General features: G+C 66.2%; 41 protein-coding genes, 1 tRNA gene and 4 pseudogenes. 26 read left to right on the forward strand and 20 right to left on the reverse strand.

What is annotated here, in order from left to right:
• Positions 1-411, reverse strand: a 411-nt coding sequence (locus Q8N10_RS09585; protein WP_305663910.1) for a transposase, incomplete at its 3' end; no start/stop codon positions are given.
• A gap of 197 nt (positions 412-608) precedes the next feature.
• Between Q8N10_RS09585 and Q8N10_RS09590 the strand changes: the two genes are divergently transcribed.
• Positions 609-3,152, forward strand: coding sequence for a TonB-dependent receptor (locus tag Q8N10_RS09590; protein ID WP_304776239.1), 2,544 nt, complete (start codon positions 609-611; stop codon positions 3,150-3,152).
• 190 nt (positions 3,153-3,342) lie between these two features.
• On the opposite strand, the pseudogene Q8N10_RS09595 reads toward Q8N10_RS09590, so the two are convergent.
• Positions 3,343-4,546: pseudogene (locus Q8N10_RS09595) on the reverse strand (IS3 family transposase).
• A 565-nt stretch (positions 4,547-5,111) separates the two neighbouring features.
• Positions 5,112-5,324 (reverse strand): annotated as a pseudogene (locus tag Q8N10_RS21030) (integrase core domain-containing protein); the annotation flags it as partial.
• 290 nt (positions 5,325-5,614) lie between these two features.
• On the opposite strand from Q8N10_RS21030, the gene Q8N10_RS09605 reads away from it, so the two are divergent.
• Together Q8N10_RS09605 and Q8N10_RS09610 are read left to right on the forward strand one after the other, a co-directional pair.
• A complete protein-coding gene (locus Q8N10_RS09605) occupies positions 5,615-6,097 on the forward strand; it encodes an ATP-binding protein (RefSeq protein ID WP_304776241.1) in 483 nt (160 codons plus the stop codon).
• 280 nt (positions 6,098-6,377) lie between these two features.
• Positions 6,378-7,997, forward strand: a complete 1,620-nt coding sequence (locus Q8N10_RS09610) for an AarF/ABC1/UbiB kinase family protein (protein ID WP_304776244.1) — start codon at positions 6,378-6,380, stop codon at positions 7,995-7,997.
• Here Q8N10_RS09610 and Q8N10_RS09615 read toward each other — a convergent pair.
• On the reverse strand, positions 7,947-8,450 hold the full coding sequence (locus tag Q8N10_RS09615) for an Hsp20/alpha crystallin family protein (protein ID WP_304776246.1): 504 nt from the start codon (positions 8,448-8,450) through the stop codon (positions 7,947-7,949). The two genes, Q8N10_RS09610 and Q8N10_RS09615, sit on opposite strands and share 51 nt — an antisense overlap.
• Positions 8,451-8,725: 275 nt before the next feature.
• A pseudogene (locus Q8N10_RS09620) lies at positions 8,726-9,737 on the reverse strand (IS3 family transposase).
• A gap of 72 nt (positions 9,738-9,809) precedes the next feature.
• Here Q8N10_RS09620 and Q8N10_RS09625 point away from each other — a divergent pair.
• A pseudogene (locus tag Q8N10_RS09625) lies at positions 9,810-10,436 on the forward strand (IS5 family transposase); the annotation flags it as partial.
• A 55-nt stretch (positions 10,437-10,491) separates the two neighbouring features.
• Here the strand turns inward: Q8N10_RS09625 and Q8N10_RS09630 are convergent.
• The 4 genes from Q8N10_RS09630 to Q8N10_RS09645 all read right to left on the reverse strand — a co-directional run bounded on the left by Q8N10_RS09630 (position 10,492) and on the right by Q8N10_RS09645 (position 14,766).
• Positions 10,492-10,881 carry a helix-turn-helix domain-containing protein gene (locus Q8N10_RS09630; RefSeq protein ID WP_304776249.1) on the reverse strand — a complete coding sequence of 130 codons (390 nt, stop codon included), beginning with the start codon at positions 10,879-10,881 and terminating at the stop codon, positions 10,492-10,494.
• A gap of 723 nt (positions 10,882-11,604) precedes the next feature.
• Positions 11,605-11,979: a response regulator transcription factor gene (locus Q8N10_RS09635; RefSeq protein ID WP_370690185.1), complete on the reverse strand. Its 375-nt coding sequence runs from the start codon at positions 11,977-11,979 to the stop codon at positions 11,605-11,607.
• Between the two features lie 51 nt (positions 11,980-12,030).
• Complete coding sequence (locus tag Q8N10_RS09640) at positions 12,031-14,604, reverse strand: PAS domain S-box protein (protein ID WP_304776252.1); 2,574 nt, start codon at positions 14,602-14,604, stop codon at positions 12,031-12,033.
• Between the two features lie 3 nt (positions 14,605-14,607).
• Positions 14,608-14,766 carry a PAS domain-containing protein gene (locus Q8N10_RS09645; RefSeq protein WP_304776255.1) on the reverse strand — a complete coding sequence of 53 codons (159 nt, stop codon included), beginning with the start codon at positions 14,764-14,766 and terminating at the stop codon, positions 14,608-14,610.
• Between the two features lie 712 nt (positions 14,767-15,478).
• Between Q8N10_RS09645 and Q8N10_RS09650 the strand changes: the two genes are divergently transcribed.
• The gene (locus tag Q8N10_RS09650) at positions 15,479-16,177 is read left to right on the forward strand and encodes an IS6 family transposase (protein ID WP_304776256.1); all 699 of its coding nucleotides are present in this window, start codon (positions 15,479-15,481) and stop codon (positions 16,175-16,177) included.
• A gap of 134 nt (positions 16,178-16,311) precedes the next feature.
• Here Q8N10_RS09650 and Q8N10_RS09655 read toward each other — a convergent pair whose 3' ends face one another.
• On the reverse strand, positions 16,312-19,380 hold the full coding sequence (locus Q8N10_RS09655) for a PAS domain S-box protein (protein WP_304776258.1): 3,069 nt from the start codon (positions 19,378-19,380) through the stop codon (positions 16,312-16,314).
• 633 nt (positions 19,381-20,013) lie between these two features.
• On the opposite strand from Q8N10_RS09655, the gene Q8N10_RS09660 reads away from it, so the two are divergent.
• The 18 genes from Q8N10_RS09660 to Q8N10_RS09745 all read left to right on the forward strand — a co-directional run bounded on the left by Q8N10_RS09660 (position 20,014) and on the right by Q8N10_RS09745 (position 35,147).
• Complete coding sequence (locus Q8N10_RS09660; RefSeq protein WP_304776260.1) at positions 20,014-20,589, forward strand: sigma-70 family RNA polymerase sigma factor; 576 nt, start codon at positions 20,014-20,016, stop codon at positions 20,587-20,589.
• Entirely contained in the window at positions 20,590-21,225 is a 636-nt protein-coding gene (locus tag Q8N10_RS09665) for a ChrR family anti-sigma-E factor (protein WP_304776263.1), read from the forward strand.
• A gap of 187 nt (positions 21,226-21,412) precedes the next feature.
• Positions 21,413-21,997 (forward strand): hypothetical protein, encoded by a 585-nt coding sequence (locus Q8N10_RS09670; protein WP_304776265.1) that lies wholly within the window; start codon positions 21,413-21,415, stop codon positions 21,995-21,997.
• Between the two features lie 177 nt (positions 21,998-22,174).
• A complete protein-coding gene (locus Q8N10_RS09675; RefSeq protein ID WP_304776267.1) occupies positions 22,175-23,749 on the forward strand; it encodes a DUF4331 domain-containing protein in 1,575 nt (524 codons plus the stop codon).
• A 10-nt stretch (positions 23,750-23,759) separates the two neighbouring features.
• Positions 23,760-24,014, forward strand: coding sequence for a hypothetical protein (locus Q8N10_RS09680; RefSeq protein WP_304776270.1), 255 nt, complete (start codon positions 23,760-23,762; stop codon positions 24,012-24,014).
• 265 nt (positions 24,015-24,279) lie between these two features.
• Complete coding sequence (locus Q8N10_RS09685) at positions 24,280-24,675, forward strand: lytic transglycosylase domain-containing protein (RefSeq protein ID WP_304776272.1); 396 nt, start codon at positions 24,280-24,282, stop codon at positions 24,673-24,675.
• Between the two features lie 10 nt (positions 24,676-24,685).
• Positions 24,686-25,000, forward strand: coding sequence for a TrbC/VirB2 family protein (locus tag Q8N10_RS09690; RefSeq protein ID WP_304776324.1), 315 nt, complete (start codon positions 24,686-24,688; stop codon positions 24,998-25,000).
• A gap of 3 nt (positions 25,001-25,003) precedes the next feature.
• On the forward strand, positions 25,004-25,291 hold the full coding sequence (locus Q8N10_RS09695; protein WP_370690182.1) for a type IV secretion system protein VirB3: 288 nt from the start codon (positions 25,004-25,006) through the stop codon (positions 25,289-25,291).
• Positions 25,288-27,684 carry a VirB4 family type IV secretion/conjugal transfer ATPase gene (locus Q8N10_RS09700; RefSeq protein WP_370690186.1) on the forward strand — a complete coding sequence of 799 codons (2,397 nt, stop codon included), beginning with the start codon at positions 25,288-25,290 and terminating at the stop codon, positions 27,682-27,684. Before Q8N10_RS09695 ends, Q8N10_RS09700 begins: the two co-directional genes overlap by 4 nt.
• Positions 27,684-28,886 carry a type IV secretion system protein gene (locus Q8N10_RS09705; RefSeq protein ID WP_304776277.1) on the forward strand — a complete coding sequence of 401 codons (1,203 nt, stop codon included), beginning with the start codon at positions 27,684-27,686 and terminating at the stop codon, positions 28,884-28,886. Before Q8N10_RS09700 ends, Q8N10_RS09705 begins: the two co-directional genes overlap by 1 nt.
• Positions 28,883-29,593 carry a virB8 family protein gene (locus Q8N10_RS09710; RefSeq protein ID WP_304776279.1) on the forward strand — a complete coding sequence of 237 codons (711 nt, stop codon included), beginning with the start codon at positions 28,883-28,885 and terminating at the stop codon, positions 29,591-29,593. The genes Q8N10_RS09705 and Q8N10_RS09710 overlap by 4 nt, the downstream gene beginning before the upstream one ends.
• Entirely contained in the window at positions 29,593-30,333 is a 741-nt protein-coding gene (locus Q8N10_RS09715; RefSeq protein ID WP_304776281.1) for a TrbG/VirB9 family P-type conjugative transfer protein, read from the forward strand. Before Q8N10_RS09710 ends, Q8N10_RS09715 begins: the two co-directional genes overlap by 1 nt.
• Positions 30,330-31,538 carry a TrbI/VirB10 family protein gene (locus Q8N10_RS09720; protein WP_304776284.1) on the forward strand — a complete coding sequence of 403 codons (1,209 nt, stop codon included), beginning with the start codon at positions 30,330-30,332 and terminating at the stop codon, positions 31,536-31,538. Before Q8N10_RS09715 ends, Q8N10_RS09720 begins: the two co-directional genes overlap by 4 nt.
• Positions 31,535-32,539, forward strand: coding sequence for a P-type DNA transfer ATPase VirB11 (gene virB11, locus Q8N10_RS09725; RefSeq protein WP_304776286.1), 1,005 nt, complete (start codon positions 31,535-31,537; stop codon positions 32,537-32,539). Before Q8N10_RS09720 ends, virB11 begins: the two co-directional genes overlap by 4 nt.
• Positions 32,536-33,144: a HupE/UreJ family protein gene (locus tag Q8N10_RS09730; RefSeq protein ID WP_304776289.1), complete on the forward strand. Its 609-nt coding sequence runs from the start codon at positions 32,536-32,538 to the stop codon at positions 33,142-33,144. The genes virB11 and Q8N10_RS09730 overlap by 4 nt, the downstream gene beginning before the upstream one ends.
• Positions 33,145-33,254: 110 nt before the next feature.
• Positions 33,255-33,626: a hypothetical protein gene (locus Q8N10_RS09735; RefSeq protein ID WP_304776290.1), complete on the forward strand. Its 372-nt coding sequence runs from the start codon at positions 33,255-33,257 to the stop codon at positions 33,624-33,626.
• 2 nt (positions 33,627-33,628) lie between these two features.
• Positions 33,629-34,483 carry a DUF4198 domain-containing protein gene (locus tag Q8N10_RS09740; protein ID WP_304776291.1) on the forward strand — a complete coding sequence of 285 codons (855 nt, stop codon included), beginning with the start codon at positions 33,629-33,631 and terminating at the stop codon, positions 34,481-34,483.
• 13 nt (positions 34,484-34,496) lie between these two features.
• On the forward strand, positions 34,497-35,147 hold the full coding sequence (locus Q8N10_RS09745) for a neutral zinc metallopeptidase (protein ID WP_304776330.1): 651 nt from the start codon (positions 34,497-34,499) through the stop codon (positions 35,145-35,147).
• Positions 35,148-35,251: 104 nt separating this feature from the next.
• Here the strand turns inward: Q8N10_RS09745 and Q8N10_RS09750 are convergent, their stop codons facing one another.
• Positions 35,252-35,968, reverse strand: coding sequence for an IS6 family transposase (locus tag Q8N10_RS09750; RefSeq protein ID WP_304776292.1), 717 nt, complete (start codon positions 35,966-35,968; stop codon positions 35,252-35,254).
• A 383-nt stretch (positions 35,969-36,351) separates the two neighbouring features.
• A tRNA-Arg gene (locus tag Q8N10_RS09755) sits at positions 36,352-36,428 on the reverse strand.
• A 53-nt stretch (positions 36,429-36,481) separates the two neighbouring features.
• Here Q8N10_RS09755 and dctA point away from each other — a divergent pair.
• Positions 36,482-37,783, forward strand: a complete 1,302-nt coding sequence (gene dctA / locus Q8N10_RS09760; RefSeq protein WP_304776295.1) for a C4-dicarboxylate transporter DctA — start codon at positions 36,482-36,484, stop codon at positions 37,781-37,783.
• 19 nt (positions 37,784-37,802) lie between these two features.
• Here the strand turns inward: dctA and Q8N10_RS09765 are convergent, their stop codons facing one another.
• Positions 37,803-38,198, reverse strand: a complete 396-nt coding sequence (locus Q8N10_RS09765) for a PAS domain-containing protein (RefSeq protein ID WP_304776298.1) — start codon at positions 38,196-38,198, stop codon at positions 37,803-37,805.
• 242 nt (positions 38,199-38,440) lie between these two features.
• On the opposite strand from Q8N10_RS09765, the gene Q8N10_RS09770 reads away from it, so the two are divergent.
• Positions 38,441-39,940 (forward strand): PAS domain-containing methyl-accepting chemotaxis protein, encoded by a 1,500-nt coding sequence (locus Q8N10_RS09770; RefSeq protein ID WP_304776301.1) that lies wholly within the window; start codon positions 38,441-38,443, stop codon positions 39,938-39,940.
• Between the two features lie 137 nt (positions 39,941-40,077).
• Here Q8N10_RS09770 and Q8N10_RS09775 read toward each other — a convergent pair whose 3' ends face one another.
• From Q8N10_RS09775 to Q8N10_RS09795, 5 genes are all read right to left on the reverse strand, one after another.
• Complete coding sequence (locus Q8N10_RS09775) at positions 40,078-40,692, reverse strand: glutathione S-transferase family protein (protein ID WP_304776303.1); 615 nt, start codon at positions 40,690-40,692, stop codon at positions 40,078-40,080.
• A 70-nt stretch (positions 40,693-40,762) separates the two neighbouring features.
• Positions 40,763-41,587 carry an alpha/beta hydrolase gene (locus tag Q8N10_RS09780; protein WP_304776305.1) on the reverse strand — a complete coding sequence of 275 codons (825 nt, stop codon included), beginning with the start codon at positions 41,585-41,587 and terminating at the stop codon, positions 40,763-40,765.
• 175 nt (positions 41,588-41,762) lie between these two features.
• Entirely contained in the window at positions 41,763-42,272 is a 510-nt protein-coding gene (locus Q8N10_RS09785) for a CarD family transcriptional regulator (protein WP_304776308.1), read from the reverse strand.
• Between the two features lie 281 nt (positions 42,273-42,553).
• The gene (gene fdxA, locus Q8N10_RS09790; protein ID WP_304776309.1) at positions 42,554-42,895 is read right to left on the reverse strand and encodes a ferredoxin FdxA; all 342 of its coding nucleotides are present in this window, start codon (positions 42,893-42,895) and stop codon (positions 42,554-42,556) included.
• Between the two features lie 96 nt (positions 42,896-42,991).
• Positions 42,992-45,343 (reverse strand): penicillin acylase family protein, encoded by a 2,352-nt coding sequence (locus Q8N10_RS09795; RefSeq protein WP_304776312.1) that lies wholly within the window; start codon positions 45,341-45,343, stop codon positions 42,992-42,994.
• A 117-nt stretch (positions 45,344-45,460) separates the two neighbouring features.
• Between Q8N10_RS09795 and Q8N10_RS09800 the strand changes: the two genes are divergently transcribed.
• A complete protein-coding gene (locus Q8N10_RS09800) occupies positions 45,461-46,183 on the forward strand; it encodes a hypothetical protein (protein ID WP_304776314.1) in 723 nt (240 codons plus the stop codon).
• Here Q8N10_RS09800 and Q8N10_RS09805 read toward each other — a convergent pair.
• Both Q8N10_RS09805 and Q8N10_RS09810 read right to left on the reverse strand, forming a co-directional pair.
• Entirely contained in the window at positions 46,165-46,440 is a 276-nt protein-coding gene (locus Q8N10_RS09805) for an RNA-binding S4 domain-containing protein (protein ID WP_304776316.1), read from the reverse strand. The two genes, Q8N10_RS09800 and Q8N10_RS09805, sit on opposite strands and share 19 nt — an antisense overlap.
• On the reverse strand, positions 46,437-48,962 hold the full coding sequence (locus Q8N10_RS09810) for a helicase-related protein (protein ID WP_304776318.1): 2,526 nt from the start codon (positions 48,960-48,962) through the stop codon (positions 46,437-46,439). Before Q8N10_RS09810 ends, Q8N10_RS09805 begins: the two co-directional genes overlap by 4 nt.
• Positions 48,963-49,415: the final 453 nt, after the last annotated feature.

Raw genomic sequence — 49,415 nt, forward strand, 5'->3', positions numbered from 1 at the left:
AAGTCGCTTCACCTTCGGCTGGGACACGACCGCTGCCAGGAACTTCGCCGCAATCTCACCCTCCAGCAGCCGGTCCCGGTTCTTCGAGAAGCTCGAATGATCCCACGCCGGATCGTCAACCCCCAGCCTTACGAACCATCGGAACAGAAGGTCGAACTCCATCCGCTCCATCAGTTGCCGTTCCGACCGGATGCCATAGAACGCCTGCAGCAGCATCGCCCGCAGCAGCGCTTCCGGCGGGATCGAGGGCCGACCCATCCCTGAATAGAGCCGCGCGAAGTCCTGGGTCAGGCTCTCCAGCGCCCCATCGGTGAACGACCGGATTCGCCTCAGCGGATGATCGCGCCGAACACTCGACTCCAGATCCACATACGAAAACAACGACCCCGAGCGCTTGGCCGAACCCCGCATCGCCTTCCCCTCAACGCCTCTGGGAAAGAGTGGATCATGTCAAGTCCGGCGCCGCTACGGACTTTTTCAACAGCCTGCTAGAGGCTCGCCGCGTGATCCGAGGGGAGGGGGCATTGCGTCATGCGTCAATGGCATTATAGTAATGGGCATTACCGTCAGCATAGAGGCAACAATGCCTAGCGGACTGGGGGGGGAACATGAAAAATTACATGAATCTACGACTCGCCTTTGCATGCGGCGCATCCGCGATCGCTCTGGCTGCGGCCTCGCCTAGTTGGGCGCAAGAGACCGGCTTCACCATTGAAGAGTTGGTGGTGACGGCTGAAAAGCGCGAACAGAGCCTTCAGGATGTGACCGTGGCCGTGACGGCCTATACAAGTGAGCGACGCGACCTGCTTGGGGTAGGCAACGTCGAGGACTTGGCACGTGTTTCGCCGAGCGTCACCTATACCAACAACGACCGGCTCTCGATCCGAGGCTTTGGTCGCCTGACCAATTCTATCGGCACGGATCCTTCCGTAGCGCTGTACTCGGACGGCATTTTCTCAAACTCCATGGCCGATGCAGCCACGCCGTCGCTGTTAATCGAACGCACGGAGATTCTGCGTGGACCGCAAGGCACGCTGTACGGGCGCAATTCCATCGGTGGGGCGCTGAACATCATCGCCAAGCGTCCGACGGAGGATTTCAATGGTGAGGTCCGCGCCGTCCTTGGGAACTACGGCACCTGGCGGACCGACGCCTTGGTTCGAGGACCGATCACGGATGGCCTGCGCTTCCTCCTCGGCGGCTCTCTGGAACGCCGAGAGGAAGGCTTCTTCGAGAACCTCGGGCCTGCCGGCGATTCAAGCGCTGTTAAACGGTACATAGTCGAGGCTCAGCTGGAAGCCGATCTCGGCGAGAACATCACGGCCCGCCTGCGCTATTCGAAGTTCGACTGGGATGACAGCTTCGGCGTTGGCAACGTCCACGAGTCGATCACGAGCCGCTACGACACCACGTCCCCGACCGGCCTCGGCAACGCTGGCCTCTACTACAATACGACCTTCGGCTTCGCAGGAATTAATCCGGCGATGACCGACCCCTACAAAATCAACACCAACCAGACGAGTGAAGGTAAGCTCAGCAATCATGAGCGACTGCACTTCGATCTCACCTGGGATCTTGGCGGCATGACCCTCAAGTATCTGGCCGGCTACCAATCCTATGTCTACGACACGGCTGGGGATGAGGATCGTTCATCGCGCACCGGCTTATTCAGCGTGCCGACCGCGACGCCTTTCGGCGCCTACACCGCCACGGGCGTGTCGCCAGACCAGAGGTTCTTCTACCGCGAGGACCAGAAATGGTACTCCAATGAGATCAACCTGTCATCGAACACAGACGGGCCACTGCGCTGGATCGCCGGTCTGTACCAGTATCATCAAACCTACGCGCAACCCCAGGGCCAGCGGGTCCTTAACGATCCGGCCGTTCAGAACCCGATCAGTCTGGCGACCAGAGGCCCGGCGGCGCCGAACCCGAAGGGGAACTACCTCTTCGTAGACGGTACGCTGGAGGTGGATTCCTACGCGGCCTTTGTTCAGGTCGACTATGATATCACCGATACGCTCACGCTTACGGGTGGCATCCGGTACACGGTCGATGAGAAGTCGGGTACAGACTCAGCTCGCTACGTGTCGCGTACCAACACCACGACCACCATCTTGGCCGCCGCGGGGATACCAGCCGCCGTCGGCCAAGGGATCGCGGTGGATTTCACAACCTTTGTCATATGCGGCGGCCCAACCATCGCGTCCTGCCTGGCCAACCCGTTGTACGCCAATGTACGCGAGCTCTCAGGCGGTGGCCTGACGCGTAACCTGTCGGGCGACTACGACGCCTGGAGCGGGACCTTGGGTCTTCAGTGGCAGCCGGACGGCGACACCAACGCCTATGCCCGTTACAGCCGCGGCTATAAGTCCGGTGGTTGGCAGGCCTCGAGCGGCCTGGCTCCGTTCCCCTACGCCGATCCCGAATATGTCGACAACTACGAGCTCGGTCTGAAGAAGAATGTGGGGCGGCGGTTCCAGCTGAATTCTGCGCTGTTCTACGCGGACTATAAGGGTTTTCAGGCGCCGCTGTCCGTGGTTCTTAACCCCACGACGGGCTCAACGGGCAGTCAGTTCGTGAATTTGGACGCTGTGAGTTGGGGCCTGGAGATGGAGGCCCAGTGGGCTCCGATCGATCATCTGCAGATTTTCGCGAGCTATTCGTACCTCAACACCGAACTTAAGAGCGGCTGCTGCTTCGTCGACACAGCGGACCCGAAGGCGCTACAGGCGGGCGCGCGACCTACGGGCGTCGTTTTGCCGAACGGCAGCCGTCCCCAGACCCTCGTTGGAAACAGGCTTCCCATAACTCCGGAGAACAAACTCAACCTCGGATTGAATTATACAATCCAGTTTGCTAAGGGGGATCTCATACTTGGGGGCACCTACACCTTCACCGACGAGCAACAGGCCGTCGTTTTTGCTCAGCCGGGCTTCCGTTCGCCATCGAACGAAGTCGTGGACTTCCGGGCGCTTTGGAAGGACGCCGACGATCGCTACACAGTGATCGGTTACGTCAAGAATGCCTTTGATGAGTTGGCCTATCAGGATTTCCGAACCGGAGCCCCCTCGGCCAGCGGTGTCCAGCGCGTCACGTTGAAGCCGAACTTTCCTCGCACCTATGGGATAGAACTCCAGTATCGGTTCTAAGCCAACAGTGGACCGTTTCCCAGCGAGGGCAGGGAGACGGTCCAACCCCTTCCGTCACTGGCAAATCGCCTGGTCAGGCGATCCAGTGGATGGTGGTCGACAACGAGATCGATATCCGCACCGCACGTTGGGCCACGCTGGCCGCGGCCTGTAAGCCTCAACGCGGCGAGCCCGACCTGCCCCTGATCTTTCATCCAGCGCGGACCAGAGTCTCGGCAGTGATTACGCCTTGCGGCGCGGTGTGAGCAACAGGCCGGGCCGTGGAGCTTCCACATTGCGCAGCGGGTCGGCTTGTTGCGTTCAGGTGCGCGGCGTAGGCCGCGGGTGTCTGGTAGCCGATGGCCGAGTGCGGCCGGGCGGTGTTGTAGTCGACGGTCCATGCCGCCAGCTTCTGGCGGGCGTGATCGAGGCTGAAGAACAGGCTCTCGTTCAGCAGTTCGTCGCGCATCCGGCCGTTGAAGCTTTCGACGAAGCCGTTCTGGGTCGGCTTGCCCGGCGCGATGTAGTGCCAGGCCACCTGGTGATCCTCCGCCCAGGTCAGGATGGCGGTGGACGTGAACTCCGTGCCGTTGTCGCTGAAGATCATGCCGGGGCGGCCGCGCCGCTGGATCAGCGCCGTCAGCTCTCGCGCCACGCGCCGGCCCGAGATCGAGGTGTCCGGAATCGCAGCCAGGCACTCACGGGTGACGTCATCAACGACGTTGAGGACCCGGAACCGCCGCCCGCCGCCCGCCGCCCGCCGGCGAACTGGTCATGCACGAAGTCCAGCGACCAGCGGGCGTTGGCTCTGGCCTCGACCAGGATCGGGGCCCTTGTGCCAATGGCGCGGCGGCGAGACCGGCGCTTGCGCACCGTCAGCCCCTCCTCGCGGTAGAGCCGGTAGATGCGGTTCCTGCCTGACGGCTCGCCCTCCCGCCGCAGCAGCACGAACAGACGCCGGTAGCCGAACCGCCGTCGCTCGGTCGCCAGCGCGCGCAGGCGCTAGCGCAACGCCGTCTCCGGCGGCCGGCCGGCAGGATCGGTAGCGCACCATCTTGCGGTCGGCCTTCACGATGGAGCAGGCCCGCCGCTCGCTGATCTCGAACATCGTCCGCAGATGAGCGACGCCTTCGCGCACGGTGACGGGCCCTACCATTTTTTTGCAAGCAGCTCGTTCAACGCCGCCTTGTCGAGCATGGCGTCCGCCAGCAGCGACTTGAGCCGCCGGTTCTCGTCCTCCAGCGCGCGCAGCCGCTGGGCGTCCGACACGCTCATCCCGCCAAACTTGGCCTTCCAGGCGTAGATCGTGCCCTCGGAAACACCGTGCTTGCGGGCCAGCTCCCCTGCCTTCGCCCCAGCCTCGTTCTCCCGCAGGATCCCGATGATCTGCTCTTCCGTAATCTCGCTCGCTTCATCCGTCCGTCCTCTCAAGGGCCGGACTCTAGCTCCGCGTGGAGGAAAAAATCAGGGGCAGGTCAAACTGTCCGAATTTCCGGCGCCACCTCAACCCGGGGCGGTTCAGGTGGTCGATTTCCGGTGGACGGTGCTCTGACGCGCGCCTACGGTTGACATCGTGTCCCACGGCCATGTTCCATCCCCTTGGATGCCGCAATGTGCTCGGGACGGGTGCCGCTCTCCTCCCAGCCCGAAGTCGGCGCCCGTCCCGCTCTCCGTGTGAATGACAGTCTGCTGCCGGATCACGTTGCGAAGTGTCGATAGTCGTTCGGTGATAGGGTGAAGGGCGTTATAGGTCTGGATGCTCGGAACGCACAGTAACGTAAGTCAGGCCACTCCGGTCGAACCTGTACGCGTCTCAGGAGTTGTTCAGGAAGAACAGCGCGAAGGAGCGGAAAAATGATCGGCGTTCTCGTTGGCGGCCTGGGGGGCTTGATGGTTTTCCTGGGCGTTACCGGCCTCTATGTGGCCATCCAACGACTGAAGTCATAGGTTGGCCTCAGGCGTCAGTTCGGGCGGGTTCTACTAGGGAGTCATCAAACGGGCTGATGATTTGTCGCCGCCAACGAGCAGGATGGCGACTCGTTCGGGGTCGAACGCGCAATACCACTGGGCACCGCCTTCCTTCTCGCTGATCAAGTTGCGCAGCCGCACGGCCTCCGGCGTCAGTCCACCGTGCGCCGGGTGCGGCCTGACGCGGTTGTAGTCCATCCGCCAGCGCTCGATGACGACGCGGGCTTCGGCTAGCCGAAGCGGCGCTGTTCCGCAGCTAGGCCCCGCAGCCGCTTACGCAAGTCCGCATCGCCCGGCGCACGGTCTTGGGATCGGCGCCGGTTGTCTGCGAAGGCATTGGCCTTGCCCTCAGCGGAAAACCGGCGCTGCGGCGTGGCTGTTCGTCATTCGAGCCAGCTTGCGTGGTTTAGTGCGAATTCCAATCCAAGCCGGCCGCGTATTCCGATTTGAAGTCGGCCATGGTTCCGAGTTGATGCCGACCAGCGTTCCGATTTGAAGCCGGCCACCGTTCCGAAATGAAGCCGGCCACCTGCGACTGGATCAGGTCGAAGCGTAATCTGCTCGTCACCGGACCCTGCGGCGTCGGCAAGAGCTACCTGGCCTGCGCGCTGGGCCACAGGGCTTGTCGCGAGGATCTGTCCGTCATCTATCACCGGGTCCCCAGGCTCTTCGCCGCCCTGGCGCTCGGCCGCGCCGACGGCCGCTATCCCAAGATGCTGCGCGCCCTGTCGCGCGCCGATCTGCTGATCTTGGACGACTGGGGTCCAGAGAGCCTCAACGCCGATCAGCGTCGCGACCTCCTAGAGATCGTCGAAGACCGATACGACCGCGGCTCCGTCCTGATCACCACCCAGGTCCCAATCGGCCGCTGGTACGAAATCATCGGCAATCCGACCCTGGCTGACGCCATCCTCGATCGGGTCATCCACAACGCCGATCGTGTCGAACTCGCCGGCGAGAGTCTGCGCAAAAGCCGCGCGCTTCAGCCCGAGGCTTGACCCAGAACAACAACACCGAGATCTTCCACCTCGACCCGAACAGGGCCGTCCAAAGTGACCGACATCAAATCGGAACCATGGCCGGCTTCAAATCGGAACGGTGGCCGCCTTCAAATCGGTACAGCCGGCCGGCTTCGTCGGAATCCGCAGTTTAGCGCACAAACCTTGAGGCTGGGCCCGAACAAGTGTCACTGTTCTTCCTGAGCAACCCTGTGAGCTTTCAAGGTTCGAGTGCCGCGGCCAGCTTGCATCGCGGGATCGATCCGAGCATTCAGACTCCATGTCACCCCTGACCCTATCTTCAACGGACTATCGCCGCCTCGCCACCGTGCTCCGCACCTTGGCCCGGACCGGCGCTCGACCAGCTTTGGTGCGGTTGGGTCTGCTCCGCGGTGCGGCTCCAGACGAGGTCGGCGACGGCGCGGCATACGAGGGTTTTGTCGAGGCCCTCGAGGAACTCGGCCCCACATTCGTGAAGCTTGGCCAGATCATGGCGACCCGGTCGGATATGCTTCCGCCAGAGCTGACGGAGCGGCTCGGCAGGCTACACGATGACGTCTCGCCAGTGCCCTTCGAGTGGATTCGCGAACAGCTGACGGTCGATCTTGGAGGCTCGCCGGACGAGCTTTTCGCGGAATTCTCAGCGACGCCGATCGCCGCGGCCTCGATCGCACAGGTCTATGCCGCGCGGCTAAGGACTGGTGAAGATGTCGTCGTGAAGGTCCGCCGGCCGGGAATCGAGGCGGTCATGCGCGCGGATCTGCGGCTGCTCGCGGCGGCGGCTCGTGTCGTCGAGCGCCGCGTGCCTGCGCTGCGCCGACACCAGCCAATGCGCGTCGTGACAGAGCTCAGCGAAGTGCTGCTGGAGGAGATCGATTTTCGGATCGAGGCGCGCAATCAGATGGAGATCCGAAAGCGCGCGACCGTGTTCCATGTGCCGCTAGTCCATGAGCAGTTCACTACGCAATGGACCATGGTCAGCACACGCGTCCGTGGGCGCAGTCCCAATGCCGCGTTTCGAAGCGAGGAGCCCGCCTTGGCGCGCACCTTGGCACCCGAAGCGGCCAGGGGACTTCTGGGCATGATCCTGCTGGACGGGGTGTTCCACGCTGACCCTCATCCTGGAAATGTTCTGGTGACGCCCGATGGTCGTCTGGTCCTGCTTGATTTCGGCTCCGTTGGGCGGCTCTCGGCAAAGCGGCGCGAGCAGGTGCTCGTCGTGCTCGGCTCGCTGGTGGACGCCGATGTCGGGGCGGTGTCAGATGTGCTGATGGACTGGGCGGGGCGCGCCGGCCCCGCCCCGCCTGGCCTCGAACAAGGCGTCGAACGGTTCTTCGTGCGTTATGCCGCCGACTCTGGACGGCCGATCCGGCTTGCCGAGGCGATCGCCGAATTCATCTCGATCGCCCGCGAACACGCTCTGACCTTGCCGCCGGACCTGCTGCTCCTGATGCGCGCGCTGGGCATCGCCGAAGGCCTGGCGAGGACGCTCGACCCGGACCTGGATGTTGTCGGCGCGATCGCGCCCGTAGTCGTCCGGGCCTTCGCCTCTCGGTTTGAACCAAAGGCGATGGCCGCCCGCGCCTTCCGCGCCTTCAAGGAGCTGGACCAGATCCTGGCGATGGCGCCCGAAGCAATCCGGCGGAGCATCGGCCGGGTCAGGCGCGAAGGCCTTATCGTCCAGGTCTCGAGTTCAGACTTAGCCGACTTGCCGCGCGCCGTGAGACGCGCTGGCGACAGTCTCGCGCTCGGGGTCGTTCTCGCGGCTCTAATCGTCGCCGCTGCCATCGTCAGCGTCGCGCATGACGACCAGGTCGCCCCACTCGGGCGGGTCGTGATCCTGGTCCTCTCAGGCGCGGGCTTGGTCGCCTTCTTGTGGCGCCTGTCCCGGCGCGACTGAGGCTCCACGCACGGGGACGCGCTTCGCGTCACCCCGCGCCCACGCGGCCTTGGTCATTTTCACCGTCAGGACGCCATCCTCAAGCGTTGCTCGGACCTGATCAGTATCGACAGGCTCCGGCAGAGCGACGCTCCAGTCAAAGGGGGCTCCGATCTCGCCGGCCCGCCATTGCTGGCCGGCCGCCTGCAATCGCAAACACTCGGGGCTGACCTCGACGATCAGATCCTTACTGGAATAGCCGGGGGCGTTGAACGCGACAGTTACATCTTCTATCGTCTGCATGATTCTAAATGGGGGAATCGCGCCTGCAGACGGACTAAGCTTTGCCTCAATCCCTCGCCGTATACCCGCGAGGCCGCGCCCGATGAGGCTGTCGTATTCAAGCCGTGCAGAATATAGCCGCCGTCCTACTTTGATGGAAACATCACCAATCATCGCAAACTCCTCAGGCACTTTACCTTCCTTAGAGGATGGTCGGATCGCGGCGAATTGAGGGCGCCGTTGGTAAGGCCCTCGTCACCCCCTTCGCTGTTGCCCAACCGCCGCGACAGCACAGCCACTTTCCCAAAAATGGCCCCTGACCTGACAGCGGTGGCCGGGATTGTCTGGACAGGGATCGCCGCTGGCTAAGTGGAATCTCTGCCGGTTGTGTTTCGCCGGGGTTGGCGCGTCACGCAGGGAGGGCGTAGCCCGACTGGAGTGACGCGCCAACCCCGGCGGCGAAAGTTTCATGCCGCCAGGGCTTGGGGCTGGCGGTCGAAATAGGCCTGGTCCGGGGTGCGGGCGCCCAGGCTCGAATGCGGGCGCTTGCGGTTGTAGAACTCCAGATAGCGGCCGATCGAGGCGCGGGCTTCGGCGACGCTGTCATAGGCCTTCAGATAGACTTCCTCATACTTGACCGATCGCCAGAGCCGATCGACGAAGACGTTGTCGCGCCAGGCGCCCTTGCCGTCCATGCTGATCGCGATGCCGTTGTCGGCCAGCAGGCCGGTGAAGGCCGCGCTGGTGAACTGGCTGCCCTGGTCGATGTTGAAGATCTCCGGCTTGCCGTGCAGAACGATGGCTTCCTCGACCACCTCCAGGCAGAAATCCACCGCCATGGTGATCGAGACCCGCCAGGCCAGCACCCGGCGGGTGTGCCAGTCGATCACGGCGGCCAGATAGACGAAGCCGCGCTTCATCGGGATGTAGCTGATGTCCATCGCCCACGCCTGATCGGGTCGATCCACCGTCAGGCCGCGCAGCAGATACGGGTGAATCTTGTGCCCCGACGCGGGTTTCGACGTATTCGGCCGCCGGTAGATGGCTTCGATCCGCATCCGCTACATCAGCGTGATCACCTGCGCCCGGCCGGTAATACAGGCCGCTTCGGCTCAGCTTCAGAACCTGGGCCTGCCGCGTCAACGGCAACTCGTGCGATCGGTCGATCATCGCTTTGCGCTCAGCATGCCGGCCTTGGTGAGCGCGCCGGCTAAAAAATCATTCTCCAGCGTCAGCTCGCCGATCTTGGCGTGCAGCGTCTTCACATCCACCGGCGGCGCGACCTCGGACGCTGACCAGCCCGGGCCGAACACGCCCGCCGCTCCCTCCAGAAGTTGCCACCTTCCAGGTGGTGATCTGGTTCGGGTGAACATCGAAGAGCGAAGCCAAATCGGCCAACGTCTTCTCAGCCTTCAATGCCGCAAGCGCCACCTTGGCCTTGAAGGCCGGCGTGTGGTTCCGTCTCGTCCGCTTCGTCATGGTCTCTCCTGAGCCGCGGCATTCTCGCCGCCGTCAGGCAGAAACTCCACTTATCACTCTGTCCAGATTCTCCAGGCCGGCTCTCGCTGGCGCGATCTTCCTGGGCGCTTTGGGGATTGGAAGATCACCCACCAGCGGTACGGTCGCTGGTCCGAGAGCGGTGTTTTTGTGGGTATATTCAAGATGTTGGTGAGTGACCACGACAATGAGTACATGATGATCGACGCCACCATCGTACGGGCTCACCAGCACAGCGCCGGGGCGCGAAAAAGAGCGGCGAAGACCAAGCCATCGGCCGCTCCCGCGGCGGGCTGACCACCAAGATCCACGCGGTCGTCGATGCTCTGGGCAATCCGGTCGCCTTCTCGCTCACGCCCGGACAGGCGTCCGACCTTGGCCAAGCCGAGCCGCTGCTGGTTGAAATCAGTCCGCAAGCCTTCCTGGCCGACAAGGCCTATGACGCCGACGCCCTGATCCGGGCCCTGGCGGGGCGAGGAATCACCCCCGTCATCCCGCCTAAAGCCAATCGCGTCACACCGCGCCAATGCGACTTCGCGCTCTATCGCGAGCGCAACCTCGTCGAGAGGTTCTTCAATAAGATGAAGCATCTTCCGCGCCATCGCGACGCGTTACGACAAGCTCGCACGTAACTTCCTAGCCGCCATCCATCTGGTCGGCGCTATCATGTTGCTCAACTGAACACAGGCCCTAGCGCGAACCTACTTTCCAAGAACCATATTTGCCGCCGCGCTACCTAGGCCAGTTCCTTCTGCTTGCTGCGCTGAACGCCATCGGGGCCGGTCAGGGCCCGCATGAAGCTGACGAGGGAAGCGCGAGCCTCCTGCGGCAGTTTTTCGAAGGCGGCCAGGAGCTCCAGGGCGCCTGGCGTGCGCATGCGTGACAGCAAATCGAGGTCGCCCACCGCGTCGTGGCCCGGGGTGTCGAGGACGTCCATCAGGTCCACCACGCGGCAGCGCAGGGCGCGGGCGATCTGCACCAGCCGCGAGAAGGAGATGCGGTTCGCGCCGTTCTCATACTTCTGGATCTGCTGGAAACTGACGCCGCACTGCTCGGCCAGGGCATCTTGCGACATGCCGATGGTCCGCCTGCGGATTCGCACCGCCGCACCCAGGGCGACATCCATTGGGTCCGGGGTTTTGTTGGATAGCTCCGACACTGTCTTGATCTCCTCAACCAAGGCGCGCGCTGGTTGGGGGCGGCCGGCGCGGCGCTTCAAGATTCGGCAAGTAAAAGCGAATATTACAGCTTTGCAAAGCCACGAGTGTCGCAGCCGACAATCTCACTGATCACGTTCGATATTCAAAACACACCGGTTTGTGAGACCGGGGATTCTACTTGAAAATCAGTCGCGATAGCGTGAAATTCAGGGCTGGGATCCCGGCGGCGCGGGCTTTCGCGCTGAGCGCCTACGGCGGCGCGTATGGCCATACGCCAAATCTTATACTCAGTTTGGGTAGGAATCGCTCAGCGAACTTGAGTTGTGGAATTCGCCTAGGTAGATGCGGGTTTCTCGTTTGGTCGCACAGATCGCCTATGACCAAGCTGTTGATCATTTCCGATAATGCTTATTTCCCGCTCAGCCGGGTTTCGCGCGCGGCTTTTGGCTGGGTCGGGCTCAAGCCGAAGACCGCTGGTCCGCTCGCCGGCGGGTAGACCGGACCAGCCCAGAGGACATAACCGGGGTCCAAACTGATGAGCCGTGGCGGCGTTAGCCCCAGGTTCTAAGGCCTCCCGCGAGCCCTAGGTCGAGCTGGCGACCCGCGACAGCCGCTTCGGAGCCGCCCGCACCAAAACCGTTCTCAACAAGGCACTAGCGGTAAGCCGAAGCCAGACCCCCGTCGCCCGATCAGATGATGGTGGCTGGTGGCCTTGCGGGGAGGAGCTGCGTGGCGGCGGGCCGGGCGACAGGGCGGCGCACCAAGCGGCCGACCCGGGCGAGTAGCTGCTGGTCCTGGAATGGCTTGGCGAGGAAATCTGACGCTCCGAGTTTCAGGGCCTCCTGAACATCGGAGCTCTGGTTACGGGCAGTCAGGACGAGGGTGGGCACGGCGATCCCCAGCGCCTTCATGCCCTTCAGCACGCCAAAGCCGTCGAGGCGCGGCATGTTGATGTCGAGGACCATTGCGGCCGGCACGACCTCCTTCAAGCGGGCCAAACCCTCATAACCGTCGCGGGCATTAAAGGTATGGAAGCCAGCCAGGCTGAGCCGGGTGGTGATCAGTCCAGCACCATGGGGTCGTCCTCGACCACCAGGATGCGAATCTGTTTGACCTCATGTAGCATCGACATCTGTCGCGCCCTCGCTGGAGAACGGATCCCACTGGGTCCAGTGAGAAATCGTGTGGATCAGGCCGGCGGCGTTCATCGGCTTGCGGACGACATCGTCGAAGCCGTCCTCCTCGGCGTAGCGTTCCAGGTCGCTGTCGGCCGAGAAGGCCAGGACGGGGATCGTCATGTTCGGCCCGGGCTCGGCGCGCAGCCGTCTGAGGGTCGCCGGTCCGTCCAGCACGGGCATCCGGATATCGAGCAGGATGACGTCATAGGGCAGACTGAGCGCGGCCAGCAGGGCCTGCTCGCCGTCCCCCGCCTCGGTGACCTCGGCGCCGACGGTCTCCAGAACAGCCCTGGCCAGTTCCCGGTTCATGGGATTGTCGTCCACCACCAGGACCCGCACCCCGTCGAGGGTGAGGGCGGGCGCGGCGGCCTCGGCCGCGCACGCGGGGGCCTTGGCCACCGGCGCGGCGATGAAGAAGGCGAAGGTCGAGCCCTGGCCCGGCGCGCCGGTCACCCCGATCTCGCCGCCCATGGCCTCGGTGAGGCCCTTGCAGATGGCCAGGCCCAGCCCCGTGCCGCCGTGCCGTCGGGTGGAGGAGGCGTCGACCTGGGCGAACCGCTGGAAGAGCCCGGCCTGTTGTTCCGCAGTCAGGCCCGCGCCGCTGTCCTGGACGGCGACATGCAGGCGCTGCAGGGCGGTGTCGTAGCGCAGGCCAAGGCGGACCATGCCCTGGTCGGTGAACTTGATCGCATTGCCCACCAGGTTGAGCAGGATCTGGCGCAGGCGATCGGGATCGAGCTCCAGAGCCTCGGGCACCCCGTCGTCCGCCTGGAACTCCAGGGCCAGGCCCTTGCTCTCGGCCTGGGGCGCGAACATCAGCAGGGCATCGTGGGCGACCCCGACCGGCGAGACCGGGCGCGGCTTGATCTCGTACTGGCCCGCCTCGAGCTTGGAGAAGTCGAGCACGTCATTGACGATCGACAGCAGGGCCCAACCGGCGCTGACGACGCGGTCGACGTGGCCGTGGGCGATCTCGTCCAGCCCGTCGCGCGCCGACAGCAGGCTGGAGAAGCCGAGGATCGCGGTCAGGGGGGTGCGGATCTCGTGGCTCATATTGGCCAGGAATTCCGCCTTGGCCGCCGCGGCGGCCTGGGCGGCCACCGTGACCTCCGCGAGCGCGGTCTCCTGCGCGACCTGGACGGTGACGTCGCGGATCACGTCGAGGAACAGCTGCTCCTCGGCGGGACGGTCGTGGTGCAGCAGGGACGGGTTCGACTCCAGCCAGACCCAGCGTTCCTCGTGCTTGTGCCAAACCCGCCAGCGCACCGGCTCGCCGGGACGGCCCAGGGCGACATTGGTGAAGACGCGCAGAACCTCGGCGGTGTCGTCGGGATGGGTGAGCTCCATTGGCCGCCGTCCGAGCAGCTCCTGACTGTCATAGCCGGTGATGGCCAGCGAGGACGGCGCGGCGAAGGTGATGGCGCCGTCCAGGCCGGTGGTGACGATCATGTCGGTGGCGTTTTCCGCCATCAGACGGAACTTCGCCTCGGCCTCGGCCAGGGCGGCATAGGCGGCTCGGCGCTCTGCGACGTCGCGCATCTGAGAGACCAGGGCGACAGGCGCCCCCGCCTCGTCACGCACCAGGGTGGAGCTTGCCTCCACCCAGACATAGCCGTCGCGCGTGCGCATGCGCAGGCTGCGGTCGCGGGAAACCTCGACGGTCCCGCCGGCGGCGATCTCGCCGACCGTGGCCACGACACGCTTCAGGTCTTCGGGATGGATGAACTCGGCGGTGTGTCGGCCGATCATCTGCTCGGGTTCGAAGCCGTAGCGGCGGACAGACGGAGAGATGTACTGGATGACATCGTCCATACCGACCTTGAGCACGAGGTCGGTGGAGGCGTCGGCCAAGAGGCGATAGCGATCCTCGGCGTCGCGCCGCGCGGTAAGGTCCTCGACCTGGGCGACGAAGTGTTTCGGCCTGCCGTCCACGTCGTAGACCTGAGAGACCGAGAGCCCGACCCAGACGGTCGCCCCATCCTTCCGGATATAGCGCTTGTCCATCCGGTAGCTGGGAATGTCTCCGGCCACGAGGCGCGCCAGGTGGCCAAGGTCGGCGTTCAGGTCGTCAGGGTGGGTGATGGCCTGGAAGTCCAGGGCCAGCAACTCCGGTTCGGGATAGCCGACGATCTCGCAGAAGGCCCGGTTGAGCCTGAGGAACCCGCCGTCGAGGCCCACTAGGGCCATGCCGATGGGCGCGTGATGGAAGGCGTTTTCGAACAGGTCGTGCTGCGCCTGTTGCCGGACCTGGGCGTCGGCCAGGGCCGCCTCGGCATGCTTGCGGGCCGTCACGTCACGAAAGGCGTTGAGAAATTCGACGGGCCGACCGGCGGCGTCTCGCAGAATCTGAGGGTTGCCCTCCAGCCAGACCCAGGTCCCGTTCCCGGCGCGGTAGCGGTGAGCCCGGTCGATCCCGCGGTCGATCCGCTCGCCCGTCAGCAGCTTGGCGGAGTTCGCCATGTGCCGCTCCAGGTCGTCGGGATGCACCAGGGCCGTCGCCGATTGACCCACCAGCTACCCGGGCTCGTAGCCGAGGGCGCGGCAGGCCGGCGACACATATGTGAGGACACCGTCAAGGCCCGTGCGCACGATGATGTCGGTGCTAGCTTCCACCAACCCGCGATAGATGTCTGCGTCAGACGCCCGCCGATTGATGTCTCCGCTGGCGTACATGTCGACTCCCCCCGCGAGGACCAAGGAACGCGCTGAACGAACCTCGTTCATCCGCCTTGGCAAAGCATTAACTAGAGGGGCCCCGCAGGCCGATCGGCTGCGACAAAGCGACCACAAACGCCTCTCGGTTGTTAGTACCGGGTGTGCCGCCACCTGAAGGCGCATGCGCAGACGTTGGCCAACCAACATGGGGCGGCCTCCGTCCCCATCCTCACTCCCGCTTCAGCATCACCCCGGGGCACGTGATCTGCGCACAGATAGCTGGGTGACGTCGCCCGTTTTGGGTGATTGTGGGCACCAGTTTGTCGTCCGCAAATTGGCGACGTCCGAGCACCCGCCATTGGCGCATAGTGCATCCTTATGTTATTGTAATCATAAATAGATTCTCCCTCTTATTTCCGATAAGATACATTAGGCGCGAAAATTCCAGGGGCCATCCCAGCCAGCGAGAACAGCCTCTCCCCGGAGCAATTTCGGTATGCCGAGCGGCCTGCCCTATTTGACATATTTATGAGCGACGACCCTATACCTACGACCGTTTCTGTCGCAGACCGGTTCGACTGTGGCGGCTCACAGGGAGTCCACCGATGCACGCCAATTTCGCCGATACTTCCCACCGCAACGCTCGCAAGGCCCTTCAGGACGTGCTGGCAGGCTAACGCTAACTTGTCTCCAGTATGGCCCTAAACGGTGGGCGGCAGGGGACGAAGGCGTGGCTCCAATTTCGTTCAAGCGTCATCGGTTTCCGCCGGACGTGATCCGCTATGCGGTCTGGCTCTATTTCAGGTTTACCCTGAGCATCCGCGACGTTGAGGAACTGCTGGCGCAACGCGGGATCGAGGTCAGCCGCGAGGCGGTTCGCTGCTGGGTCAACAAGTTCGGGCCGCTGATGGCGGCGAACCTGCGCCGGCGCCGCGGCCCGCCGACGGGCCGATGGCATCTGGACGAGATGGTCGTGAAGATCGCCGGCCGGCGCATGTACCTCTGGCGCGCGGTTGACGACGAAGGCGAGGTGCTGGACGTCCTGGTGCAGAGGCGGCGCAACAAGCACGCGGCGCTGAAGCTCCTGAGGAAGTTGCTCAAGAACCAGGGTGTCCACCCTGAAGCGATCACGACGGACAAGCTGGCCTCGTATCGCGCCGCGGCCCGGGACCTGGGTCTATCCGGCCGTCATCGACCCGGCGGCATGCGCGAGAACAACCGCGCTGAGAACTCCCACCTGGCCATCCGACGACGAGAGCGGAAGCAGCAGAAGTTCAAAAGCCAGGGTTCGGCCCAGCGTTTCCTCTCCAGCCACTCAGCCGTCTACAATACCTTCAATACCCAGCCGCATCTGACCTCCCGGCCCGGACTTCGAACCCTGCGAGCCCAAGCTCACCGGGAGTGGGCGGCCGCGACCATCGCCGCCTGAACTGGGGAAGGGGAGGGGCCATTCCCGTCTCGCCCCGGTTAACGTGTCAGTTCCGTCGGCGAGGATGAGCAAAAACGCGGCCAGTCATTGACCGTTTCCTCGAGGCGGACGAGGGCCGGGCTCCCACGCGCCGCCTATTCGCCGACCTCACCACCTCGCATATCCAACACTTCCCGCACCTTTGCGGCGAGTTCCTCGATCGTGAACGGCTTGCCGAGCAACTCGACCCCTGGGTCCAGCACCCCATTGTGGACGACTGCGTTGCGCGTATAGCCGGTCGTGAAGAGCACCTTGAGGTGAGGCCGCCTTCGCCGCGCTTCGTCCGCGAGCTCACGCCCGTTCACATCCGGCATCACGACGTCCGTGAAAAGCAGGGCAATCTCCGGATGCGCGTCGAGAAGCCGGAGGGCGGCGAGCGCACCGTCCGCTGCGAGGACCCGGTATCCCAGCTCCTCCAAGGCCTCGGTGCTAAACTGGCGGACAGCGGGTTCGTCCTCAACGAGCAGGACGACCTCCTGTTGATCGCCGTAAGGGATGGGGCTGCTCTCGTCCTGGTCGCTTGCGTCGCCGTCATGTCCAAGTAGCCGCGGAAGGTAGACCTTCACGGTCGTGCCTTCACCCGGCTCCGAGTAGATTTTCACGTGACCACCCGACTGCTTCACAAACCCGTAAACCTGGCTCAGCCCAAGGCCGGTGCCTTTGCCGACATCCTTGGTGGTGAAGAATGGATCGAACGCCTTGGCGATCACCTCCGGCGGCATGCCCGATCCCGTGTCGCTCACCGCGACCAGAACGTACTGCCCAGCGGGGACGCCGAGATGAGACTTCACGTATCGGCCATCAAGATGGGCGTTCCCGGTTTCGATGGTTATCCGGCCGCCCCCTGGCATTGCATCCCGCGCATTTAGGGCGAGGTTGAGGACGACATTCTCAAGCTGGTTGGGGTCGACGTGGGTCGGCCAAAGGCCGGCTGCCAGCACAGTCTCAACCCGAGCCTCGCCGCCGAGGGAATGGTGCAGAAGGTCTGACATGCCCGCCACGAGCTTGTTCAGATTGACGGGCTCTGGCTTCAGAGGCTGCTGACGGGAGAACGCCAGGAGCCGTTGTGTCAGCAGGGCGGCGCGGCGTGCGCCGTCTGCCGCGGCGTCCACATAGCGCCGCGCCCGAGCGTCCTCCGACCCAATGCGCCGGCCCAGAAGGTCGAGCGATCCGATGACGACAGCCAGCATATTGTTGAAGTCATGGGCGATCCCGCCTGTCAGCTGGCCGACGGCTTCCATTTTCTGGCTTTGCCTAAGAGCTTCCTCGGCCTGGTTGCGTTCGGCGACTTCTTCGGCGACCCGCTGCTCCAGTGTCTCATTGAGGTGACGCAGTTCTTCTTCGGCTCGCCGACGCTCCGACAGATCGCGCTGTGCCGCCTGGTAAAGAGCAGCGTTGTCCATGGCGATAGCCGCTTGCGCGGCGATCCCGATCATTAATCCCTCATGGCGTTCGTTGAACCGGCCAGGCTGGGCGTGACCGAAGAAGAGCCCCCCGATCACCGCGCCCGCGCGGGAGATCACAGGCACCGCAAGATAGCTCCTGACCGGCATGTGGCCTTTCGGCATGCCGTGGTGAGGCGCGCTGTGGCCGTAGCGGGGGTCGAGAAGGATGTCGTCGGATCTGATGACACCTTCCCCCTGGAAGGTGGGTTGGAAGATCGCCGTGGCGCGCGGCATCCCAAAGCCCTCGAAAGCACTGCGTTCGGCGCCCGAGAGGGTGAAGAGCATGTAGGCTTCGCCAGCCTCATTGATCGTGTTGTAGAAAAACGCCCCGAACTGAGCGCCGGTCAATTCGACGCCGGCGTCTGTCACCATCTGCACCACGCGCTCTAGGTCTAGCTCGCCCGCTAGGGACGCACCCGTTCGATTCAAGATTTCGAGGCGCTGCGAGGCTTCTCGCAGCCTGTCTTCTACGTCGGCGCGCTCGGTATCGTCACGGACGGTGAGCACCGCTCCAATTGCGCCCTGGCCATCGTTGGAGATCGGCTTAGCCGATCCGATGGCGCGGACCTGCGTCCCATCCGGGCGTTCGATCCTCCAACGCGCATCGACAGTGCTTTCCCCGTCCAGGACCGCCCGAGCCAGGGGCAACTCGCGAGGAGGATAGGGCGCGCCGGTTTCGGTGAGCAGGTGGTAGGTGTCGGTGTAGTCGTCTGGAGCGACGTCCAGTTGCGTGACCCCATGAAGGCGCGCCGCTGCATCGTTGACGAATATGATCTGTCCCGCGGCGTCCGTGACGATGACGCCTTCCGTCAGCTGTCCAAGGATTGCCGCGCGTTCCGCAGCTTCCTTGGCGGCCATCTCCCCGGCTCGCCGCAGAGCTTGATCGGCGACCTTTCGGGCAGTGATATCCCGGTAAAAGATCGCGAGGCCTTCGGGGTGGGGGTAGGCACGAATGTCGACCCAGGCCGAGTGGCCGTCTTCCCATAGGTGGTGGACTTCTAGGGCGCTAGGCTCACGCGACGCCATCGCGGCCTTGTACATCTTCCCCTGCTCAGCCTCTTCGGTTCCAGCCCAGGCCTCCCAGTGCGTCTTGCCCACGATCTCTTGACGGCCTCGACGATCCAGGCGCAATCCCTCAGCGTTGATGTCGAGAATCCGGAAGTCGGGATCCATGAGGACGAAGCCTTCGGTCATCCCATCGAGCACTCCCCGGCTCCTGTCACGCTCGGCACGGAAGGCTGTTTCCGCAGCGATCAGGTCTAAGATTTCGGTGTTGACCCCAAACCATCGCACCACCTTTCCCGTCGCGTCAGGGACCGGCTGAACTCGGGTCAGGAAGGGTCGAAAGACGCCGTCGCCGCCCTTCAACGGGAAGGTCATCTCAAAGGGCTCACCGGTCGCTATTGAGGCGTTCCAGCGATCCAGAACCACCGGCAGCAAGGCGGGGTCGTGCACCGACTGCCAGCCCCAGCCCTCCATGGCCTCGGGTGTGGACCCGCAGTAGTCGTGCCACCGCCGGTTATACCAAACGATGTAGCCGTCCCCGTTTGCAATCCAGCAAGGCGTCGGGACGTTGTCCGCGAGTAGCCGGAAGTCTATGTCGGCAATCGACGAGGCGGTTAGGTCCGGAAGCGCCACCTTCGCCGGCGCGGCAGTGCGCCAGAAGTTGCGACCAAATTCATCGGACCCCGCCGAAAATGGCTTATCAGTTGTCGACAATCCGCCCCCCGTGTTGAGCCGCTCGGCCGAAAATCTAAGTCGTCTTCTACTAGCCGTGAGGGCGTGGCGCCGGGAATCTTATCGCTGCGCTGAACGCATCCCGAGGCGTGTGACGGTCGCCCTTGGGAGTGAAATGCACACGTAGCTGTTTAGCTTCATGCGCATACCGATAAGCCGTCGCAGGGGGACATGGATCACCCCCTACCTAAGCGGTGTGCCGTTCTGTGCGGTGGATCACACGCCCTAAATTCCGGGGGGAGGCTCATGCTGCTTGGAGGGACTCGACTGCTGCCGCCTGACGGAGCGGGGTGGGGCTTATACGATTGTCGCTGATTAACCTGACAAAGCCCCATGAAGCCCGCTTCAGCGAGCGCTCGTTAGATCATAAAGCGCGGCGTGCATGTTGGTGATCGCCGCGGGGGAGGCGCGTCATTTTCCACGCCTCGCGGAGAGGCACGCCCCAGGTCTGTCTCGTGCCTTCACTTGGATTTGTCGGGCGACGCGCATCCTTGGTCGGTTCCGGGCCGTAGACTCGGAACATGCGTGAACAGCGTTCGTTAATGCATAGCTCACTTGAAGCCGGTGCTTCCCGGAGCGGCGTCGTTGATCAGCAGGGTGGGAGCCTGATGGCCTATGAGTGAGGTTCAGCATTCGCAGCCGCGGCCCTTCGCGCCTGCCCCGGTCCATTCTGATTGGATCCTCGCCATCGCCGATGAGCAGGACAGGACCTCCTTCGCATCGCTGTTTCATCACTTTGCACCGCGGCTGAAAACCTACCTCCTGCGCCTGGGTATGCCAGGCAATGTCGCCGAGGAACTGGTGCAGGAGACGATGCTGCTCGTTTGGCGCAAGGCGGGGCAATTTGATCCTGCCCGCGCGACCCCCTCGGCCTGGATCTACACGATCGCGCGGAACCTGCGCATCGACACGCTCCGGCGGGAACGGAACGCCAATGATCCCCGTTTGTCCGAGCCCGAGGAAATGGCCTGCTCGCCGGAGCAGGAGCTTGACCTTGTTGAAAGCGAGCGGAGAGTGCGGCATGCGTTGGACGTCTTGCCGGCCGATCAGGCGGCGCTCCTGAGGCTTTCTTATTTCGAGGACCGTTCGCACGCCGAGATCGCCAATCAACTTCAGTTGCCGATTGGTACCGTGAAGTCCCGATTGCGGCGGGCGGCGGCGCAACTTCGTGAGATCCTGAGTGACAGATAATTGACTATCGAGACGCATCCACAGGCCTCGCTCCTCGCTGCCTACGCGTCGGGCGGCGTGCCCTCAGCGCCTCTTCTGGCGATCAGGTGTCACCTGACGAGCTGCGCCGCGTGCCGCGCGAAGGTCGCGTTGATGGAAGAGGCCGAGGGCCAGCTGCTGGAGTCCCTGCCTCCAACGCCAATGTCGATGGGCGCCCTGGACCGAGTGATGGACCGTCTTGCGGCCGAGGCCCCCGAGCCCGCCATGTACCCCGGGGAGATGTCGGGCGACGTTCTGCTCCCCCCTGCCATTGCGGAGGTCGGGGTAGCGCCGCGCCGCTGGATGGGACCCGGACTTTGGACCGCCCATCTGAGGCTTCCGCCGCAGGATAACTGGCGCGCCTTCATCCTGCGCGCGCCGGCCGGACAAAATATCCCGCAACACCGGCATGTCGGGCATGAGTTCATAAACGTCCTTCAGGGCGCCTTCAGCGATGGGGTGCGCTACGGCCCAGGCGACTTCGTGGAGAGCGAGCCGGACAGTCGTCACACGCAACAGGTCACGTCTGAGGGCCCCTGCGCCTGTCTTGTCGTCGTTCAGGGCCAGATCGAATGGCGCGGCATGGGCAGGCTCATTACGCCGATGCTCGGGATCTGAAACCGTGACGCGGAGCCCGGCCCTGTCACCTTGGATGGACATGGTCGGGGCGACGCGACGGTTGCGCCGACCCTCGACGATGGTCGCCGTCAGCCTCCTGCTGCATCTTGCAATCCTCCTGCTTTTCCTGCGCGAGGCGCCCTCAAATCCGCCTGGCCGGTTTGACCAGACAGGCGTGAGCGTGGCGATGTTTGACGGCCGGGACAGAGGCTCCACCGCCCCGCCGGTCCTGACCTCGGTGGTGAAGACACGCGCCAGGCCGACGCCGCCGCAGGTCGAGGCGAAGCCGCCGCCGCAGATGTCAGACATCGAACCGATCTACGAGGACAGCCTGCCGCCCGTCGATCCCACCGCCGAACCCTTCAGCCTGGACGGGGAGGTCGCGCTCTCCGTGGCGGCCGCGGCGAGCGCGGCGAGCGGCCAAGCCTGCGATCTGACCCAGTGGCTGCAAACCGCCCTGCAGAACAACCCCCAGTCCCAGGTCGCCCTGGCCCAAATTCCTCGGCCCGCGAGATCCGTCGCCAACGCCTTGATGCTCTGGAACGGCCGCTGGGTGGACATGCCCGTGGCGGCCGGCGGGCTGCAAACGCTGCGCGCCGCGGTGCTCGCCGGCGTGGCCTCGGCCCCTGCGGCCTGCCGCTCGGAAGTCATTCGGGGGCCGGTGCTGCTAACCTTGGCCGACCCCGCAGGCTCCACGATCCTGGCCATCGGCTCTGGAGAATGGCGCTGGGACGACCTGAGCGCCGACGACCTGGCCGACCGTCCGCGCTAGCCCAGACGCCGGGGCGAACAGCCCTGTCAAGGCCGTATATTTGCTTCCGCAGCGACATATTTTCGCAGGGTGGAGATCCAGTTCCGCGCGGCTCTCGTAACGCCTTTCAAACCACCCCACCACCCATTGCGGGGCACAGGGGAAGTCGGGCGCTAGGTCCGTGGCGGAGGCTGAGACATGAAAAAACGCGTTGGCTACCTGATGGGAACCGCGGTGATCACCGCCCTGATGCTGGGGTCTGGTCCCTCGCTCGCTTCAAGTCACCGCGAGGCGCCGAACGTCACCAAGATGCCCAAGGTCGACGGCACCGACTTCTACATGTTCCGCAGCTATGAGCCGGGCCGGTCGGCCTTCGTGACCTTCATCGCCAACTACCAGCCGGGCGAAGATCCGGGCGCGGGCCCGAACTACTACACCATGGATCCGGACGCGATCTATGAGATCCACATCGACAATGACGGCGACGCCAAGGAAGACCTGACCTACCAGTTCAAATTCAACAACATCCTGCGCAACGGCGGCAAGGGCATCACCCTGAACATCGGCGGCAAGGAGCTGCCGATCGCTCTACGCCACGCTGGTCAGGTGACCGCGGCCGACGACGGTGATCTCGGCGAGGTCGAGGACTACACCATCACCCAGATCACCGGCGACCAGCGCGCCGGCACGCGCGCCACCGTGACGGCGGCGACGGGTGGGGCCACCAGCTTCCGCAAGCCCTTCGACAACGCCGGCAAGAAGACGACCCCGGACTATCCGGCCTACGCCAACCAGTACATCTACAGCATCGCGGTCCCCGGCTGCACCACACCGGGCCGGGTCTTCGTCGGCCAGCGCGCCGAGGCCTTCGCCGTCAATCTTGGTCCGACCTTCGACCTGATCAACTACGTCCCGATCGACGGCGCCTCCTTCCCGGGCGGTATCACCCAGAGCCGGGACAACGATGACCTCGTCGGCAAGAAGAACGTCACCTCCATCGCCTTGGAGCTGCCGATCGCCTGCGTCACCGGTTCGGGCAACGGCGTCATCGGCGCCTGGCAGACGGCGGCTCTGCCGCAGGCCCGCCTGCTGAACCCCAAGGCCAGCTACGCCAACATGTCCCAGCAGGGCGGCGGCTATGTGCAGGTCTCGCGACTGTCAGCTCCGCTGGTCAACGAGCTGGTGATCGGTCTGCCGCAGAAGGACACCTTCAACGCCGCAAAGCCGACTGGCGACGCGGCCCTGGCCGACTACGTCACCAACCCCACTTTCCCGGCGATCGTCGACCTGCTCTTCCGCGCGCCGGTCAACGCGACCCTCGGCACCAACTTCAGTAACATCGCGCCGTCCAACCTGCCGCGAAATGATCTGGTGGCGGCTTACCTCACGGGCATAAAGACGCTCAACCAGCAGAAGACCGTGACGGGTTCGGAAATGATGCGCCTGAATACGGGCGTCAACCCGACTCCTCGTGACCAGCAGAAGACCCTGGGCGTCGCAGCGGACGACCTCGCCGGTTTCCCCAATGGTCGCCGGCCGGGCGACGACACTGTCGACATCACTCTGCGGGTGGCCATGGGTCGCCTCTGCTATCCCGTGCCGATCAACGGGGTGCAGACCGATCTTGGCCTCTGTAAGCCCGCCGACGCCCCTGTGGGCAATGCGCCGCTCACCGATGGCGCCCCGATCAGCGCAGCTGAGCTTCAGAACGTCTTCCCCTATCTGAACTCGCCGCTCTCCAACTCGCCGCGCACCGGCGCGCCTCACCCTTAAGGATCGGCACATGAAGCGCTTTCTCATCCCGAGCCTTCTCCTCCTCGCCGCCGCGGGCCTCTCGGCCTGCAGCGGCGGCGGCGGCGGGGGTGGTGGTGGCGGCGGTACGACAACGCCGCCCCCGGCCTCGTTCGCGTCACAGTTCGGCGCGGGCTTCGGCGCGGCGTTCGGCGCAGGCGCCAACACCGATCCGCGTGACCTGGCCGCGGCCGATGTCATCGCCCCGAGCCTGACCGCCGAACCGGTCCCCCTGCCGGGCACCTAGCCTGCTCCGCGCCAGGACCATCGAAAGGGGCGTCGCCGGAGGACCTTTCCTCCGGCGGCTTTCCCACGCGCTGACGCTGGCCGGATTTATCCTCGGTCTCAGCGGTGCGATGGCCAGCCCGAGCTTGGCGCAGGTTATCGAAATCGGCTCTGACGGCGCCGCAACCCTCCACGCCGGACCTTCAGTCTTCACCCTTGAGGGCGCTCAGCCGATCGGTGTCACGCCTGGCCCACCGACGAACCCTGGCCGCGCGGAGGTCGTCCAGATGATCGCCGACGCCGCGCGCCGACATGAGGTCAGTGTCGACTTGATCACCGAGGTCGCCCGCCGGGAATCCGGCTTCCGCCAGAGCGCGGTGTCCAATCGCGACGCGGTGGGGGTCATGCAGCTCACCGCCGGCGCCGCCCGCGAGGTCGGGGTTGATCGCTACGACATCAGCCAGAACATCCTGGGGGGAACGGCCTATCTCCGACGCATGCTCAACCGCTATGGCGGCGATGTCAGCCTGGCGCTCGCGGCCTACAACGCAGGCCCCGGCGCCGTGGACCGCTATCGTGGCATCCCGCCCTTTCGGGAAACCACCGCCTATGTCGCCGCGATCATGGCCCGGCTGTCTCAAAACGCCTTGTCCGACACCGCCCTAACCGTCACCGGCCGATAGGAGCCTGACCATTCACACCCCCCGCAAACTCCAAGCATCGGCCTTGGCCCTGGCCATGACGTTCCTGGCCCAGGGCGCCCAGGCCCAGAGCCTGGATCCCGCTGGCTCCAACGTGATCGTCGGAGCCCTGTCCTGGATGCAGGGCACCCTGATGGGCACGGTCGCGACCGTCGCCGCCGTGATCGCCATCGCCGCGGTAGGCTTCATGATGCTGACCGGCCGCCTCAACTGGCGCTACGGCGCGACGGTCATCCTCGGTTGCTTTGTTCTGTTCGGCGCCGGCGCGATCGTCTCGGGCATCCGCCAAGCCGCGACGGGCTTCTGACCCGTGGCCGCCCAGCTCGATCGCGACGTAGTGTTCGGCGCCCTGACGCGGCCGCAGATGTTCGCCGGCGTCACCTATAGCTACTTCGTGCTCAACGCCGTCGTGACCGCCGAGCTGTTCCTCATCACCAAGTCGCTGTGGGCCGTGCTTGCGGCCATCGCCATCCACGCCATCGGCTATGTGGCCTGCCTGCGCGAGCCGCGGATCTTCGAGTTGTGGCTGACCAAGGTCAGCCGTTGCCCGCGGGTGCGCAACTGGTCGGTGTGGCGATGCAACTCATACCAGCCATGACGGCGCAGCCCGACCTCCGACCAAAGGCCCGGCAGGCTGACCCGCGACGGGAGGCAAGCGCGGGATCCCGGCTGCCCTACGGCCGCCATGTCGACGACACCACGCTCGCGACGCGCGACGGGATGCTGATGCAGGTGATCCATCTGGCGGGCCTGTCGTTCGAAACCGCCGACACCGACGAGATCAATTACCGCAAGGCCCTGCGGGACGGAGCGCTGCGCGCCTTCGCCAGTTCCCGCTTCGCCATCTATCACCACGTGATCCGCCGCGAGGCCGCCGCCGCCAGCGAAGGCGAATTCAACGACGACTTCAGTCGCACCCTGGACGAGGCCTGGAAGCGCCGGTTGAGCACCAAGAAGCTCTATGTCAACGAGCTGTTCCTGACCCTGATCCGCCGCCCGACCCAGGGTCGTGTCGGCCTCATCGAGGGCGCGATCCGCGCCATCACCGGGGCCGCGGACCCCGACCAGGGTGCGACGGCGCTCGCCAACGAGCAGCGCGAACTGAACGCGGCCAGCGAATCCCTTCTTGCCAGCCTCGCCCCCTATGGCGCGCGCCTGCTGAGCGCCTATGACACCCCGGCCGGGCCTTGCTCCGAACCGCTGGAATTCCTGTCGTCGCTCTATAACGGCGAGATGCGTCCGGTGCTGATGCCGCGATCGGACCTGGGGCAGCACATTCCGTATCGGCGCATCAGCTTTGGGGCCGAGACGGTGGAGCTGTCCCGCGCCGGGGCGCTCGACCGCAGCTTCGCCGCGGTGATCTCGGTCAAGGAATATCCGCCGCAGACCACGCCCGGCATGCTGGACGACCTGCTGCGCCTGCCGCACGAGCTGGTGATCAGCCAGAGCTTCGGCTTCGTGGACCGCCAGGCGAGCCTGGACCGAATGAACCTCGCGCTGCGCCGGATGCGGGCGGCCGATGACGAGGCGGTCACCCTGCGCCGGGGCCTGATCGAGGCAAAAGATGATGTTTCGGCCGGTCGCTCGGCGTTCGGCGAGCATCACCTCAGCGTCTTGGTTCGCGCCCCCACGATCGCGGCCCTGGATGAGGCCGTCGCCGAGGTGCAGTCCAGCTTCACAGAGATGGGAGTCATCGCGGTGCGCGAAGACGTCAATCTGGAGGCGGCCTTCTGGGCGCAGTTCCCCGGCAACTTCAAAGATATCGCCCGCCGCGCCCTGATCTCCACGGCCAATTTCGCAGGCTTCGCCTCGGGGCATAACTTCCCCACCGGCCAAGCGCAGGGCAACCACTGGGGTTCTGCGGTGACGCTGCTGGAGACCACCTCGGCGGGGCCTTACCACTTCAACTTCCACAAGGGCGACCTGGGCAACTTCACGATCATCGGACCATCCGGGTCCGGCAAGACCGTGGTGCTCAGCTTCCTGCTGGCCCAGGCGCGGAAGTTCGACCCTCGCATCGTCTTCTTCGACAAGGACCGTGGCGCGGAAATCTTCCTGCGAGCCATCGGCGGACGCTACGACGCCATCCGGCCGGGCCAGCCGACTGGGTTCAATCCCCTGCAGCTTGAAGACAACGCGGCCAATCGCGGCTTTCTGGCCGAGTGGACCGCGCGCCTCGTCAGCCAGCCGGGAGAAGTCCTCAGCCCCGAGGATGTCGAACGCATCAAGGAAGCGGTCGACGCCAATTTCAGCCAGCAACCGGCCTACCGGCAACTGCGGTACTTCGCCGAGCTGTTCCGGGGTGACCGCCGGCCACAAAGCACCGACCTCGCCGCCCGCTTGAGGTCGTGGTGGGGGGAGGGGGAGCGGGCCTGGCTGTTCGACAACCCGACCGACGCGCTGGACCTGGAGGCGCGCACCCTGGGTTTCGACATGACCCAGATCCTCGATGACCCGGCCCTTCGGACGCCCGCCATGATGTATTTGTTCCACCGGGTGGAGCAGCGGCTCGATGGCGATCCCACTCTCATCGTCATCGACGAAGGCTGGAAGGCGCTTGACGACGAAGTCTTCCTGGCCCGGATCAAGGACTGGGAAAAGACCATCCGCAAGCGCAACGGCCTGGTCGGCTTCGCCACCCAGAGCGCGCAGGACGCCCTGGAGAGCCGCATCGCCTCGGCGATCATCGAACAGGCCGCCACCCAGATCTTCATGGCCAATCCCAAGGCCCAGGCCCGCGACTACTGCGAGGGGTTTGGTCTGACCGAGCACGAGTACGATCTGATCCGATCGCTGCCCGACACCTCCCATTGCTTCCTGATCAAGCACGGGGCCGACAGCGTGGTCGCGCGGCTGAACCTGTCGGGAGAACCCGACCTGCTGACTGTTCTGTCGGGGCGAGAGCGGACAGTGCGTCTTCTGGACACCCTGCGCGAAGACCTGGGCGAAGACCCGGCCGTCTGGCTGCCGCGACTGCTGGAGCGCGCGTGATGGCCGGCTTCTGCCCCGCCCCCGCGGCCGACATTGGCTTGGTCCAGGGCCTGTTGGGCTCCGTCGACTGCAACGTCCGGGTGATGGCTGAGGCGGGATACGGCGCGCTGGCGCAGCCGGGGTCGTCTTTCGGTCCCGCCCTGACCGCGATACTGACCCTCTATATCGCGATCCTGGGGTTCGGCATGCTGATGGGTCGCACCCCGCTGCGGGTTGGCGACCTGACAATCACGGCGCTGAAGATCGGCGCGGTCCTGGCGCTGGCGACCAACTGGCCGACCTATCAGCGCGTGGTGTTCGACACCCTGTTCCTGGGACCCACGCAGTTGGCGACCTCGATGCTGGACGCCATCCAGCCGCCGGGTTCGGCGCTGCGGGGCGATCCCTTCGACGGCCTGCAGTTGGCCTATGACGAGTTGCAGCGCTCCGCCGCCTACTACACCCAGCGCAGCCTGAGCCTCGCCTCGCCGCTGCAGGGTGGCAACGCGGGCGCCGCCTTCGGCCTGACCTTGGCGTCCACGCTCATGCTGTTGATGAGCCTCGGCGCGGTGCTGGCGGCGAAGATCGTGCTGGGCCTGCTGCTGGCGCTGGGCCCCGTCTTCATCGCCCTGCTGATGTTCGATTCCACGCGCGGCGTCTTCGAGGGATGGCTGCGGGCCGCGGTGGCCTTCGCCCTGACACCCCTATTGGCGACCCTGGCCCTGATCGTTCAACTGGTGATGATCGAACCGCATCTGGTGCGCCTGGTGGAGATGCGAGCCCAGGGCGTGGTGGATGTCGCCCCGGCCAACGCCATTCTGCTGCTCACTCTGATCTCGACCGGCGTCGCCCTGTCCCTCGCGATCGCCACCGCCATGGTGGCCACCGGCTTCCGGCTCCCCTGGCGCACGGTGGCTGGAGTCGAGGGTGGCCGCACGGGCGCTGCCGGGGCTTCAAGCGAAAGGCGTGAGGCCACCGCCGTCGCAGCGTCGGTCTCATCGGCGCCCCCCCGCGCCGCCGCCGTCGCCGGCGCGGTCGCGGCCATGGAGCGCCGTGAGAGCCGACTGGAACTTGTGAGCACCGACGGTCCCCGGCGGACCTCGGTTGGCCGGGGTCGTGACGAACTTCCAGGCGCGGCCGAGCGCGCGCCGCCCCTTGGCCAGACCTATCGCCGCGCCGCCCAACCCCGCCGGGCCGCGAGCAATGTTCGGAGAGATCGATGAAGCCTGACAAGCCGCTTCAGCGGGGCGACTACTACGCCGAAGCCGCCTCCTGGTCTCAGGACGTGCACGGCGCCCTGCGCTCGTCGCGCCGCCTGGCCTGGATCATCGCGGGCGCGGCCGGGACGGTTGCGCTGTTCGAGGCCATCGCGCTCGCCGCCATGATGCCGCTGAAGACCGTGGTCCCCTACACCATCACCGTGGATCGCCAGACCGGCTATGTCGAGACCGCCCAGGGTCTACGCCCGGGTCTCCTGTCACAGGACGCCGCCGTCACCCAGGCCTTCCTGGCCCAGTATGTCCTGGCGCGGGAGGGCTTCGATCCCGTCGATCTGCAGGCCACCTACCGCAAGGTCGCCCTGTGGTCAGCCGGTGAGGCGAAGACCCAATACCTGCGGACCATGGCCGCCTCCAATCCCTCCAGCCCGGTCAAGATGTATGGCCGCGCGACGGTCCTGCAGCCCACAATCAAGAGCATTTCGCTGTTGTCCCCCAACAGCGCCCTGGTGCGCTTCGACTCCGAGCGGCGCGACAGCGGGTCGCCCGCCGGTGACCGGGCCTCCTTCGCCGCGGTGATCGGGTTCCGGTATACGGGCGCGCCGATGCGGATGGGGGATCGGTTCCTGAATCCCCTGGGCTTCCAGGTGACATCCTATCGCCGGGATTCCGAGATGATCGGATCCACCGCGGCTTCGCAGGGACAGCGCTGATGCGCGCCACCCTGGCTCTCGCCCTGGCGATGACGACGGCGCCTCTGGCCGTGGAGGCGGCGCAGGTTCCGCGCCCCGGACCCGGCGATCCCCACATCCAGAGCGTGGAGTACGATCCTGATCAGGTCGTGCTCCTGAACGGAGTTGTCGGCTATCAGCTCATGCTGGAATTCGCCCCCGACGAGCGGCTGGTGAACGTCTCCATCGGCGACTCCCTCGGCTGGCAGGTCACCCCAAACCGGAACGCCAACCTGCTGTTCCTCAAGCCTATCGACAAGCGCGCGGTCACCAACATGACGGTGGTCACCAACCAGCGTCGCTACGCCTTTGACCTGCGGGTGAGCACGGGACCCAGCCTGGCGCGGACGCCCTATGTGGTGCGTTTCATCTATCCCCAGGTGGCGGTCGCCGCGCCGGCGCCTGAGTGGGTGGAGCCGCCTCCGGAGGTGGTCAACGCCGCCTATGTGGTCACCGGCGCGGCGGAAAGCGCGCCGGTCCAGGTCTTTGACGACGGACGCATGACCTATTTCGCGTGGGCGCCCCAGGCCGCCGCTCCTGCCATCTTCGCCGTCGCCGCAGACGGCGCGGAGAGCCTAGTGAACTATGGCGTGCGCGGGGGCTACACCGTGGTCGAGCAGCTGGCGCCGCGCTTCATGCTGCGGAATGGCAAGCAGGTGGCGACCGTCACCAACCAGGCCTACCGCGCCGCCGCCCCGGACCAACGGACCGCAGCCAAATGACCGATCCCCGCGCACCCGGCGCCGGCTTGCCGCCGCCGATCTCCGAAGACCTGACCCTGGCGGCCGAGGCCTCGGAACCTATGGTGGGATCGACGACCCGCACGCTTCACCCAGCGGTCATCGCCGGCGGCTTCTCGCTGGTGGCCATCGCCCTGTTTCTGGTCCTCAATGGCAACCGCATGGACCGAACAGGCGCCAGCCTGGTGACCCCGACGGGCCAGCCGAGCTCTATCGCCGAGGCGTCGCCGCCTCCGCTGGAGCTGCCCTTGACCCAGATTTCCACGGGTGGCGACACAGGCCCGTTCAGCGGGCTGCCGACCCAGGTGGGGATGCCGCCACCGCCACCCCCGCCGCCACCAAACGTGTCCGCCGCCTATGTGCCGGTCTCGACGCCCAGGTTCGGCCCGTCGCAGGGCGATGTGATGGCTCGACGTCGCGCACCTTCGGTCGTGGTGGACTTCGGCGCACCCTCCGGCGAGCGCATGGTCCTGGCCCAGGCCTCGGCTGGCGCCTCCGGTCCCCAGGCCGCGGCGGCCCTGGCCGCCGGCGCCGCGGGCGGGCAGGCCAAGGGGCCTGATCTCAACGACAGCGAACAGTTCGCCGAACGCGTGGGGGATGAAGAGCCGGCCCGCGCGAGGGCGACCACCCTGCGCAATCTCTCCGCGCTGGCGCCCCAGGGGACCATCATCCCCGGGGTGCTGGAGACCGCGATCAATTCCGACCTGCCAGGCTTCACGCGCGCGGTGGTCAGCCGCGACGTGCTCAGCTTCGACGGCCGCGCCGTCCTCATCCCTCGCGGCAGCCGCCTGATCGGCCAGTACAAGAGCGCCGTCGCGCTGGGTCAGTCGCGGGCCTTCATCATCTGGACGCGGGTGCTGCGCCCGGATGGCGTCTCGATCCAGATCGGGTCGCCGGGCACCGACGCCCTGGGCCGCGGCGGGCTCGAGGGCGATGTTGACCGCCACTTCTTCCGCCGCTTCAGCGGTTCCATTTTGCTCTCGGTGCTGAGCGCCGGGGTGGCCTCCCTGGGCGACACGCCGTCGACCCAGATCAGCATCGGCTCACCGGGAGCGGCGGCGGGTCTCGCCAGCTCGGCGGTGCAGGGCGAGAAGATTTCGCCCACCATCAAGGTTCCGCAGGGCGAGGCGATCCGCATCTTCGTGTCCCGCGACCTGGACTTCTCCGGCGTGGATCCGATCCGGTGAGCGCCGGCCCCGCCGCCATCTATCTGAGGACCTACCTGGCGCCGCTGGCCTTCCTGCTGGAGCGCGCGGAGGTCACAGACATCTTCATCAACAAGCCTGGAGAGGTCTGGGTCGAGACGGTTCTGGGCTCTATCGAACGCCACGCCGCGCCGGATCTCGACGAGACCACCCTGTGGCGGCTGGCGCGCCAGATCGCCAGCTTCTCCAACCAGGGGATCAGCCGCGAACATCCGCTGCTCGCCGCCACCCTGCCCAGCGGCGAGCGCGTGCAGATTGTCGCCCCACCGGCGACCCGGGGCGATCTTGCGATCGCCGTGCGCAAGCACGTGGTGGCCGATCTCAGCCTGGACGACTACGACCGCGCCGAGGCCTTCGCCCATGTGCGCACCGACGGCCGCTCTGACAGCGAGGTGCTGGACGCGCAGCTGCAAGGCCTGCTGGACGCAGGCCAGCTCGCCGAGTTCCTGCGGGTCGCGGTGCGAGGCCGCAAGAACATCATCGTCGCGGGCGGCACCTCCACCGGCAAGACCACCTTTCTCAACGCCCTGCTGAAGGAAGTTCCGCGCGAAGAGCGGCTGGTGCTGATCGAGGACGCGGCGGAGGTGCAGTTGGACCACCCGAACGCCGTCGGCCTAGTGGCCGTGCGCGGCGAGACCGGCGAAGCCAAGGTCACGGTCGAGGACCTCGTGCAGGCCTCCCTGCGCATGCGGCCCGACCGCATCATACTGGGCGAGTTGCGGGGGCGCGAGGCGACCAGCTTCCTGCGTGCGGTCAATACCGGGCATCCGGGCTCCATCACCACCCTGCACGCCGACAGCCCGCGCGGTGCCGTCGATCAGCTTAGCCTTCTTGTCCTGCAGGCCGGCCTGCAGCTGACCCGGACCGAAATCGTCGACTACGTGCGCGGCATCGTGGACGTCTTCGTGCAGCTGTCGCGCCGCGACGGTCGGCGGGTCATTTCCGAGATCGTGTTCAAACAGGGCGCGGCGGCCCTGTCGTGATCAGGACTGATCGCTTCCGCATCGTGCTGGCCTTGCTGTGCGCTGGATTCTGCCTGTCGTCGGGTCCGGCCCTGGCCCATACCGCGACAGACCTGGCGGGCGGATTCAGCTCGGGCGTCCTGCATCCGCTCGCTGGCCCCGACCACTTGCTGGCCATGGTCGCGGTGGGGCTGTGGGGTGCGTTTCTGGGCCGGCCTTTGATCTTCGCCCTGCCGGTGATCTTTCCCGCGGTCATGGCCATTGGCGGCGTGTTGGGCATGGCCAATGTTCCGTGGCCCCCGGTTGAGATCGGGATCGCGGTCTCAGTGCTGGTGTTGGGTATCGTCATCGCCGGGGCCGTCCGCGCCCCGGTCTGGGCCGCCTCGGCCGTTGTCGCGGCGTTCGCCGTCTTCCACGGCTATGCGCATGGCCAGGAGCTGCCTTCAGCGGCCGATCCCGTGGGGTACAGCGTGGGCTTCATGCTGGCCACGGGGTCGTTGCATGTGGTCGGGATCGGCATCGGGGCCATTAACGGCTATCGCGGCGGCGTCTTGCTGACGCGCGGCCTGGGCGCCCTGATCGCCCTGGCCGGCGTCTACTTCCTGTACCAGGCGATAGGCGCTTGAGGGGAGGCGCCCTGCCTCCGGCCTTGCTGGCGGCGGCGTTGGGCTTCGCGCTCAGCTACGCGCCGCGCGGGAGTCTCCTGGTCTGCTTTCCCGCCTTTTTGGCGGTCGCCTTGGCGGCGACCTTTCTGCCTGTCCAGGCCGGATGGGAGGACGCCATTTTCCTCGGCTGCTGGACCAGCGTGGTGATGACCGCCGCGAGTGTTCACCTGCCCGGCGGACTGAACCGACCTATCGCCACCCTCCTGGCCGTGAACGCCGGAGTCTGGTGCGGGGCGGTGATCGCCGCCTCCGGCGCCCCGGTGGACCTGGCCAAGGCCGCGCCCTGGGTGCTGCTCGCGCTGCCGGGGGCCTGGCTCGTCGGTCGCCGCTGGGGCATCGCAATCAAGGTCCTGGCGAGCTGGCTCGCGGCGGTCGCCATCCTTGGCGCCGCTCTCCCCACCACCACGCCGACGCCCGGCTACGTCGCCGACCACATGGAATGAACATGACCACAGCCATTCGATCCATCGGGGCTGGCGCCTTGCTGGCCGCAACGCTCACAACCGCCGCTTCGGCCCACGATTTCTGGGTCCAGCCGGCGCAGTTCTGGCTGGCCCCCAATGGCGCGGTGCTGACGTCGCTCCAGGTCGGACACGGTCCGGCCCGCGAGCGTTGGGGCGCTGACGTCAAGCGCGTCACCTCGTTCTACAGCCTTGGTCCCGCCGGTCGGACCGACCGCCTGGCGGAGCTGCGGGCCCGCGGCTTGGACCAGGATCACCTGCTGCGGTTCCCAGGCCCCGGCGTCCATGTCCTGGTCCTGGAGACCAACCACGCCCAGAGCGAACTTCCAGGTCCTAGGTTCACGAGCTACCTGAAGGAAGAGGGGCTGACCCCGGCGATCAACCTGCGCGCCCAGCAGAAGATCGCCGACCAGCCCGGCCGCGAAGTCTACACCCGAAGGGCGAAGGCCCTGGTGCAGGTCGGCCCGCCGAACCCCAGGTTCGACGCCCTGGTGACTCGGCCGGTGGGTCTGTCGCTGGAGATCGTGCCTGAGGTGAACCCCTATGCGCCGACCGCCGGTGCGAACCTGCCGGTTCGTATCCTCTATGAGGGGCGTCCCTTGTCCGGGGCCCTCGTGAAGCTGAACAACCTCGACTTCGACGGTCGGCCTGTCGCGCAGATCCGCAGCGACAGCGCGGGGCGGGCGGTGTTCAATGTGCCGCGCTCAGGCTCCTGGCAGTTGAACGTCATCTGGACCAAGCCTCTCAAAGGCGCCGCCAAGGCCGATTTTGACACCACCTTCTCCAGCCTCACCTTCGGGTTTCCGCGCAAGGGCGCTGCGGTGGAGCGCAATCCATAGCGCGGTGGTGGCGGTGGCCTTGGGCTCGGCTACGCCGGCCGCTGCCGCCACGCCCGACGAAGACGCCAGATTGAGGCGGCGGGTCCAGACGGTCGTGGAGTCGACGACCCAGGAATGGAGCGCTGTCTTCCAGGCGCACGGCGTGGCCTACGCGGCGCCCAGGGTTCTGATGCTGAGGTCGCCCATTGGGCATCCGGCGCGCGGCGCCGGCTATATGCGCGAGCTGGGCGTCGTGATCGATCTGAACGACATGGCGGCCCTCGACACCGTGTTCGTGCGGAACGGCGCCCTGGAGGGCTTGGTGATCGCCCACGAGGTCGGGCACCACGTCCAGACGATGACGAACCCTGGCCTGACCGAACGGTCGCAGTCACCCGAACTGCAGGCCGACTGTTATGCCGGCTGGTGGCTGGGCCGAGCCCAGGCCCGTAACCCCACGGACTTCCCTCTTCCCGACCTTGAACGGCGCCTGCCAGAGATGCTTAGCCTCTTGTCCGTTCTGCAGGCGGGCCGGCTATCGGCCGCCAGCGAGGCGGAAGTCCACGGTTCAATCCCGCAGCGACTGAACGAGGTTCGGCGGGGCATGGCGGCGGAAGATCCCAAGGTCTGCGGGTTCAGTGTCGCCGGATCGTGGCATGGGCCACGACAGCAGACCCCACCGTAGGTCCTCATTGAAAAGTGTGCTCCGCGGGGCGGCCGCGGAGGTGGTGTCAGTCGAACGGCAACTCGTCTCCGTTCGGACGCAGTTTCCCCATGCCCAGCCTGGCCCTAGCCCATGACCGCGCGCCACTCAGCCAGGGCGGCTGAGCGTCGTTCGCGGTAGAGGTCTCTGCTGATGAGGTGGCGTTCCTGGTTGAAATGGTTGTGGACCGTGCCGTGGACGGTGGCGAATTTCTGGAGCGTCTTCATCCTGCGAAATCGCTCCATCGCCCGTTCTCGTCGCCGGAAGGGAAGGTGGGAGTTCTCAGCGCGGTTGTTCTTCCAACGCCCCTGTTCCTGGCGATCGGCGGCGCCGATCTCCTTCAGCGCGGCGCGGTAGGACCGCAGTCCATCGGTCACGATGGCGCCCGTGCGGCCATGGCGCTTCAGCGCCTTCTTGATGAATTTCAGCGCCGCGGCCTTGTCCCTCGTCGTGGTGACGTAGGATTCCAGCACCTCGCCCTCGTGATCCACCGCCCGCCACAGGTAGCGCATCTCGCCGTTGATCTTCACGTAGACCTCATCGAGATGCCATCGCCAATGGGTGTGTGCCCGCATCCGGTCGACCCGTTTCTTGCGGATCTCGGCAGCGAACATCGGACCAAACCGGTTCCACCACAGCCGCACCGTCTCGTGGCAGATATCGATACCGCGCTCGAACAGCAGGTCCTCGACGTTCCGGAGCGACAGCGGGTAGCGGACGTACATCATGACCACCAACCGGATTACCTCTGGCGATGAATCGAACCAGCGGAACGGGTCGTGGGTCTTTTTCTGACGGGCCATTTCGCTCGACTAAACCCGTCCCCTTACTGGGCGGTGCATTTCAGCTGACACGGCCTTCCCTATCGCTGCCTGAGAAATTCCCTATAGCCCCCATAGGGAATTTCGGCGGTTCCCCATCAAATTCACGCGTTTGGTCAGCTACTTAACTGCCCTCGACAAGCATCCGTCGCACGCAAATCTACCGAATTTCCTATCGAGTTCCCTATGACAGGGAAACCGTCACGCATTTCAGGGGGCAGAGACGGGGCGGATATGAGGCGCTGAAAGCCGGCCTTTGAGGGTCTCGTTCGCGGAGCGAATGACGGATATGGGTTCCCTAAGTCCGGGAATGTCGGGGCTTTTCCCGACTGAGGCCGCGATGGAGACTGGTCGGGGCGACTGTCTGGCGGCCCGGGAGGGACTCGAACCCCCGACCTTCGCTTTAGGAAAGCGCTGCTCTATCCTGCTGAGCTACCGGGCCAGACCGGTGGGGTGATAGCGCAAGGGCGCATGGCGGCGAAAGGGAAGATGCGAATGGGGGCTCTGCGCCATTTCCGGCTGCTCTATGTTCAGGTGCTTATCGGCATCGCCCTTGGCGTGCTGGTGGGCTGGCTGTGGCCCGAGATCGGCGTTCAACTCAAGCCGCTGGGCGACGCCTTCATCAAGCTGATCAAGATGGCCATCGCCCCGGTCATCTTCTGCACCATCGCCGCCGGCATGGCCCGGATGAGCGACATCAAGGCCTTCGGCCGCCTGGGCGCCAAGACCCTGATCTACTTCGAGGTGGTGTCGACCATCGCCCTGATCATCGGCCTGGTGGTGGGCAAGTGGATCCAGCCGGGTGTCGGTTTCAATGTCGATCCCGCCAGCCTCGATCCGAGCGTGGCGGAAGAATACGTGGAGAAGGCTCACCACAGTCCTGACCTCGTCCAGTACCTGCTGAACCTGATCCCCGACACCTTCTTCGGGGCCTTCGCCGATGGCCAACTGCTGCAGGTGCTGGTGATCGCGGTGATCACCGGCCTGGCCTGCACCCGGCTCGGCCCCTTCGGCGACAAGGTGGCCGGCGCCCTGGAGGACATCTCCAAGGTCTTCTTCTCCATCATCCAGGTGGTGGTGCGTCTGGCGCCCATCGGGGCCTTCGGGGCCATGGGCTTCACCATCGGCAAGTATGGCGTCGCCGCCCTGGTGAAGCTGGCCGCCCTGGTGGGGACCTTCTACCTCACCAGCCTGCTGTTCGTGCTGGTGGTTCTGGGCCTGATCGCCTGGATGTCCGGCTTCTCGATCCTGAAGTTCCTGGCCTATATCCGCGAGGAGCTGCTGATCGTCCTGGGGACCTCGTCCTCGGAGTCGGTGCTGCCGCAGATGATCGACAAGATGCAGCGCCTGGGCGCCGGCAAGACCACGGCGGGCCTGGTGATCCCGGCGGGCTACAGCTTCAATCTCGACGGCACCAACATCTACATGACCCTGGCCACCCTGTTCCTGGCCCAGGCCACCAACACCCCCATCACCCTGACCCAGGAGCTGACCCTGCTGGGGGTGGCCATGCTCACCTCGAAGGGGGCCAGCGGCGTGACGGGGGCGGGCTTCATCACGCTCGCCGCCACCCTGGCGGTCATTCCGGAGATTCCCATCGCGGCGCTGGCCCTGCTGGTGGGGGTGGACCGGTTCATGAGCGAGTGCCGCGCGCTCACCAACCTGGTGGGCAACGGCGTGGCCACCCTCGTCGTGGCCCGCTGGGATGGGGACCTGGACAGGGAGGTCCTGGCCCGGGAGCTGGAACGTGGGCCGCGCGCCGTGGTGACCGAGCCTGTGCAGGCTCCGGCGGACTGAGCCTCAGGCCGCCGGCCGCCTACGCGGCGGATCGTCGGCCGGGACGGCGAGGGACCTCGCGCTCCAAGGCGACGGCGGCGAAGGGCTCTCCGGAGGGGGTGAGCAGCGGAAAGACCTCGATCTCGCACCGGTAGGCCTCCCCGGACTTGCGATAGTTCATCAGGGTCGTCCGATGTGTGACGCCCAGGCGCAACGCCCGCGCCAATCGCTTCTTGGCCGCGACGCTGGTGGCTGATCCCTGCAGCATTCGGGGGCTCTTTCCGACCACCTCGTGACTGGCATAGCCGGTCATGCGTTCGAACGCCGCGTTCACATAGAGGATGTTCGGACCGGGCGCCGCCAGCTTGCCGTCCGTCACCACGACCGCCAGCTCCGTGTCGCCGACGAGGGCGGAAACCAGTTGGATAAGTGACATCACACCGCTCGTCCTGAGGTTGGCGTCACCTGTCCAACGCACAACCTGACCTACAGCAAGCCGCCGCGGCAATTCAATTAGGCTTCTGTTTACCGCGTCAAAGCGCGCACGCGCCTGACTCCACGGGCCTGGAGCGCCGGAACCCGCAGTCGCTTCACGAAACGGGGCTTCAATTAGGAGGTCGTTAGCGATCGCAGTGCGATGAGTTGCCGCAAGAACTGGTGAGGATGTGGAGCGGTCGGATGCGGTTTGGTGGTCGTGCTCTGGAAAAGGCGCGGGAGGCTCAGCGCGTTCGCGAGCTCGAGGCGCAGGTCAACGCCATGGACCGGTCTCAGGCGGTGATCGAGTTCAAGCTCGATGGGACGATCCTCCGGGCGAACGCCAATTTCCTGAACGCCCTTGGCTACACGGCGGCTGAGATCGAGGGTCGCCATCACAGCATGTTTGTGCCGCCCGACCAGAAGGACAGCGCGGCATACCGCGAGTCCTGGCGGGATCGGAACAATGGCGAGTTTGTCGCCGCCAAGTTCCAGCGGATCAGGAAGGATGGCTCGGTTTGCTGGATTCAGGCCTCCTACAACCCCGTGCTGGACGAGGCCGGACGTCCCTACAAGGTCATCAAGTTCGCCACGGACGTGACCGAGGTCGAGCTAGAGCGGGCGCGAAACGAGGCCGAGAGCGCCACGGCCGAGGCCGAGCAGAACCTGGTGGTCGGCGCCCTGGCCGACAGCCTGCAGCGGGTGGCCGCCGGCGATCTGACCACCCAGATCGAGGCGCGTTTTGACGGCCGCTACCAGCAGATCAAGGAGGACTTCAACAAGGCTATCCAGAGCCTGCGTGAGGCTCTGACCTCCATCGCCGCCTCTTCCGGCGGAATCCGGGGCGGGGCCGACGAAATCGCCAGCGCGTCGGACGACCTGTCGCGCCGCACCGAGCAGCAGGCCGCCAGCCTGGAGGAGACCGCTGCGGCCCTGGACCAGATCACCGCCACCGTGAAGCGCAGCGCCGAAGGCGCCAAGCAAGCCTTCAACGCCGCCACCACCGCCAAGGGTGACGCTCAGCGCTCGGGCGAGGTGGTCCGCGAGGCGGTCGCCGCCATGGGTGAGATCGAGCAGAGCTCCGGCAAGATCACCCAGATCATCGGCGTCATTGACGAGATCGCCTTCCAGACCAACCTGCTGGCCCTGAACGCCGGGGTCGAGGCCGCTCGGGCCGGCGAAGCAGGCCGCGGCTTCGCCGTCGTCGCATCCGAGGTTCGGGCCCTGGCCCAGCGCTCGGCCGACGCGGCCAAGGAGATCAAGGCCCTGATCAGCGCCTCGTCGGCCCACGTCAATTCCGGGGTCCGCCTGGTGGGCGAGACCGGCGACGCTCTGGTGGGAATCGTCGGACGGGTCACCGAGATCGACGGCCTGATCGCCGAGATCGCCCAGTCGTCACAGGAGCAGGCCGTTGGGCTCGCCCAGGTCAACACCGCCGTCAACCAGATGGACCAGGTGACCCAGCAGAATGCGGCCATGGTGGAGGAAGCCACCGCTGCGTCCGCCAACCTGCGTAGCGAGGCCGTGGAGCTGACCAGGCTGGTGGGCCGCTTCCAGACCGGGGCTCAGCCCGTGCGGCCGGAACTGGCGCGGGCCGAGCGGCACGCCCCGGCCCGCAACCCGGTCGCTCGCGACCGGGCCCGGCTGACGTCGGCTTTCGGCGGCGGCAAGGCCGCCGCCTCGGCAAGCTGGGAAGAGTTCTAGGCCTAGAGCATGATCGCTTGAGACGGAACCGCGCAGCGGTCCCGGCTCAGGCGTGAATCATGCTCTCGCTTATATCTGGAGCCTGATCCACCGCATCGGCGGAATCGCGAAGCGATTCCACCTCAACGGATCAGGCTCTAGGCGGCCGCGCTGGGGCGGGCCCCGACCCGCTCCATCCAGCCCTTGAGCCACTTGGCCTCGTCAGGGACCGGCTGGCCCACCGTCGCGCCGAATTTCAGGAAGCCGAACAGCAGGATGTCGGCCAGGGTGAAGCGGCCGCCACAGACGAAATCGCCGGTCATCTGGCCGTCGAGCCAGAGCAGACGGTCCTTGGCGATGGCCTTCAGGTCGGCCGCGCCCTCGGGGCCCACCAGTTTCATGCGGCTCTCGAACAGCGGGCGCCCTTCGGCGGCCCGGAAGCCATTGGCCATCGGCTCGCAGATGTTGAGGTCGATGCGCCGGGTCCACATGCGGGTCTCGGCCCGCTCCTCGGCATTGGAGCCGATCAGGGGCGGGGAGGGCTGGACCTCTTCCAGATACTCGCAGATCGGCAGGATTTCGCAGACCTTGTGGCCGTTATCGAGTTCCAGCGCGGGAAGTTGGCCGGCGACATTGACGGTCTCGGTATAGGGTGGCTTGCGGTTCTCGCCCGCCATCAGGTCCACCTTCTGGGCGGGGATCGTCATGCCCTTCTCGGCGATGAAGATGCGCACCACGTGCGGATTGGGGCCGATCGAGTCGTAGAGTTTCATGGCGCATCTCCCTTTGGTCGTTGGCGCGACCTTTTCGGTGCGGGCTTGCCGCGTCAAGCGGGACCCAACGTCAAGCCAGCCGGGACTTGATGTCGGCCTTGATGACGACCCAGGCCGGGGCCGTGGGGTCGATCAGCTCGAAGTGCCCCGCGCCTTCCAGGTCCAGCACCCTCATCGCGTCACCCTTGGCCTTGGCGGCGGCCCCGAAGGCCGCGCCGAAGCGCGAGGGAACAATGGGATCCAGCGCGCCTGAGATCACCGCATAGGGCAGGGCGAGCGGCAGCAGGGCCAGGGGGGAGGTGTCGGCATAGACGTCCTGGCTCCCGCGGCTCTCGGCCCCAACCAGCGCCTCGATGGTTCCGGGGCCGCCGCAGGCGTCCGGCCCGGTGGCGTGATAGGCCGCCAGGTCGATGATCCCGGCCAGGCTGACCGCGCCTTTGGGAATGAAGGGATCGGGGCCTCGCAGGGGACCTCGAACGCTGCTCCAGAGCGCCAGGTGTCCGCCCGCCGAGTGGCCTGCGACGACCACCCGCTTCAGGTCCAGGGGGTAGGTCCTGGCCAGTCCCCGCACGTGGTTCACGCCGGCGGCCACATCCTGGAAGGTGCCAGGATAGCCGCCGCCCTCGTGGCCGATGCGTCGGTATTCCAGGTTCCAGACCGCGACGCCGCTGGTCTTCAGATCCGCGCAGGCCTGGTCCATCAGCTCCAGTCCCGGCAGGTCGGCCAGCCAGCAGCCGCCGTGGATCATCACCACCAGTGGATGGGGGCCGGGGCCCGTGGGCAGCCACAGCTCTCCGAACTGCAGATCCAGCGGACCGTAGGCGATCCGGGCGTCAGCCGACTCCCGCGGCCGGGCAAGCAGGTCGCTGAAACTGATGAGCGCGCGCTCCGCCATGCTCACTCCTTGCCGGCCCGACGTCGGGCGGGGAGGATGCCCGAAAACCGGGCCCGGGGAGAGGGGCCATGGCCCCATCCTGCTCACCGCGCACGGAGGCATGGACGGGCAGCTCGAACGAAAACGCCCGGCCTTCGCAGGCCGGGCGTCTCGTAGATCGGCGGAGATCGGCGCCTTAGGCGGCGACGGCCTTGATCAGGTTCTTGTTGAGGATGCCGATGGCGGCGTCGCGGTCGATCTGTTCGATGGCGGCGACTTCGCGGGCCATGCGGTCCAGCGCCGACTCATAGAGCTGGCGTTCGGAATAGGACTGCTCGGGCTGGTTCTCGGCGCGGTGCAGGTCGCGGACGACCTCGGCGATGGAGATCAGGTCGCCGGAATTGATCTTGGCTTCGTATTCCTGGGCGCGACGCGACCACATGGTGCGCTTCACCCGCGCACGGCCCTTCAGGGTGGTGAGCGCCTGGCTGACCACATTGCCCTCGGCCAGCGAGCGCAGGCCGGCGGTGCGGGCCTTGGCGGTGGGAACGCGCAGGGTCATCTTCTCGTGGTCGAAGGTGATCACATAGACTTCGAGCGAGTAGCCGGCCACTTCCTGAGTTTCGATCCCCTGTACCTGACCCACCCCGTGGGCCGGATAGACGACGTGATCTCCAATCGAGAAATCCAGACCAGTCTTGCTCATCAGCTAAGTCCCTTCGACCTCGTCCGATCCCATCGACGCATCCAGGTTTTCCGAGAGCCCAAGGCGAAAGGTGTCCGTCCGCAAAATCTGCGGCGACCAACATTCTTGAGAACGGAATAGACCTCTAGGACACCCTTCGCCTGTTCAAGGCGTATGCGGCCGGGGACGGCTCTTCTGCAGAAACGACATGGCGGGCGCGAAACGCTTCTCGCCACGTCATTGTCACCCTAGCATAAAATTCAGCCCAAAGAAAGGCTTGCGCCCCGTGGGCGCTGGGTCGGTCAGGAGCCGCGGCCGGGCTTTTCGCTGAAATACTTCTCGAACTTGCCGGTCTCGCGCTCGAACGCCTCGGCGTCGGCCGGCGGCTCGCCCTTCACCGTGATGTTGGGCCAGATCTTGGCGTAGTCGGTGTTGATCTTCAGCCACTTGGAGTCAGGCGTATCCTCGGTGTCGGGCTTGATGGCGTCCACCGGGCACTCAGGTTCGCAGACGCCGCAGTCGATGCATTCGTCCGGATTGATCGCCAGGAAGTTCTCACCCTCATAGAAGCAGTCCACAGGACACACCTCCACGCAGTCCATGAACTTGCATTTGATACAGGCGTCGGTGACGATGTAGGTCACTTGGAACTCCGGCGGATCTAGAGCGCGGGTTTTCCCGGTCAGACCCCCAATTGTCAATGCCGCCCGCCCGCAGGATATCTGAGGCCGCCGATAGGCTCACGGCGCAGGTGTGAGCGAGATCACGGTTTCCGTCGCCGCCTCCACCGCCTTGCGCGAATAGGCCAGCGGCACGTACTCGCCCTTCACCCATTTCGGAAACAGGTCGCGATAGTGCGGGCTCTCGGGGTTTCCCGACTGGCCGGGCGTATTGATGGCCATGCTGTTGTCCCAGGCGCCGACGTCCAGGACCATGCGGAACGAGGCGCCGGCCACCACCCGGAAGTCATCCGGCCGCCAGCTGGCCGCCATCGGCGAGAGGCTGGTTCCGCCCATCGGCGTCGGTCCCGCCGCCAGCAGGGGCCTGGTGGCGGCGTCGGCCAGCGGGGTCAGGGCGTGTTCAAGTCGCGCATGATGCAGCCGGCCCCAGGCCCAGGTCCTAGGGTCAGGCCCGAGGCGCGCGGCGACCTCGTCAAAGGCGGCGATCAGGCTGGTCTTCAGCACCCCGTCGCGGGCGTCGGCGGGCAAGGTGGCGTCGGGGTGGTCCAGCAGGTGCATGACGGCGGCCAGGTCGCCATTGCCGATGACCCCGTGCACGGACGCGGGCGTCGCGGCGGCGACCACGGTCCGGCCCAGGTGCTTGCCGGTCCAGACCTCGAACAGGGCCGCCCCGGCGCTGCCCTCCGAGGTGCGGTGATCCCAGCCGCGCAGCAGGGCCAGGGCGGCGGCCAGCTTCGGGTCATCGGTCTTCAGCGGCGCCAGCACGGCGATCAGCCGCCGCGCGGTGATGTCATAGGGATCGGTCTGCAGGGCCATGGCGTCGGCCACGGTCAGCTTGCCCTTGGCGGCCAGCACCTCGTTCACCCGCAGGAATCGCGCGGCGTTGGACCATTCGAACCCCACCTTGCGCTGCGCCACCGGATAGTCGGCCGGCAGGTTCATCTGGTTGGCCGAGGCGAACCAGCCCTGTTTCGGATCGGCCACGCTGGGCAGTTCGTCTGGCTCGAGGAACCCCTTCCACTCATAGCGCCCGTCGCCCGGTACCGGCAGCAGACCGTCCCAGTTGGGCCGCGCCGGGACCATGCCGGCGGCCACCCAGCCGATGTGGCCCGAGGTGTCGGCATAGGCCTGGTTCTCGCTGGGCGCCCCCCAGCCGGCCAGGGCCGCCTTGAAGCTGGTCCAGTCCTGGGCCTGCATGTAGCCGGTGGAGCCGAAATAGGCCGAGGTCCCGGGCTGGCTCCAGACCGTGCGGATGGCGAAGGCCTTGCCCTCGGTGCTCTTCAGCACAGGCCCGTGGCGGGTGAAGCGCAGCTCCACGGAACGCGGCGCGGCCTCGCCCTTCACCGGGATGGCGTCCTGCACCACGCTCATGGCCTCCCAGCCGTCGCCGTAGCGATAGCGGTCGCCCTGCGTCTCGTAGACGTAGAGGTCTTCCTGATCGACGGGGAAGATGGTCAGGCCAAAGGCGATCTTGCCATTGTGGCCGATGGAGACACCGGGCAGCGCCGGCTCACCGGCCCCGATCACCGAGAACCCGGGCGCGTTCATGTGGACGATATAGCGCAGGCCCGGGGCGCCATGCTCCCGGTGCGGGTCGTTGGCCAGGATCGGCCGGCCCGTCGCCGTGCGCGATCCGGAGACCGTCCAGTTGTTCGACCCGATGGCCTCGGGCGGAATTTCCAGGGCGGCGCGCTGCTCCGGCAGCCCGCTGAACTTCACCCCCGAACCGGCCAGCTGGTAGTCGGCCAGGACATCGGCGGGGATGGCGCAGGGATCGAGACCTTCCGGGACCTTGGTGGTCCATTTGGGTTCGATGAAGCGATAGAGACGGGCGGCCGGCAGGCCCGCCTTGCAGGCGATCTGGGCGCGGCCGACCTCGTTGGGAACGTTGCGGGTCAGGCCGTGGCTGCGGATGCGCACCACGTCCTCCGGGCTCCAGCGGTCCGGGGCGGAGCCGGCGATCTTGAACTCCAGCGGCAGGGGCCGCTTGCCCGCCGCGATCTCGTCCACGAAGGCGTTGACGCCCGCCACCCAGGCGGTGGTGTTGGCCTCCGCGCCGGGCCCATAGGCCGCCCATTCCTTGGTCATGTCGCCGCGATAGAGGAACAGGCGGGCCGCGCGGTCCTGGGCCACATAGGTGGGGCCGAAGTCCTTGGACAGCAGGCCCAACCCCCGCTTGCGCCACAGGTCGATCTGCCACAGCCGGTCGCGGGCGACGTTGTAGCCCTGGAGGAAGAAGGCGTCGCGGACACTGCCGGCATAGATGTGCGCGATGCCCCAGGTGTCGACCCGGATCTCCGCCGGCGCCGCCAGGCCCGCGACGGCGCGGCTCTCCTGGGCGGGGGCGGCGAGCGCGGTCAGGCTGGAGCAGCTCAGCAAGGCCCCCAGAAGCGGGGCTGTGATCTTGGGCATGGGTTTCCTCCGGGGCCGGAGGCTGAGGCTAGGGCAAGACGAGGAGAGATCGAAGAGGGTTCCTCCACAGGCGCGCGGGAAGCAGAGTGCGCCTCGGCCATTGATTTGGGGGAAGCCATGAACAGCCACCGCATCTGGGCGGGCCTCACCGTCCTGACCGGCCTCGCCACCGTGGCGATCACCGCGGCCTTCCAGATGCTGCCGCAGGTCGCCGCGGCGGGCGCGTGCTGGGCGCCGGGCAAGGTGGTGGACTTCGAGCTGGCCCGCACCCTCGAGCAGTCGCTGAAAGTGTTCACGCCGGAGGCCTGCCGCGTCCCCATCGTCACCGCGATGGACGCGGTGAACCACCTCGACGTGAAGGCCTATATTCCGGCCTACACCGCCTTCGCCGTCTGCGCGGCGATGTTCCTGGGCGGCGGCCTGCGCAAGCCCCTGGTGCTGCCTGCCATCGGCGTCGCCCTACTGGCCCTGGCCGCGGACTATGTTGAAACCTTCACCCTGCTCCAGATCACCTGCGACCTGGAGGGCTCGGCGCATCTGCTATTGCGCGCCAGCGACGGCGCCTGGGTCAAGTTCGCGGCCTTGGCGCTGCACGCCTTCCTGCTGGCGCGGATCTGCATGGCGCCCGAGACCCGTCGGCCGATCCTGGCCATGCTGCTGCTCCTGCCCATGGTGGGCACGGCCTTCGCCGCCATCGACAACAGCCGCGCCGCCCTGATGACCTACGCCCTGGTCCTGAGCTGGACCCCCGTGCTGCTGGTGGCGGCGCGCGACTTGGTGCGGCGTTCGTTTTCCTCCCCCGTAAACAGGGGAGAAACGTCTCACCCTAGCGTCGAATAAAGCCCCCGCGCCTCAGCGGGCGGCCCCCGGCGGTCCCCCAGCCCCTCAACCGCCACGGCGATCAGCTTGCCGCCGACCGCGAACACCAGCTGGTCGCCGACCTTCAGGGCCCGCGCGCACTTGTCGATGCGGGTCTCCGCGCCGGCGCGGGTCAGGCGAACCTTGCCCTCGTCCAGGAATTTGGCGGCCAGGGAGCGGGTCTTGAAGAACCGCGCCCGCCACAGCCAGACATCGGCGCGGCAACCCGTCTCGCTCATGGGGGCGCGGCCTTGGCCTTGCGGCGGCGGCGCGGACGCCGCGCAGGCGCGGGCTTGTCCTTCAAGGCCGCCAGCGCCGAGAAGGGCGAGTGGGGGGAGGGCGCGGCGGGCCTTTCGACGGGCTTCTCACCCCGGCGGCGCCAGACCATGGCCTCGCCGGCCTTTGGCTTGGTCGTGGGCGCAAAGCCGAGGGCGCGAAGGATGTCCCGCGTTTCCGGTTCGCTCCAGCCCAGCACCTCGCGGTCGGCGTCGGTGAGCTGGCCGGGTTTTCCAGCCCGCATCAGGTCGTCCATCCGCTCCAGCATCTCGACGGGTACGGCCAGCCGGCCCACGGCCCGCAAGCCGAAGGCGGCAAGCGCCGTGGCGCGCGGCGGCGGATCCGGCAGGCGGCTGATGATGTGGGCGGGCGGGCGCCAGGCCCGGTCGGCGAAGCCCTGGACGAAGCTCAGGGCGCTGGGGGCGAGCATCGCGGGCAGATAGAGGGTGAAGTGGCCCAGGCGCACGCCGAAGCCCTTGAGCATGCGCCGCTCCACCTGGCTCAGGGCCTTGGTTTCGGCGTGGACCTGCAGGCGATCCAGCACCCCGCCGGCCTCGATCAGGCGGTAGGCGAGGCCGCGGGCCAGGCCCTTGATCTTGCCCTCCGCCATCGCGATCTCGAGCTTGCGCAAGGGCCCCAGGCGACGGACGGCCTCGGCCGCGAGGAAGGCCTCCAGCCGCCGCGTGGCGCGCTCGCGGGCCGCGGGATTGCCCAGTTCCCCCAGCAGACGCACCCGAGGCGCGAAAGGCGAGCCCCCGGAGATGGCGCCCGCCGCCTGGCCGCGCCACAGCACCATGCCGTCGGGTGTCAGGGAAAACGCGTTGTCGGGCTCGGCGGCGAGCTGGCCCAGGCGCTTGGCGATCTCGGGGCCCACGGCCAGGGTCGCCGCCGCGCGCAGAGCCTTCTCCTCCAGGATCGAGGCGCCGTGCTCGGCCTCGAAGGTCACGCCCCGCAGCTTGCCGACATAGTGCCCCTCGACGGTGACCGTGCCGTCCTCGGCGACGCCCGCCAGCATGTCCTCCCGCACCCGCAGACCGCGCATCAGGGCGCTGGTCCGGCGGTCCACGAAGCGGGCCATCAGCTTCTCGTGCAGGGTGTCGGAGAGCTTGTCCTCCAGCACCCGGGTCTTGGCCTGCCAGGCCTGGGCGTCCGCCAGCCAATCGGGGCGGTTGGCGACATAGGCCAGGGTCCGCACGCTGGCCAGCCGGGCCGACAGGGTGTCGATCTCGCCGTCGGTGCGGTCCAGGTGGCGGTACTGGCCGGCGATCCAGTCCTCGGGGATGCGACGGTTGCGGCTGGTGAGATACTCGAAGAAGTCCCGCGTCAGCCGCAGGTGCTCCTCGTGGCTGACCTTCCGGAAGTCCGGCGTCTGGCAGACGTCCCACAGCCGCATCAGCGAGGGCTTGTCGCGGGCCCGCTCAGCGATGTCGGGATCCCCCGCCAGCTGGCGCAGGGTCACCTCGTCCAGGCTCTCGGCCGAGGCCTTCAGCACATCGAAGGTCGGCGGAGCGGCCAGGGACTTCATCAGGTTGGGCAGCGACGAGAAGTCGAGCTTGGCGTTGCGCCATTCGGCGGCGGCCACCGGCTGGAACTGGTGCTCCTGGACCGCCTCGACGAGGTCGGCGTCCATGTCCTCGCACTCGCCGGTGACCCCGAAGGTGCCGTCGGTGCGGAACCGTCCGGCCCGCCCGGCGATCTGGCCCACCTCCTGCGGATGTAGGAACCGGGTGCGCTTGCCGTCGAACTTGCGCAGGCCGGCGAAGGCCACGTGGTCGACGTCCATGTTCAGGCCCATGCCGATGGCGTCGGTGGCCACCAGGAAGTCCACCTCGCCCGACTGATAGAGCGCCACCTGGGCGTTGCGGGTGCGGGGGCTGAGCGAGCCCATCACCACGGCGGCGCCGCCCCGCTGCCGGCGGATCAACTCGGCGATGGCGTAGACCTGGTCGGCGGAGAAGGCCACGACGGCGGACCTGCGCGGCAGGCGGGTCAGCTTCTTGGGCCCCGCATAGGTCAGGCTGGAGAACCGCTCGCGGGTGACGATCTCGGCGTTGGGCAGCAGCCGGCGGATCAGGGGCGCCATGGTGCCCGCCCCCATCAGCATGGTCTCGTAGGTTCCCCGCGCATGCAGCAGGCGATGGGTGAAGACGTGGCCGCGCTCGGGGTCGGCGCAGAGCTGGATTTCGTCCACCGCCAGGAACTCCACCTCGCGGCTTAGCGGCATGGCCTCGACGGTGCAGACGAAATAGACGGCCCGCGGCGGGACGATCTTTTCCTCGCCGGTGATCAGGGCCACTGAGCGCGCGCCGCGCGCCTTGACGATGCGGTCGTAGATCTCCCGGGCCAGCAGCCGCAGCGGCAGGCCGATCATGCCCGAGGCGTGCCCCAGCATCCGCTCGACGGCGAGGTGGGTCTTGCCGGTGTTTGTCGGCCCCAGCACCGCCACGAGGCGGGGCGGCGGCGCGCCGGTCGGACGGTGACTCATGATCTCAAGTTGGGGTGGGAATCGACGCGCGGCAAGCGGCGCTGGAGGGACTGCGACACGAAAGCCGCCCTGGCCGCGATCCTTCTCCCCTTGCGGGAGAAGGTGGCCCTGCGGAGCAGGGTCGGATGAGGGGTCGAAAGGTCTATCCGGCGAATTTCCCCAGCGCAGGCCGGCTCTCATCGTACCCGCTTGGGTCAGGACCACCGTTCGTGGGGTTCGTGAGGTTCGTGGTTCCATTCCTTCAGCAGCGACGCCGCAGGGCGGGAAAAGATTGTCCACGAACCTCACGAACCAAGAGGGAGAGACGCGTTGAGCGGAGCGCGACCCCTTGTCTGTTGGGGTGGTGCTAGATTGTGGCTGTCTTCCGGGACGTCCGCCTGGCGTTGGCGCGCCAGGCGGACTGTCGGTGGAGGGACCGCTAACCCCTGAGCTATTGAGCTGAGGATGAGCAGG

The sequence above is a fragment of the Phenylobacterium sp. genome, from assembly GCF_030693625.1.
In the GTDB taxonomy this organism is placed as follows: domain Bacteria; phylum Pseudomonadota; class Alphaproteobacteria; order Caulobacterales; family Caulobacteraceae; genus Phenylobacterium; species Phenylobacterium ferrooxidans.

Excerpts from the sequence above, each read along its gene's own strand:
- Q8N10_RS09800 (WP_304776314.1), top strand. The coding sequence starts at position 45,461 with ATGAACAGCCACCGCATCTGGGCGGGCCTCACCGTCCTGACCGGCCTC.
- Q8N10_RS09810 (WP_304776318.1), bottom strand. The coding sequence starts at position 48,962 with ATGAGTCACCGTCCGACCGGCGCGCCGCCGCCCCGCCTCGTGGCGGTG.
- Q8N10_RS09770 (WP_304776301.1), top strand. The coding sequence starts at position 38,441 with ATGCGGTTTGGTGGTCGTGCTCTGGAAAAGGCGCGGGAGGCTCAGCGC.
- Q8N10_RS09605 (WP_304776241.1), top strand. The coding sequence starts at position 5,615 with ATGAAGCCGGCCACCTGCGACTGGATCAGGTCGAAGCGTAATCTGCTC.
- Q8N10_RS09670 (WP_304776265.1), top strand. The coding sequence starts at position 21,413 with ATGTTTGACGGCCGGGACAGAGGCTCCACCGCCCCGCCGGTCCTGACC.
- Q8N10_RS09740 (WP_304776291.1), top strand. The coding sequence starts at position 33,629 with ATGACCACAGCCATTCGATCCATCGGGGCTGGCGCCTTGCTGGCCGCA.
- Q8N10_RS09680 (WP_304776270.1), top strand. The coding sequence starts at position 23,760 with ATGAAGCGCTTTCTCATCCCGAGCCTTCTCCTCCTCGCCGCCGCGGGC.
- Q8N10_RS09765 (WP_304776298.1), bottom strand. The coding sequence starts at position 38,198 with ATGTCACTTATCCAACTGGTTTCCGCCCTCGTCGGCGACACGGAGCTG.
- Q8N10_RS09785 (WP_304776308.1), bottom strand. The coding sequence starts at position 42,272 with ATGAGCAAGACTGGTCTGGATTTCTCGATTGGAGATCACGTCGTCTAT.
- Q8N10_RS09750 (WP_304776292.1), bottom strand. The coding sequence starts at position 35,968 with ATGGCCCGTCAGAAAAAGACCCACGACCCGTTCCGCTGGTTCGATTCA.
- Q8N10_RS09610 (WP_304776244.1), top strand. The coding sequence starts at position 6,378 with ATGTCACCCCTGACCCTATCTTCAACGGACTATCGCCGCCTCGCCACC.
- Q8N10_RS09705 (WP_304776277.1), top strand. The coding sequence starts at position 27,684 with ATGGCCGGCTTCTGCCCCGCCCCCGCGGCCGACATTGGCTTGGTCCAG.
- Q8N10_RS09780 (WP_304776305.1), bottom strand. The coding sequence starts at position 41,587 with ATGGCGGAGCGCGCGCTCATCAGTTTCAGCGACCTGCTTGCCCGGCCG.
- Q8N10_RS09710 (WP_304776279.1), top strand. The coding sequence starts at position 28,883 with ATGAAGCCTGACAAGCCGCTTCAGCGGGGCGACTACTACGCCGAAGCC.
- Q8N10_RS09590 (WP_304776239.1), top strand. The coding sequence starts at position 609 with ATGAAAAATTACATGAATCTACGACTCGCCTTTGCATGCGGCGCATCC.
- Q8N10_RS09675 (WP_304776267.1), top strand. The coding sequence starts at position 22,175 with ATGAAAAAACGCGTTGGCTACCTGATGGGAACCGCGGTGATCACCGCC.
- dctA (WP_304776295.1), top strand. The coding sequence starts at position 36,482 with ATGGGGGCTCTGCGCCATTTCCGGCTGCTCTATGTTCAGGTGCTTATC.
- Q8N10_RS09660 (WP_304776260.1), top strand. The coding sequence starts at position 20,014 with ATGAGTGAGGTTCAGCATTCGCAGCCGCGGCCCTTCGCGCCTGCCCCG.
- Q8N10_RS09775 (WP_304776303.1), bottom strand. The coding sequence starts at position 40,692 with ATGAAACTCTACGACTCGATCGGCCCCAATCCGCACGTGGTGCGCATC.
- Q8N10_RS09645 (WP_304776255.1), bottom strand. The coding sequence starts at position 14,766 with ATGTACGCCAGCGGAGACATCAATCGGCGGGCGTCTGACGCAGACATC.
- Q8N10_RS09795 (WP_304776312.1), bottom strand. The coding sequence starts at position 45,343 with ATGCCCAAGATCACAGCCCCGCTTCTGGGGGCCTTGCTGAGCTGCTCC.
- Q8N10_RS09805 (WP_304776316.1), bottom strand. The coding sequence starts at position 46,440 with ATGAGCGAGACGGGTTGCCGCGCCGATGTCTGGCTGTGGCGGGCGCGG.
- Q8N10_RS09715 (WP_304776281.1), top strand. The coding sequence starts at position 29,593 with ATGCGCGCCACCCTGGCTCTCGCCCTGGCGATGACGACGGCGCCTCTG.
- Q8N10_RS09685 (WP_304776272.1), top strand. The coding sequence starts at position 24,280 with ATGATCGCCGACGCCGCGCGCCGACATGAGGTCAGTGTCGACTTGATC.
- Q8N10_RS09700 (WP_370690186.1), top strand. The coding sequence starts at position 25,288 with ATGACGGCGCAGCCCGACCTCCGACCAAAGGCCCGGCAGGCTGACCCG.
- Q8N10_RS09630 (WP_304776249.1), bottom strand. The coding sequence starts at position 10,881 with ATGGATGTCGCCCTGGGTGCGGCGGTGCGAATCCGCAGGCGGACCATC.
- Q8N10_RS09720 (WP_304776284.1), top strand. The coding sequence starts at position 30,330 with ATGACCGATCCCCGCGCACCCGGCGCCGGCTTGCCGCCGCCGATCTCC.